The 57,671-nt window shown below is 45.5% G+C and carries 58 protein-coding genes and 1 tRNA gene (2 of these 59 running past the window's edge); 8 read left to right on the top strand and 51 right to left on the bottom strand.

The features are described from left to right. Positions 1–680: the 5' portion of a DUF4386 domain-containing protein gene (locus QF049_RS23710; RefSeq protein ID WP_307540989.1), read on the bottom strand. 43 nt of this gene lie to the left of the window's left edge; only the first 680 of its 723 coding nucleotides appear in the window; its start codon is at positions 678–680; its stop codon lies off the left edge, out of view. Between the two features lie 83 nt (positions 681–763). Here QF049_RS23710 and QF049_RS23705 point away from each other — a divergent pair, with 83 nt between their 5' ends. After that, positions 764–1,630, top strand: a complete 867-nt coding sequence (locus QF049_RS23705) for a helix-turn-helix transcriptional regulator (protein ID WP_307540987.1) — start codon at positions 764–766, stop codon at positions 1,628–1,630. Between the two features lie 158 nt (positions 1,631–1,788). Then, on the top strand, positions 1,789–1,986 hold the full coding sequence (locus QF049_RS23700; protein ID WP_307540985.1) for a hypothetical protein: 198 nt from the start codon (positions 1,789–1,791) through the stop codon (positions 1,984–1,986). Between the two features lie 15 nt (positions 1,987–2,001). Here the strand turns inward: QF049_RS23700 and pyrH are convergent, their stop codons facing one another. From pyrH to QF049_RS23665, 7 genes are all read right to left on the bottom strand, one after another. Further along, the gene (gene pyrH, locus QF049_RS23695) at positions 2,002–2,739 is read right to left on the bottom strand and encodes a UMP kinase (protein ID WP_307540983.1); all 738 of its coding nucleotides are present in this window, start codon (positions 2,737–2,739) and stop codon (positions 2,002–2,004) included. A gap of 553 nt (positions 2,740–3,292) precedes the next feature. Further along, on the bottom strand, positions 3,293–4,183 hold the full coding sequence (locus tag QF049_RS23690; RefSeq protein ID WP_307540981.1) for an alpha/beta hydrolase family protein: 891 nt from the start codon (positions 4,181–4,183) through the stop codon (positions 3,293–3,295). 15 nt (positions 4,184–4,198) lie between these two features. Further along, positions 4,199–4,633, bottom strand: a complete 435-nt coding sequence (locus QF049_RS23685) for a GyrI-like domain-containing protein (RefSeq protein WP_307543389.1) — start codon at positions 4,631–4,633, stop codon at positions 4,199–4,201. A 227-nt stretch (positions 4,634–4,860) separates the two neighbouring features. Beyond that, complete coding sequence (rlmH, locus tag QF049_RS23680; RefSeq protein WP_017691463.1) at positions 4,861–5,340, bottom strand: 23S rRNA (pseudouridine(1915)-N(3))-methyltransferase RlmH; 480 nt, start codon at positions 5,338–5,340, stop codon at positions 4,861–4,863. Positions 5,341–5,575: 235 nt separating this feature from the next. Next, positions 5,576–5,743, bottom strand: coding sequence for a CxxH/CxxC protein (locus tag QF049_RS23675; RefSeq protein ID WP_017691462.1), 168 nt, complete (start codon positions 5,741–5,743; stop codon positions 5,576–5,578). A 234-nt stretch (positions 5,744–5,977) separates the two neighbouring features. Further along, positions 5,978–6,502, bottom strand: coding sequence for a hypothetical protein (locus tag QF049_RS23670; RefSeq protein WP_307540978.1), 525 nt, complete (start codon positions 6,500–6,502; stop codon positions 5,978–5,980). Between the two features lie 299 nt (positions 6,503–6,801). Then, the gene (locus tag QF049_RS23665) at positions 6,802–8,079 is read right to left on the bottom strand and encodes a S1C family serine protease (protein ID WP_091012220.1); all 1,278 of its coding nucleotides are present in this window, start codon (positions 8,077–8,079) and stop codon (positions 6,802–6,804) included. A 758-nt stretch (positions 8,080–8,837) separates the two neighbouring features. Here QF049_RS23665 and QF049_RS23660 point away from each other — a divergent pair. Next, on the top strand, positions 8,838–9,050 hold the full coding sequence (locus QF049_RS23660; RefSeq protein WP_036611899.1) for a hypothetical protein: 213 nt from the start codon (positions 8,838–8,840) through the stop codon (positions 9,048–9,050). On the opposite strand, the gene QF049_RS23655 is transcribed toward QF049_RS23660, so the two are convergent. From QF049_RS23655 to rpsF, 27 genes are all read right to left on the bottom strand, one after another. Continuing rightward, entirely contained in the window at positions 9,019–9,825 is an 807-nt protein-coding gene (locus QF049_RS23655; RefSeq protein ID WP_036671861.1) for an MBL fold metallo-hydrolase, read from the bottom strand. The two genes, QF049_RS23660 and QF049_RS23655, sit on opposite strands and share 32 nt — an antisense overlap. 6 nt (positions 9,826–9,831) lie before the next feature. Then, positions 9,832–10,575, bottom strand: coding sequence for a two-component system regulatory protein YycI (yycI, locus tag QF049_RS23650; protein WP_307540976.1), 744 nt, complete (start codon positions 10,573–10,575; stop codon positions 9,832–9,834). A 273-nt stretch (positions 10,576–10,848) separates the two neighbouring features. After that, positions 10,849–12,129 (bottom strand): YycH family regulatory protein, encoded by a 1,281-nt coding sequence (locus QF049_RS23645; RefSeq protein WP_307540973.1) that lies wholly within the window; start codon positions 12,127–12,129, stop codon positions 10,849–10,851. After that, on the bottom strand, positions 12,113–13,963 hold the full coding sequence (gene walK, locus QF049_RS23640; RefSeq protein ID WP_076216658.1) for a cell wall metabolism sensor histidine kinase WalK: 1,851 nt from the start codon (positions 13,961–13,963) through the stop codon (positions 12,113–12,115). Before walK ends, QF049_RS23645 begins: the two co-directional genes overlap by 17 nt. After that, the gene (yycF, locus tag QF049_RS23635) at positions 13,963–14,685 is read right to left on the bottom strand and encodes a response regulator YycF (protein ID WP_074092884.1); all 723 of its coding nucleotides are present in this window, start codon (positions 14,683–14,685) and stop codon (positions 13,963–13,965) included. The genes walK and yycF overlap by 1 nt, the downstream gene beginning before the upstream one ends. Positions 14,686–14,931: 246 nt before the next feature. Next, entirely contained in the window at positions 14,932–16,464 is a 1,533-nt protein-coding gene (locus QF049_RS23630) for a peptidoglycan DD-metalloendopeptidase family protein (protein ID WP_307540971.1), read from the bottom strand. Positions 16,465–16,949: 485 nt separating this feature from the next. Beyond that, positions 16,950–17,759: a class I SAM-dependent methyltransferase gene (locus QF049_RS23625; protein ID WP_307540970.1), complete on the bottom strand. Its 810-nt coding sequence runs from the start codon at positions 17,757–17,759 to the stop codon at positions 16,950–16,952. A 287-nt stretch (positions 17,760–18,046) separates the two neighbouring features. After that, on the bottom strand, positions 18,047–18,814 hold the full coding sequence (locus tag QF049_RS23620; protein ID WP_307540968.1) for a hypothetical protein: 768 nt from the start codon (positions 18,812–18,814) through the stop codon (positions 18,047–18,049). A 222-nt stretch (positions 18,815–19,036) separates the two neighbouring features. Beyond that, positions 19,037–20,323 carry an adenylosuccinate synthase gene (locus QF049_RS23615; RefSeq protein ID WP_091012210.1) on the bottom strand — a complete coding sequence of 429 codons (1,287 nt, stop codon included), beginning with the start codon at positions 20,321–20,323 and terminating at the stop codon, positions 19,037–19,039. A 444-nt stretch (positions 20,324–20,767) separates the two neighbouring features. Next, complete coding sequence (gene dnaB / locus QF049_RS23610; RefSeq protein ID WP_036611922.1) at positions 20,768–22,129, bottom strand: replicative DNA helicase; 1,362 nt, start codon at positions 22,127–22,129, stop codon at positions 20,768–20,770. Position 22,130: 1 nt separating this feature from the next. Next, the gene (rplI, locus tag QF049_RS23605) at positions 22,131–22,574 is read right to left on the bottom strand and encodes a 50S ribosomal protein L9 (RefSeq protein WP_036611925.1); all 444 of its coding nucleotides are present in this window, start codon (positions 22,572–22,574) and stop codon (positions 22,131–22,133) included. Next, complete coding sequence (locus QF049_RS23600) at positions 22,571–24,562, bottom strand: DHH family phosphoesterase (RefSeq protein ID WP_307540966.1); 1,992 nt, start codon at positions 24,560–24,562, stop codon at positions 22,571–22,573. The genes rplI and QF049_RS23600 overlap by 4 nt, the downstream gene beginning before the upstream one ends. Positions 24,563–24,573: 11 nt before the next feature. Next, positions 24,574–25,494: a DUF2232 domain-containing protein gene (locus QF049_RS23595; protein WP_243391271.1), complete on the bottom strand. Its 921-nt coding sequence runs from the start codon at positions 25,492–25,494 to the stop codon at positions 24,574–24,576. Further along, a complete protein-coding gene (locus tag QF049_RS23590) occupies positions 25,491–25,793 on the bottom strand; it encodes a MazG-like family protein (protein ID WP_036611930.1) in 303 nt (100 codons plus the stop codon). Before QF049_RS23590 ends, QF049_RS23595 begins: the two co-directional genes overlap by 4 nt. Positions 25,794–26,056: 263 nt before the next feature. Further along, entirely contained in the window at positions 26,057–26,482 is a 426-nt protein-coding gene (locus QF049_RS23585) for a CBS domain-containing protein (RefSeq protein WP_091035263.1), read from the bottom strand. Between the two features lie 185 nt (positions 26,483–26,667). Next, complete coding sequence (locus QF049_RS23580) at positions 26,668–27,699, bottom strand: LCP family protein (protein ID WP_307540963.1); 1,032 nt, start codon at positions 27,697–27,699, stop codon at positions 26,668–26,670. A gap of 434 nt (positions 27,700–28,133) precedes the next feature. Further along, the gene (locus QF049_RS23575) at positions 28,134–29,723 is read right to left on the bottom strand and encodes an MFS transporter (RefSeq protein WP_307540961.1); all 1,590 of its coding nucleotides are present in this window, start codon (positions 29,721–29,723) and stop codon (positions 28,134–28,136) included. Positions 29,724–30,060: 337 nt separating this feature from the next. After that, positions 30,061–30,951 carry a D-alanyl-D-alanine carboxypeptidase family protein gene (locus QF049_RS23570; protein WP_307540958.1) on the bottom strand — a complete coding sequence of 297 codons (891 nt, stop codon included), beginning with the start codon at positions 30,949–30,951 and terminating at the stop codon, positions 30,061–30,063. Positions 30,952–31,206: 255 nt separating this feature from the next. After that, a complete protein-coding gene (locus QF049_RS23565; protein WP_124118692.1) occupies positions 31,207–33,033 on the bottom strand; it encodes an oligopeptide ABC transporter substrate-binding protein in 1,827 nt (608 codons plus the stop codon). 19 nt (positions 33,034–33,052) lie between these two features. Then, positions 33,053–33,958, bottom strand: a complete 906-nt coding sequence (locus QF049_RS23560; RefSeq protein WP_036611941.1) for an ABC transporter permease — start codon at positions 33,956–33,958, stop codon at positions 33,053–33,055. Between the two features lie 29 nt (positions 33,959–33,987). Continuing rightward, positions 33,988–34,950 (bottom strand): oligopeptide ABC transporter permease, encoded by a 963-nt coding sequence (gene opp4B / locus QF049_RS23555; RefSeq protein ID WP_036611942.1) that lies wholly within the window; start codon positions 34,948–34,950, stop codon positions 33,988–33,990. Positions 34,951–34,957: 7 nt separating this feature from the next. Beyond that, positions 34,958–35,890, bottom strand: a complete 933-nt coding sequence (locus QF049_RS23550; protein ID WP_017691436.1) for an ABC transporter ATP-binding protein — start codon at positions 35,888–35,890, stop codon at positions 34,958–34,960. Between the two features lie 14 nt (positions 35,891–35,904). Continuing rightward, positions 35,905–36,894, bottom strand: coding sequence for an ABC transporter ATP-binding protein (locus tag QF049_RS23545; protein WP_124118694.1), 990 nt, complete (start codon positions 36,892–36,894; stop codon positions 35,905–35,907). A gap of 727 nt (positions 36,895–37,621) precedes the next feature. Continuing rightward, positions 37,622–38,215 carry a M15 family metallopeptidase gene (locus QF049_RS23540; protein WP_307540952.1) on the bottom strand — a complete coding sequence of 198 codons (594 nt, stop codon included), beginning with the start codon at positions 38,213–38,215 and terminating at the stop codon, positions 37,622–37,624. 217 nt (positions 38,216–38,432) lie between these two features. After that, positions 38,433–38,705 carry a 30S ribosomal protein S18 gene (gene rpsR, locus QF049_RS23535; protein WP_017691433.1) on the bottom strand — a complete coding sequence of 91 codons (273 nt, stop codon included), beginning with the start codon at positions 38,703–38,705 and terminating at the stop codon, positions 38,433–38,435. A 56-nt stretch (positions 38,706–38,761) separates the two neighbouring features. Further along, the gene (ssb, locus tag QF049_RS23530) at positions 38,762–39,247 is read right to left on the bottom strand and encodes a single-stranded DNA-binding protein (RefSeq protein ID WP_017691432.1); all 486 of its coding nucleotides are present in this window, start codon (positions 39,245–39,247) and stop codon (positions 38,762–38,764) included. A gap of 48 nt (positions 39,248–39,295) precedes the next feature. Then, positions 39,296–39,589 carry a 30S ribosomal protein S6 gene (rpsF, locus tag QF049_RS23525; RefSeq protein ID WP_036611944.1) on the bottom strand — a complete coding sequence of 98 codons (294 nt, stop codon included), beginning with the start codon at positions 39,587–39,589 and terminating at the stop codon, positions 39,296–39,298. 202 nt (positions 39,590–39,791) lie between these two features. Between rpsF and QF049_RS23520 the strand changes: the two genes are divergently transcribed. Further along, a complete protein-coding gene (locus QF049_RS23520; protein ID WP_036671877.1) occupies positions 39,792–39,986 on the top strand; it encodes a YjzC family protein in 195 nt (64 codons plus the stop codon). Between the two features lie 438 nt (positions 39,987–40,424). On the opposite strand, the gene QF049_RS23515 is transcribed toward QF049_RS23520, so the two are convergent. The 4 genes from QF049_RS23515 to QF049_RS23500 all read right to left on the bottom strand — a co-directional run bounded on the left by QF049_RS23515 (position 40,425) and on the right by QF049_RS23500 (position 42,034). Next, a tRNA-Ser gene (locus tag QF049_RS23515) sits at positions 40,425–40,515 on the bottom strand. Between the two features lie 103 nt (positions 40,516–40,618). Next, on the bottom strand, positions 40,619–40,828 hold the full coding sequence (locus tag QF049_RS23510; protein WP_150365088.1) for a DUF951 domain-containing protein: 210 nt from the start codon (positions 40,826–40,828) through the stop codon (positions 40,619–40,621). After that, a complete protein-coding gene (locus QF049_RS23505) occupies positions 40,818–41,756 on the bottom strand; it encodes a mechanosensitive ion channel family protein (RefSeq protein ID WP_307540948.1) in 939 nt (312 codons plus the stop codon). The genes QF049_RS23510 and QF049_RS23505 overlap by 11 nt, the downstream gene beginning before the upstream one ends. 14 nt (positions 41,757–41,770) lie before the next feature. Beyond that, on the bottom strand, positions 41,771–42,034 hold the full coding sequence (locus tag QF049_RS23500) for a putative Se/S carrier protein (protein WP_017691427.1): 264 nt from the start codon (positions 42,032–42,034) through the stop codon (positions 41,771–41,773). 117 nt (positions 42,035–42,151) lie between these two features. On the opposite strand from QF049_RS23500, the gene yyaC reads away from it, so the two are divergent. Beyond that, positions 42,152–42,757 carry a spore protease YyaC gene (gene yyaC / locus QF049_RS23495; RefSeq protein WP_017691426.1) on the top strand — a complete coding sequence of 202 codons (606 nt, stop codon included), beginning with the start codon at positions 42,152–42,154 and terminating at the stop codon, positions 42,755–42,757. Here yyaC and QF049_RS23490 read toward each other — a convergent pair. The 12 genes from QF049_RS23490 to rpmH form a co-directional block, all read right to left on the bottom strand. Then, positions 42,732–43,232 (bottom strand): DUF4446 family protein, encoded by a 501-nt coding sequence (locus QF049_RS23490; RefSeq protein ID WP_307540945.1) that lies wholly within the window; start codon positions 43,230–43,232, stop codon positions 42,732–42,734. The genes yyaC and QF049_RS23490 overlap by 26 nt on opposite strands. Before the next feature lie 140 nt (positions 43,233–43,372). Beyond that, a complete protein-coding gene (locus tag QF049_RS23485) occupies positions 43,373–44,527 on the bottom strand; it encodes an aminotransferase class V-fold PLP-dependent enzyme (RefSeq protein WP_307540943.1) in 1,155 nt (384 codons plus the stop codon). A gap of 161 nt (positions 44,528–44,688) precedes the next feature. Next, complete coding sequence (locus tag QF049_RS23480; protein WP_017691423.1) at positions 44,689–45,534, bottom strand: ParB/RepB/Spo0J family partition protein; 846 nt, start codon at positions 45,532–45,534, stop codon at positions 44,689–44,691. Further along, positions 45,527–46,288, bottom strand: a complete 762-nt coding sequence (locus tag QF049_RS23475; protein WP_024629525.1) for a ParA family protein — start codon at positions 46,286–46,288, stop codon at positions 45,527–45,529. The genes QF049_RS23480 and QF049_RS23475 overlap by 8 nt, the downstream gene beginning before the upstream one ends. 189 nt (positions 46,289–46,477) lie before the next feature. Continuing rightward, entirely contained in the window at positions 46,478–47,296 is an 819-nt protein-coding gene (gene noc, locus QF049_RS23470) for a nucleoid occlusion protein (RefSeq protein WP_091012196.1), read from the bottom strand. 526 nt (positions 47,297–47,822) lie between these two features. After that, entirely contained in the window at positions 47,823–48,545 is a 723-nt protein-coding gene (gene rsmG / locus QF049_RS23465; protein WP_124118698.1) for a 16S rRNA (guanine(527)-N(7))-methyltransferase RsmG, read from the bottom strand. Beyond that, entirely contained in the window at positions 48,545–50,434 is a 1,890-nt protein-coding gene (mnmG, locus tag QF049_RS23460; RefSeq protein ID WP_091035227.1) for a tRNA uridine-5-carboxymethylaminomethyl(34) synthesis enzyme MnmG, read from the bottom strand. Before mnmG ends, rsmG begins: the two co-directional genes overlap by 1 nt. Positions 50,435–50,662: 228 nt before the next feature. Next, positions 50,663–52,039, bottom strand: a complete 1,377-nt coding sequence (mnmE, locus tag QF049_RS23455) for a tRNA uridine-5-carboxymethylaminomethyl(34) synthesis GTPase MnmE (protein ID WP_124118699.1) — start codon at positions 52,037–52,039, stop codon at positions 50,663–50,665. 211 nt (positions 52,040–52,250) lie between these two features. Next, on the bottom strand, positions 52,251–52,952 hold the full coding sequence (jag, locus tag QF049_RS23450; RefSeq protein WP_017691417.1) for an RNA-binding cell elongation regulator Jag/EloR: 702 nt from the start codon (positions 52,950–52,952) through the stop codon (positions 52,251–52,253). Next, positions 52,949–53,827 (bottom strand): YidC/Oxa1 family membrane protein insertase, encoded by an 879-nt coding sequence (locus QF049_RS23445; protein ID WP_307540935.1) that lies wholly within the window; start codon positions 53,825–53,827, stop codon positions 52,949–52,951. Before QF049_RS23445 ends, jag begins: the two co-directional genes overlap by 4 nt. Positions 53,828–53,901: 74 nt before the next feature. Then, positions 53,902–54,252, bottom strand: a complete 351-nt coding sequence (rnpA, locus tag QF049_RS23440; RefSeq protein ID WP_036611981.1) for a ribonuclease P protein component — start codon at positions 54,250–54,252, stop codon at positions 53,902–53,904. A 314-nt stretch (positions 54,253–54,566) separates the two neighbouring features. Beyond that, on the bottom strand, positions 54,567–54,701 hold the full coding sequence (gene rpmH / locus QF049_RS23435) for a 50S ribosomal protein L34 (RefSeq protein ID WP_017691413.1): 135 nt from the start codon (positions 54,699–54,701) through the stop codon (positions 54,567–54,569). A gap of 576 nt (positions 54,702–55,277) precedes the next feature. Here rpmH and QF049_RS23430 point away from each other — a divergent pair. The 3 genes from QF049_RS23430 to gntK all read left to right on the top strand — a co-directional run. Next, the gene (locus QF049_RS23430; protein ID WP_017691412.1) at positions 55,278–55,952 is read left to right on the top strand and encodes a GntR family transcriptional regulator; all 675 of its coding nucleotides are present in this window, start codon (positions 55,278–55,280) and stop codon (positions 55,950–55,952) included. A 211-nt stretch (positions 55,953–56,163) separates the two neighbouring features. Continuing rightward, positions 56,164–57,525 (top strand): GntT/GntP/DsdX family permease, encoded by a 1,362-nt coding sequence (locus QF049_RS23425; protein WP_124118703.1) that lies wholly within the window; start codon positions 56,164–56,166, stop codon positions 57,523–57,525. Between the two features lie 66 nt (positions 57,526–57,591). Continuing rightward, positions 57,592–57,671, top strand: partial view of a gluconokinase gene (gene gntK / locus QF049_RS23420; protein WP_307540931.1) — the beginning only. It continues 1,468 nt past the right edge of the window; 80 of the gene's 1,548 nt are visible here — the first part of the coding sequence; it begins with the start codon at positions 57,592–57,594; the stop codon falls past the right edge of the window.

Raw genomic sequence — 57,671 nt, 5'->3', positions numbered from 1 at the left:
GCAAGGTTCTCCCCATGAAATCCCTTCACAATTAACCAGACTGCCAGGCTCATCTCGTAAACGCCCACAGGAAGCGCCATCAATCCTTTTACCGCCGAATAGGGTCCGATGACTCCAAACATTTGCAGCAAACCAGCTAAAAATACCATAACCGCTGTAATCATTCCGAAAATCGCTAACGGTTTAGGCACATAGCCTGTTCGATAAAGCAAATAACTATACAGACTAGTATTTATGCCCAACATGAGATTTGGACCCAACATAGCCGTCCAGCGATAAATCGACTGCATCAACAGCCCTATGGGTTCAAAATTGGTTTTACTTGCTAAGTTGGTTGTATCATAATGTGAACTAAGTTGTAACAAACCCAATATACTTACGAGACCAATCGCAATAAAAACAGCTTCCATAAACCGGAAACAAAGATACCCTAGTGCTAGATGCTCACTCCAATGCCGAACGTAGGGAAACAGCATGGCTGCTGTACCAACAGCCGTTACCATAAGTAAGAGGTCATTTAATACACCGATTAAGACCTTTGTTTCCGATCCATTTGCCACGGCCATCTGCCATTGTTCTGACAGAACCGGTCCATACAAAACAACCGCTATGATTGACGTCACTGCAGCAAGGATATAAAAAATCCCCAGTATCCCAGCATTCCTTCGGTCTTGCGTCATCTATTTTTCCTCCTAAGACAATAAATTTATTTGCTGATGGACGTATGGTATACTTGCCACAAAACTTGATATAAGGAGTAATTATGGACCATAACGAAGTCATTGAACGTGCTTTGATCCATATCGAGGACCATTTACAACAGTCCTTAACCGTAGAATCCGTCGCCAATACCTTCAACATGTCTAAATACTATTTTCATCGGCTGTTTTCCGCTATGATGAGCTGTTCGTTAAACCAATACATTCTATCCAGAAGATTGAATGCATCTTTAACCTTTATTCAAAACAAAAACAGCTCTCTAACCGATATTGCCTATCAGCTCAACTTCGGTACACAAGCCTCATTCACTCGTGCTTTCAAACGACAATACGGCGTAGCTCCAAGTTCTTTAAAAACAGGACTTACAACCATCTCTCCTGTCACCATACCTACAGTGGTGAAGAGACCTATAAAAAACATTAACGGTGATATAGTCACGGATTTCACACTGACCGAATTCAAGGAGACCCGAATCAGTGGGATCGCTTTTGAAGTGGATTTAGCCAATGATGATTACAAGGAGAAGATTCGCGCACATTCAGAAATGCTGTTGAGTCATATTGATGAAATAAATGGTCCCTGTTATGTCATTTATTCAAACTGTCAACCCGATTCAACTCGGTTTAAGGTACTGTTTGGGATCCCAAGCAGCATTGAAATTGATAAACCTTATTTTTTCACGGTTGATGTGCCACAGATTTTTTGTGCAAGGTTCAACTATTGTGGTGAAATACTTGACATTGGGGATGTTCTGGAAAACGACTATGCCAGATTTCTAAAGATTGCCAAGCAGGAAACGGCAGAAACCGATATTGAACTCATTCAAGCTTTTGATGACGTCCACCATCTGGATTCGACCTACCATATCTATGCGCCTATCAAAAAACTCCCTACCGATTCTGATTTGTAAGATCGCGGCTCGCTTCTCATTCTGTCTGCTCCTTTCTTTGCTCGAATTTGATCATTCCTTTTCTGCAAATAAAATAACATAACGGGTTTCGCTCGACTTTCCACATCTTGCTGTAATTAGGAACGAAAAAAAACATCTCTCTCGAGATGCACCCTGTTTTGGCTCTTGGATCTGTTCCTTCGGCTTTTGCCGGTGTGTTCATTGGATTACGGCTGTGGGAACGGATTGATATCCAATGTTTTGATAAGGAGCCTTTGCAGCAGTTTGCCATATTTTCGACCGTCACTTATGGTACGGTTCACCGTGATGTATCTAAGCATAAAGTACAGTTTGACCACAAGAATACATATCAGTAGTATTTCTAACATATTTCATTCCAACTCTGAAACTGATTCGCCACTAATTATCGTACCGTTATTCTTACCTTCACAAATTTCTTTCATCGAGCCTGGTTTATCGAAGTTAAACACATGCATTGGCAGATTGTAGTCTCTTGCTAAAATGAAAGCTGATTGGTCCATTACCTTTAAGTTATGTTTTAAAACGTCGTTGTAATGAAGCGAACGAAATTTCCTTGCATCTTTATCAAATTTAGGGTCTGCATTGAGGACACCATCAACACCTTGCTTTGCAACTAATAAAGCGTCACAATTAACCTCGATGGCTCTCTGTACTGAAGGATAGTCTGTTGTAACGTAAGGTTGACCGTTCCCCCCTGCAAAAATTACAATGTAGCCCTTTTCCAGATGGTGAACTGCCCTTAGTCTGATGTATGGTTCAGCAACTGATGTAATAGGTATTGCTGTCATTACACGAACTTCTTTGTTTGTTTTGGCTTTTAGAACCCCACGAAGCATTAAACTATTTACTACAGTCGCGAGTGTCCCGATATTATCAGCCTCTGCTCTTTCTATTCCCCAGCTTTCCGCCATATTACCTCTGAAAATGTTACCCCCACCTATAACTAACGATACTTCAACGCCTAAACTTACTACTGACATAATTTCATCCGCAATATGGTCTAACCTTTCTGGCTCAAAACCAAATTCAGAGTTTCCTGCTACTGCTCCACCACTTAGCTTAACGAGAACCCTTTTGTACCTTGACAATTATTACACCCCCATAAAATAAAAACACTAAAGCAATAAATGCTTTAGTGTCCTAATGGAATGGAAATATGAAATTACGCAAGTCGACTGAATGTAAGTCTTCCGTTTCCACCTCATACTCCCACTCCCTCATGTTTTTTCGATCAAGTAATTCTACATTACGTTAAGGTAGATTGCAATTACCATAACCTACATATTTTACTTGTTATCGTATCGCTTTAAATTATATTCAAAGTCGGTCGATGGATGTGCTAATGCCATTTCTGAAAGTGCCAAACACAAAATTGATGTAAACTCCCCCCCACCCTTCGACACACAGTTATTACGAAGGTTGAACCAGTGAAACAAAAGGATTTGCTCCACTCCATCATTAACAAGATTACTGTAAACCTCCGAAATAATCCCGATGAAAGAAGCGTCAAAGACATTGAACTGTTCTTTGACGCTTCAATTAAGGATAACTTTGTGCTTACTTGTGGTACGGTTCACCGCACTATCTGTAACGGCAAGTTCTAAGGGCACCCAGTCGGGTGCCCTTAAATCAAAAAGTTGATTAATGACTACTTAGGAATTGTAGTACCTCAACGTTGAGCCACACATGAAATTGTTCGCGATCAAATCCGGGAGGGTCTTGGGATGGAGGAAATGACGGTAATAACATTGATTTTGGAAAGGGGCTCAGAAAGGAAAAGTGCCCCGCATTTTCGATTGTTTTATAATGAATCTTGTTCTGGTCAGCAACTCCCCCGATAATAATTTGTGCGTGAAAGGAAGGAGTATATGGATCCTTCTCTGCATCCAGCATAAGAATAGGGAGATTAACTGCACTCAATGCCCCGTCAGCACGAAACCATACCGACGCCGGTGCCAATAAAACCAGAGACTTGATCCGGGGATCCTGCACTATCTCTAAGGTACGCGATTGTCCATCGGATGACTCGTGAGCAAATGAGGCAGGTATTCCGCCTACCGCTGCGAGTGCTGTGTAGCCCCCCATGGAATGCCCGATGACCGATACGTTATCGGGCATTATTTTACCATTGGCCTGATCATTCTCAAAAAACCAATCGATAGCCAGTCGAAGATGCCTCGGTCTATAAGCAAGGTTTTGAACCGTCCCTTCCAGGCTATTATCGTTTCGGTTGTTGTAAGGATGCTCGGGCATGCCGACGATAAAACCGTTTCGCGCCAAATGTCGGGCAAGTGTCCGGTATACAAAAGGCGAACTACCCGTTCCGTGAGAAATAAGAACTAGAGGAAACTCCCCTTCCAAGGGGTTTGCGTCTCTAGACAATTCCAGCAGGTATGGCCCTAGACGCTCTTCTTGTTCCGGCCTGTCCGTCGGATACATCACCGTCATGGGAAACGTAATTCCCAGTGAGGCATCGGATAATGTTACTTTAGAATATCCTGCATTCACTTTCCAATCATCCCCTTCATACATTTCTCCAATCCTCGCTCATGTTACACTCGGGCCTATAGGGATGTAGATATCAAATTCCGAATCCTCATTCAATGGCCCCAGGTATCTGTGGTCATACCGTACAAATTCCGGTTGGTTCATGCGTAATCGCCCCGATTTAGGCAGCCACGTGCCGTAAATATACTGGATCGTATCTTGTATTCGCTCAATGCTTCCTTTATGGGAGAATACAGCATAGGTCGTTGGCGGCAGGACTTTATCCACCATTCCTGCAGGAGGCTTCCCAACTTCTCCGACCTCGACACAAGCGGCGTAAAAGACCTCCCACTCCGTTCCGGTAAGCTCAACTAGAGCATAATAAATCGATTCGTGATTTCGCCTATCATCAATCTCAACCGCGCATTGCCTGAAGGCTTTCCATAGCTTTCCGATCTCCTGAGTGTCGAGTCCTCGCATCTCCATACCCGTCAGATAGAGCTCTTCAGTAGAGATAAGGAGAGTACCCTACCCCTGCAGCAATATCTTCTACTGCAATATCATCGGATTGATGGGCCTCTATATAGACAATTGCTTTGGTTACCGATTCCATGTAATTCATTCCATCGCCTCCATGGAGATGTAACAACTATATTATAATACGATCTATAATTTTTGATTTTTTTTGCGAAACTGGCGTTAGAAATATATAAAATTTGCCCTTACTTATGATAAGGTTCACCCCGATTTATCTTCACCGCGCGATAAATCTGCTCCACCAATACCAGCCGCATAAGCTGATGCGGCAGGGTCATGCGCCCGAAGCTCAAGCGCTGCTTCGCGCGGCGCAATACCTCATCGGAGAGCCCATGGCTTCCTCCAATGACAAACACGACATGGCTCGTCCCATACGTGCCGAGCTTGTCGATCTCCAATGCCAGCTCCTCAGAACTCCAGAGCTGGCCATCCAATGCGAGCGCGACAACATGCGCCTCGCTCTTCACATGCGCGAGGATGCGTTCGCCCTCGCGCTCTTTTACCGCCCGAACCTCAGCTTCGCTCAGGGTATCGGGCGCCTTTTCGTCTGCGACCTCGATCATCTGAAACTTGATGTACGGGGCGAGCCGCTTGGCATATTCCTGAATGCCCAGCGTCAGATACTTTTCCTTCAATTTGCCTACGCCAATAATCTGAATAAACATAACAATCCATTCCTCCTAAATTGTCCTGCGAGATATTCTATAAGTAATATGCTTCATCGCATCGTTAGTTCCAACATACACTTTTCACCAAATGCTAACGAGATTCCCCCACAAACACAAAAAGAGCGCTCATCACGCTCTCTTTGGCTTCTTGCTGTGATGTTCATACCGGATGGAAAGTCAGCCCGAAGTGCCACATTAAGCACGCCTCCAGCCGTCTAAGTCCTACAGTACGCTAAACGACGAGGAATTCCGCGTGCTGTTCGCACTCGGCGCATTTCGCAGGCGGGTCCCAATCGGCAAATTCCGTCTCCTTCAGATCAACGATATCTGGAGCGTCCTCATACTCATCGACAAACATGTCGATGGCAATGTCCACGTGTTCTTTGCATACAACGTACATCCGTTAAGCATCCTTTCTGTAACCAGCTATGTTCCCGATTCACAACCGCGTATCCCATTACAGGATAGCCACTTCTCAGTTCTATCACACCTGCCACTGAAAAGAAACCCCCAGCCCTAATTTATCGTGCCCAACCTCCACCAAACCTCTCCATTCTCCGTAAAAGAACACAAAAAGCATCCTTCTCGATACCTCCACGGTACCACGAAAAGAATGCTCCTTAATCCACGCTCTTTAATTCAATCCCGACTGCGCCTTCGTCAACAGCTTCCCGCCTTGAAAAGCAATAACGGCATTGGCACCATTGCCAGCTGTGCCTTTATAGTTGTAAACCACCATATTCTCCGCTTCACTCAGCGCTTCACCTTCGCCGCCGAGGATCTCGATGACATCTCCCACCGACATGCCAACCTCAAGCTTCTCATACTGGGCAAACGTAATCAGCACCCCATCGCCTTTCCCGGCCGATCCGTTGTTTCCCGAGGCTACAGGCGACTGACCACCAGCCTCCCCTACCGCAATCACACTTGTACTCAGCTCATTCAACTTGGTCTCAAGTGCTGCGATCTTTTGCTCCTGCTCAACGCTCTTGGCACCCTGCTCCACCAGTTTCTTCTCAAGTCCAGCAATTTTCTCTTGCAGAGCACTTGTATCCACAGATGCTCCTGTCGTAGCAACCTCAGATCCACAAGCAGACAGCATAAACAGTGACAGCGCCAAGCTCGTTCCCCCAAGCATCGTTTTCCTCAACCGTTTCATTATAAATACCCCTTCCATTCTAAAATAAAAATGTGATCGACAAACAGATGTTATTGCATCAGCGACCGTCTCCAACATATTGACAACAGTTTACCACAGCCCTAGTCTTATGTATCTGCTCCTTTGGCTCCGGGTCTAACTGATCATGAGAACATAAAAATGGTTGATCTACTCATTTAATGTCGAACGAACAAGTCCACCCATAATAACTAAAAAAGAGTGGTCAGTTGATCTGATCACTCTTCTAGCATTCCCTATTCCAATCCACGCAATAGCATAGGCTCCGTTCGGGATTTTCCTTACTCCGGTTTATCCGTCAGCTTCACCGATACTTTCTCAGCTTTACCGTCCCGGTAGAAGGTCACTTCAATCGTATCTCCAATCTTCTTCTCATCGTACAGATATTTCCGCAGATCCAGCGTGGAGGTAATTTTTTGCCCGTCAAATTCCGTAATGACATCATTCAGCTTCATACCCGCATCAGATGCCGGACCGGATGCTTCCAGCACAACCACACCGCTGTCCACATGAGATGGCAGCTTCAGATCCTTACGCTGCTCGTCATCCAGTGGTGCATAAGGGTTGCTCAGATCAACCGTGTACACGCCCAGGTATGGACGAGATACTTTGCCGTTCAGTAGCAGGGAATCTACCGTCTTCATCACTTCGTTCATCGGAATCGCGAAGCCGAGTCCTTCAACACCCGTATCCGAGATCTTCATCGTGTTAATGCCAACCACTTTGCCGTTCAAATCGACCAAAGCACCGCCGCTATTGCCTTCATTAATCGCCGCATCCGTCTGGATCACGTTTTGCTCCCAGTCGTACACGCCGTCCTGATTAATCGATACAGGCAGAATACGATCCGTGTAACTGACAATTCCGGATGTCAGCGTACCGCCCAGACCGAGCGGGTTCCCGATCGCCAGCACCGTTTGACCGCGTTGAAGTTTGCTGGAATCACCGATCTCCGCGACTGCACCCAGCCCTTTATCTTCTGCGGATAGTACAGCAATGTCACTTACACGGTCTTTACCGACCAGCTTCGCTTTATGTGTCTCCCCATCTACGGTCACAATCTCCAGATCACTCGCACCCTCCACGACGTGGTGGTTGGTCATAATATAAGCTTTGCCATCTTCCTTCTTGAAAATGACCCCTGAGCCCAGCGCCGAATCTTCCATCGATAGACTGCTACCCGTTTTATGGTTCACAATGCTCACCACGGAAGGACGAACATGGGCTGCTGCCTGGATAATCCGGTCGTATGGATCAGCTGCCTGTGTTGCCTGTGCACTGCCTCCACCACCGTTGCCTGTAGCATTCGCCAGCGGTAACGATGTGGGCTGTGTGATGAAGCTAAACAGCATGACGGTCACGATGGAGCTGATCACCGAGCTAATCACAGCTACCTTCACTGTGGAACTGATTCCCGTTCGCGATCTGCGCGGATTGCTCCAGCGGTCACGTCCACGTGCTCTGCCTCCAGGGCGGATGATCTGAAGTTTGCCTTTCTGTTCAGGTTCGGCGCGTCTTGATACTTTGGTTGAATAAAAATCGTCTCCAAACAATCCCATCGTGATCCTCTCCCCTTCGTTGTCACGCATCAAGACCCTGACTGCCGCCTAAGTTGTCGCATGGATCAACGATGGTTTTCTTACGTTACCCCACTCCAGCCACAGCCGAGCTTTCGATCGCTGTTACTCACAAATTTTCATCCCACTTTCAGGGTGAAATTTGTTCATCGCGTATGCTCCCGAAGTAGCTTTCCTTCAGAAAGCTTTCCGGCGAACGCTACGCTTCTCCAGCCTCGTTCTGTGTCTTTCGTTACGTGCGTACCGTAAATAACCTCTCGCTTTCCCATGCTTTTTTGCAATTTTATAAAATGGTCTTGCATATCGCCGCATCCCGGCATCAAATCAGGATACAGCGTCTATGTACAACAGAACGGACACGCCATTCTGTCAGTGACTCTATCTATCATGCTCTCGCATTCTATGACATGCCATTTCACACGCAAAACAGCCAAAATCACAATGCTCCTCATATACTAAACACGTCAAATCACAAAAAGTTGCATATTTACGAAAATTAAAGCAAATTTCCGCTATAACGCGCTTAACAATAAAGGTCCATAGTATCTATCACCACAAAATCCGGTCCGCTAAGCGCCATTTTGGCAAATTTGAAGAACTTTTTTACCCCTGCATATTCACAGGTTCAGCATACACGTCTCATCACACAAATGTTAGCGGCAAAAAGAGGAATGTTTTCCATCAAGCCTGACTACAATAATAGTAAAAGACAATTCGAAGCTTCATAGAGGAGGATATATATGGATCGCACACGTACACTCACAGCCATGGATGAAGTTCATATGGCGGCCAAGCTGGCCGATCTCAAGGAAGAACACTATCGCAACACGCTTGCACTCAGTACCATCATTGAACTGCTTATTGATAAAGGCATTCTAACCCGCGAGGAAGTCGAGCGCAAAGCCGCCGAACTGGACAGCTTTATGGCTCACCCACCCTATCCCATGGCGTAGGACGGTCGTAATACGTATCACAGAGTTTGAACTCATGGTCCCGATAAAAGCATCCACGGCTCTCCATCGCGTCGCGCACCGACATTTTCGCCAAGTCCATCATATTATGATCTCGGCTAAGATGTGCCAGATACGTGCGCTTGATGCGTCCGTTCATCAGTTCACTAAGCGCTGCCCCTGCCGCTTCGTTCGACAAATGCCCAATGTCGCTCAAAATCCGGCGCTTGGTGTTCCACGGATAACGCCCCATACGCAGCAATTCGACATCATGATTCGCCTCCAGCACCAGCACGTCAGAATCAGAGATGGCATCGCGAACCTTGTCGCTCATGTACCCAAGATCTGTTGCAACAGACAGCTTCTCCGTACCATCATCGAACGTATAACCTACCGGCTCAGCTGCATCATGCGATATCCCGAAGGATTCCACGCGCAGTGACCCAAAATCATGCTTTTCACCCGTCTCAAATACCCTCCGGTTTTCCTCTGGAATCGCCCCAACCGACTTCTCCAGTGCCGCCCACGTATTCAGATTCGCGTAGATTGGTAAATTATATTTCCGAGACATCGCGCCTAGTCCTTTAATGTGATCGGAATGTTCATGTGTAACCAGAATCCCGTCCAATTCTGCCCCAGAAATCTCCCTTTCCTGAAACAGTGCATCCAATCGCTTCGCACTAAGACCCGCGTCAATCATGAGAGAGGTACCCCCATGCTGTATGACTGTGGCATTACCTGTCGAACCGCTGGATAACACGGTAAAATATATCCCCATAACGCATTACTCCCCTGGTTTGTCTGTCTTGGGACTGAATACATCCCCACTGATGCCCTGCACGTACAACACTTCGCCACTTTCCAGCACGAACCGCCATGCCGGCATCGCTACCTGTATATCTGAATTGAACAACTGGCCGTAATAGCCCAGCTGAATATCTTTGACAATTGCATCATTTGGCAAAAAGTTCTCGATCAGCGTTCCCAGCGCCTTCGACGCCGGAAGCACCTGCTGATCGCTCTCCTCTGCGGTTGTAATCCGCACCGGAGTCTGACGATAACCCTTTATTTTCTGGTCGCTGTAGAATAGCTCCAGACTCACATTGAAGAGCGGCCATTTGCCATCCACCAGTGGGTGAAGCACAAAAGCCCCATCCTCGGCCATCAGCTGATCCAGCCGGTATGTCCCAATCTGTGGAATCTCACGCTCTAATGCATCTTCCAGCTCACTCTGCGAGAAGATCAGCTTGCTATCTACAGGCTGTTCCAGTTCCATATCAACGCCGGCCTTGTCCTCTTCAATGAACTCATAGGACAACTTTGGCAGCTTCGGCGTTTCATTTGGAATCGGAGCCAGCACCTGAATGCCCTTCTCTTCCATCGCCTGTTGTGTATTATCTGCCAGTGAGGTGAAGTCCAGATTGGCTCCGGCCGTCTCTCGTGCATCCATCCAGATCTGGTATCCCAGCACCAGATTAAGCAGCAGAAAGGCATAGATCAACACATTTTTTGCCCGTCCCCAATCCAAAACATCCACCTCCTTCAGTTAACTGGCTGAAATACTTTCTCAAATTGCCTACCCTTCCACCGGAACTAGCCGTTTACTAGCCTTTGAACTTAAAGCTATACGATAACGGAGAGGACAGAAATAACCTGAAGAAGCAGAGCGTTCGCCTTTACCACCAGATTTCTCCCGTGTTAAAAGGGAGTTCAAGAAATCTGGGGTAACAGCGATCGAAAGGTTATTCTGCACGCGTAGTGATAAAGTACAGCTACTCTTTGGTTCAAAGACTATAACCTATCAAGATACGGTAGTCTCCTCACCATTTCCGAAGCGAATAACCCATACCGGGATCAGCTTTAATCCGTCCTCAATCGAAGAAGGACGATAAGCCGGGTATACGTCCACAACCTGACGATTCTCACCTGCTACCTTTTTAATAAGAGCCTTCAGCTTGTCTCCGCCAGGCAACTTGACCGATTTCTTCGTCTCTGCACCTTCGTTCAGGTATTCCAGTGAACGTTCATAACTGGATACCGTCTCCTGCTGCATTTCCATGCTAATCGTGCCGAAGCGGAACTGCATGGAATCCATGATCGGATAGCTGCCGTAATACTGCTGGAATTCAAGCCGTGTCTTGCTGTCGGCGGTCCCCAGCATCATCCGCGAACGGCCTTTCCAACCCCCGTGCTGATTCACAAAATCAACCGCAGACAACGCATCCTTCGCAGGATCAATCTGTCCTGCTGGCGGTGCTGCCGGATCAGTATAACTGATCCAGCGCTGTTCCTGTTTTACCTGCAGACTTCGTTTACTGTCCGTATAGATCTCTGATCCATCTTTTTCCCGGATATTCCGGGTCATACTTGGATCGAAGAACAGACTGCGCTGCATCTGCTCAACCGTGAACTGGCCTGTTGGCACATCCGCCTCAATCGTCTCCAACGCTTCCGCCGGGATATAATACCCGCCTTCCATCAACGTGTATGGCGTCCAGTTCGTACCGAAGTCAACATGCTGCTGCACATCTTGTACTGTCAGGTCCGCCTGCGTTGCTTCGTATACCACGTCTCCCTTGGCGCTGAAGAACAGCGCATGGGCCTTCGTTTCATTTTTGGACGTATAGATGGAGATTCGGTTAATCGTCTCCCCCTGGAATAAGGAATCCGTCCCGAGCCTCATCACTCGCTGTAACAATGCTACTGGAATACCTTCTTTGAACGATAGTTCAAACCCAGGGTTCTCCTTGCGAATCTGATCCCAGTTCACCGATTGCACACTGCGGCGCTGAAAATCATCGAACGCACGCCCCTGTAACCTTGAATAGATCAACTGATAGAACGTATTGCCAGGGTAAAACACCGTATGTTTATCCTCGCCCAAATGAATAATCATCTGATCGGGGAAAATCAATTCTTCAATATTGCGTTCCTGACCCATATTCTCCGTCTTCACATAGTTCGTCTCTGACGTCACAATGGAATCCCCGCCTCCGGGCAAACGGTAGATCAGAAAATAACTCTGAACCAGACTGGCTACAACAAGGGCAGCAAGCACCAAGGATTTAATCCGTTCCTTCACGGTGCTCACCCCCTTTCTCACGCATCGGCAGTGTGAATGTTACTGTCGTTCCCACGTCTACCTCAGACTCCAGAGAGATACTGCCATCATGTGCCTTCACAATTTCCCGGGCAATGGACAGTCCTAGCCCTGTACCTCCCATACTGCGGGAACGAGCCTTGTCCACCCGATAAAACCGCTCAAAAATGCGATCCAAATCGCGCTGTGGGATACCCATTCCGGTATCCGATACTGAGATGGCAAGTGTGTGTTCATCACTGCGTCTAGCCGCAATCGTAATAGTGCCGCCTTCCAATGTATATTTCAGCGCATTGGACACGACATTATCCAGCACCTGATCAATCTGGTCGCGATCCAGCGGAACAGCCGGAATATCATTCTCCACAGATAATACAGGCTGAATATCCTTCTGATGCATCTGGAATGAGAAGCGATCCGTCACTTCCTCCAACATTTCCAGAATGTCAGTTGGTTGTTTCCGCAGCAAAGCCTCTTTGGAATCAAGCCGCGATAAATGCAGCAGATCCGTAACCAGTCGTATCATTCGCTCCGTCTCGTTCTGTATAACACCAACGAAACGACCGGCAAGCTGCGGATCTTCCAGCGCACCGTCATCCAGTGCTTCCGCGTAACTCTTGATCGTAGTCAGTGGTGTACGCAGTTCATGGGATACATTGGCCACGAATTCACGCCGGGATGCCTCAAGCTCTTCCTGCTCGGTAACATCCTGAAGTACGGCAATCGTTCCCGTGATCCCCCGTTCACGCCGATGAACTGGTGTGAACGTCATCCGAATGACCACGGGCTCTTCTTGTCCAGCGGGTGCAATCTGCAGCAACGTTGAACCTGTGAAACCACTCGCGAGGGCTTCCGCATCCTCCGGATCAATGCCGAGTAATATGGCGAAGTGTCTTCCTTCAATATCCGCAGGATGCATACCCAGAATGCTGCTGGCACGACGGTTTACGAGAATGACTTTACCATACTCATCCGTAGCCACCACACCATCACTCATATTCGTCAGAATGGAAGTCAACTTCTCCTTCTCCTCTTCATTCAGTGAAAGTGCATCCCGAAGCCGGCTGGTCATATAGTTAAAAGCCCGACTGAGCTGACCAATCTCATCCGTGCCAAATACAGGTGTCTGCTGATCAAAGTTACCTTCTGCGACCGCTGTCGCTCTCCGAGTCACTTCCTTAATCGGCTGCGTTATCGTATGGGACAAGATCACGCCAAGTACCGCCGTTAACACCAAGGCAATCAGAATGCCGGAGATAAAGATTTTGTTGATTCCCTCCATCGTGGAATACAGCTCGTTCATGGATGCCGCGATGTAGACCGCGCCAATGATCTTGCCGCCGGACAGCACCGGCTTGGCGACGACTTTTTTGCGAACATTATCCTCGTCCACGATATATTCCTCATTGTCCCGAATGCCTTGCAGCGCACGGCTGACAACGGTCTGGGTATTTTTGCGCCCCACATAATCCGAATGTGAACTTAGTGAGGTTGTCAGAACTTTGCCGCTGGCATCCAGCACCTGAATCTCGGCACCGTTAATGTTGAACAGGTTGTTCACCAGCACACGCAGATTTTCCGTTTTGTCCTCGCCAGCTTCTGCTTCTCCACCCGCCATCGTCTCCCCCACGAGAACCGATAGCATTTCCGCACGCGCCTGCAAGTCTTCCGTAAAGTTACTCGTTAGTGAGTTCTTCATCGCGCTCACAAAATAAACCCCGATCAATTGCATCGCAATCAGAATCAGCAGTACATAGATAATGATCAATTTCGCCTGAATCGTTCGGAAGAACGAGAATCGCGCGAATCGGCCCATTATATCCCCACGCTTTTGGCACTGCGCACGAGATAACCGAGCCCGCGGCGTGTCAGAATCGTTTCCGGTTTGCTTGGATTCTCCTCAATCTTCTCACGCAGACGACGAATCGTAACATCCACGGTGCGTACATCGCCGAAATATTCATATCCCCACACCGCCTGCAGCAGATGTTCTCGTGTCATAACCTTGCCGGAATGCTTCGCCATATAATAGAGAAGTTCATACTCACGGTGGGTCAGATCGAGCGGTTCCCCGCCTTTGTAAGCCGTGTACATATCCATATCAAACGCCAGATCAAATAGCCGCATGACCTGCTTTTCCTCATCTTCCGGCGCTTCGGCCGTAATCGCGAGCTTTTGCCGTCTGCGCATCTGTGCCTTCACCCGTGCAAGCAACTCACGCGTACTGAACGGCTTGGTCACGTAATCATCCGCACCCAATTCCAATCCGAGTACCTTGTCGATCTCGCCATCTTTGGCGGTAAGCATAATGATCGGCATCTCCAGATGAGCGCGCACCTCACGACAGACATCCATACCGTCCTTGCCCGGGAGCATCAGGTCCAGCAGCATCAGATCCGGTTTCTCGGATAACGCCAGTTCAACCGCACGAATGCCATCAAATGCACAGATGACCTCGTACCCCTCTTTTTCCAAATTAAACTTCAGAATGTCCGCGATGGGCTGTTCATCGTCCACCACCAAAATCTTCCCCTGCATCGGCTAAGTTCACCCCTATATCCTGCTTAATCCGCGTTAGCGTTTATATCTCTCTTCTATGTTTAGCTTGTACCAAGCCTGCTTGATTGGTTTCTCTAGTTTGTTGTTTATACTCTCTAGTTTAACATACCTGAAGCACCGTCACATCCCGATCAGGGGCTTGGAGGGTCTTTCATCTGAAAATTTTTTACAGCAGCAAAAAACAAGGCCAGCATCATTGCCAACCTTGCCTCCTTAAGCTCTATATTAGTTCAGATACGTTAACGGATTTTCTACCGTTCCATTCTTAATAATCTCAAAATGCAGATGTGTTCCAGTCGAACGACCCGTATTGCCCATAACGCCGATACTCTCGCCTTTTTCAACCACTTGTCCAACCTTACCGCCAATGCTGTTCAGATGTCCATACAGTGTTTCGTATCCGTTACGGTGGTTAATAATGATAACATTACCATAACCACTTTTCTGTCCTGCAAAAGTAATTACACCCTCATCAGACGCTTTCACATCGCGGTTACCTACCAGATCGACACCTTTGTGCTGGCGACCCCAACGTTGGCCAAAGCTGCTGCTCATCGTTGCATTGGATACCGGCCAAGCAAATTCACCTGTGCCCTCACCAACAACTTTTGTTCCGCTAAGGACCACTTCAGTTACAGCTGCTTTAATCACTTCCTGACCAAGCCACTCTTCCTGAACCACTTCACCATTTTCTTTGGTTATACGGTACTGCATGCTTTTCAACCCACTTTGTCCTGGGCGCACAACTTTTGTGATACCTGCTTTCAACTCAGCACTTTTGCGTACTTCCACTTGCGGTTTAATCTCAATCTGTTCAACAACCTGCTCAACTGATTTAACGGTTACCGCTGGTTTCGGAACGGTCAAGGTCAGTTCGTCTCCGATTTGAAGCGACGTTTCCTTGATGCCCGGGTTATGCTGGCGAATCTCGCTTTGTGTAATTTCATACTTGGCAGCAATCGAAGAGATCGTATCTCCTTCATGAACCACATAAGTTACAGGCGCGTCTTTACCAACGGTTAATGCTTTAACCGCCTCGGACACATCCCATATTTTGTTTGGATCAGCCTTCACCACATCTGTCGCTACATCTTCCTTGATGCCTACCGACTTCAGGGTTGTACTTGGCCCCTCGTTTTTCTTCGAGGAATTAGCCGATACCGACTTCGTCTTAAGCGAACTTCGCACAGCCGATGCCGATATGTATTTGCTCTGCACTTGTTCCAGGATTGCATCCGCTGTTGCCTGATCCTTCACAATACCAATGACTTCACCGTCTACCTTAAGCTCCACACCTTTGGCGTAGGCTGTCAGCATGTCACCCAGTTTGTCCAGCGTTTCGTCACTGTTCACTTCAGGTTTGTACGCTCTTACCGTTTCGGTTGTGATGCCATCCGTGTTCAGCACCATCTCTGCATCCGGATATTTATGTTGATATTCCTCAGTTTTGTCTGTAAATAGTTGTTGTAATTGTGCCTCATCTGCAATGGTACCAATCTCGCTACCTTTAACCATTACTTTATAGTACGGTACGGTGTTTGCAGTAACATATTGTTTGCCTGCGAACCCGAGCGATGCTGCGATGAATACACCACATGCTGCTGTAATGATCCATTTGCGCGAGGCCAGAACGCGCTTCTTATTCACACTGAAGGTGGACATGCTCATGTTGTTTTTGTCTTCGGCCGTCCGGTGTTCCCCGGATTGTTCGTGTACCCGGTCTTTGCCCGGTTGGCGTATGCCTCTGAAACCTTTCATGATTCTCTCCTTTTCAGCACTTCTCAGTTCGCATTTCTGTCAAGACATCACCCATCGTGTCTGTCCCATGCTCGTTGATAATTGTATTGGGTGTCCGCAAAATCAGGACTTTAACTGCGCTCGTAAAAGTGTCAAAATTTTAACCTTTTATCACACCCGTATACTTTAACACAGGTTTTACACTCATTTCAACTCTACACGTCACACCTCAAAGCCACGCCCCGCTTGGTTTCCCTGAATTATCCATAAGGTGGCACGGCTGGTCCATCACCCATTATGCCTCAACATCCGCTGTACTATGTACTTTTGTTTGCAATTTAAGACTAGGTTCTAAGACCCAGTGAAATATGCTTTATTTTTCATAAAAATACAAATAAAATCCCTCACCAGATCAACTCTGATAAGGGATTACGTAAACAACCTATTTGTCGTTTATCTTAAACTGGATTTCATCTCATGCCACAATAGAATTAACTTTCATGTCACTATTCTTTGACTGCAAGAATTACAAATCGCTTCTGCTGAACTTCCCAGAATCCATTTTGCTCCATCTCCATATGAATATCCATTAATGTCTCACGGAACTGTTCTACCTTGAAATCAGGTACTTGCCACGGGATGTTCTTTAGATAATATACCAGTGCCCCTATATCATAGAAACGTTGTGCAGGGGTTGCTTCACGTTGCTCCAGAATACGGAATCCACACTGCTCCAGCTGAAGAACAGCACGATCCAGTTCCCATCCAGCGTAATCCGCTGGCATAGGAATGCCGAGCCGATCATTGATCTCCCTGCAATCTGACCAACCTACCTGTTGAGTCAGAAACAGTCCTCCTGCGGATAGAATCCTCCTAACTTCCTGCTCATCATATGACTCATGCCGATTAAGAATCAGATCGAATTCCTCGTCTGTGAAAGGAAGTTGCGAATCATCAGTCACCGGAAGTACCTTCACACCGAGCAGCTGCAAACGTTCCTCTGCAATCGGTATATTGGGGAGATAGCCTTCAGTTGCACATGTGTATGGAGGAAGGGGGCGAAGTCTAGACAGCATTTCTCCTCCACCAGTTCCCATGTCGAGCATTCGATCTGTCTGATTCAACAATCGACGAGCCATCGTTCCATAGGACCAGGGCAACATTCCACTCTGAAGTCGCTCACTCCCTGTTACATAGCTAAAATCCCAGCCACTAAACGGCTGGTCCGCCTCTTGCAGCCCTTGCTCGTATCGCTCATTCGTCGCTTCGGCAAACTTTTTTACTGATGGTTCTGAATTAGATTGATATAAGTTCATGTTCAATAAAACCTCCAATTAGTGTATTCGGAAACACAAGTCCATCGGTTCTCTTGAAAGCACCTATGAACGGAGGTCCACGAATTGGACTGGAGGTTTCTGCAATGTTGCCTAAACGTTTTTATATGTTGTGTTCTTTACCTTTATATTTCATACACCTTTCCCTCCTACAGATATTTCCAGTATTTATTTAAATAGATTATATTCAATCACCATCGACAAGTCCATTACATTATGAATCAGGCGATACCCATCTATGAGCACGCCTTCTTTCTCTGCCTATCATCTTATTCTGTCTGCAAAACTTCCATCAGGTTGTCGTACTCTTCACTGGTCAGGTACTTCGAGATCACCTGTTCAATCTCACGCAGTTCCTGTTCCGTTAGGCCACCTTCCATGGCGCCTGAGATCTGTTGCATTTCTTTCTGTGGCAGCTTGTTCATGAGCAGGGTGAAGATTTTTTCTTTCTCCTCTGCTGGCAGCTTGTCCTTCGCTCCTGTAATGTCATCCGGTGATACAACAATGGCATCATTGCCTGAAGAAGCACCGCCGCTAGCCGCTCCGGTTCCATTGCCTGAAGCTGAACCACTACCCTGATCTGTTCCTGAGTCATTACTCGTGCCCGTATCCGTCCCATTGCCTGCACTTGTGCCTGAGTTTGATCCTACGGTCGTATCTGTACCTGAACCTTCCCCTGTGCCCTCGTTTGAGCCGCTCCCTTGGGACGCATTGTTGCCCGCATCTACGCCAGATTGACTGCTCTCTGTCCCATTCCCCATAACTGAAACAGCATCTTCAGGAACCTGCTCTTCGTCCGCTCCTGTCGGCTGATCTGTCGTCCCATTTCCTGATTTGTTCCCCTCGTTGGTTTTACCGCCTAAGGCACCTTGGAACATGGCGGTTAACCCCATGGGTTGACCTTCCCACTGAATATTGAAACTCGCGAGTAGCGACTTCGCATATGACTGTACAATTAATCCGGTCGTGAGCAGTGTCAGTGAACTGACCAGCAATACGGTTAGCACGATTTTGACAAACCACACAAGCAACTTCATTCCGTTCTCTCCCTCCAATTATCCCACCCGTCTAACATGCACATGTCCGGGTCTGTGACTCTACTGTTAACCAGTATTGACGGAAATCTCGGGATTATATCCGAAAAACATACAAAAAACCTCCAGTCATCGCTATAAAAGCAACAACTGGAGGCTTAACATGCCTAAGTCGGCAGAGGATCCTATTTTATAATTCAAGAAACAATCTCTCTATTTCTTCGATTACTCGTAGATTGGAAGAACTTGATTTGTTTGCTCACGGTTACGACCAACGGAGAAGATGGCAATTGGAATGCCTGTCAGCTCGGAAACACGTTTTACATAATTCTGTGTGTTCACTGGCAGGTCTTCGAGTTTCTTCGCTCCAGTGATATCTTCGCTCCAGCCTGGCATCTCTTCGTATACCGCTTCACATTCTGCCAGCATTTTGAGGCTTGCCGGATAGTGTGTGATGACCTCGCCGCGGAATTTGTATCCCGTGCAGATTTTTACGGTTTCCAGACCTGTCATTACGTCCAGAGAGTTCAGGGACAGACCTGTGATTCCACTGACACGACGCGCGTGGCGAACAACAACACTATCGAACCAACCTACACGACGTGGACGTCCAGTTACCGTACCGTACTCATGTCCAGTCTCACGGATTTGGTCACCGATTGCATCATGCAATTCCGTAGGGAATGGGCCATCTCCTACACGGGTTGTGTAAGCTTTCGCTACCCCAATGACTTGCTGAATACGAGCCGGGCCTACGCCAGAACCGATACATACGCCACCTGCGGACGGATTGGATGATGTAACAAATGGATAAGTTCCTTGATCAAGGTCCAACATAACGCCTTGTGCGCCTTCAAACAATACTTTTTTGTCCTCATCAATATATTCGTTCAGAACAACGGATGTATCACGTACGTAAGGACGAAGAATTTCGGCATATCCGAGGTAATCTTGCAGAATCTCCTCAACATCAACAGGCTGGCCGCCGTAGACTTGCTCGATGACACGGTTCTTTTCTTTGACCAGATGACGCAGTTTCAGTTCGAAATCTTCAGCATCCATCAGGTCAACCATCCGAATACCAATACGAGCTGATTTGTCCATGTAACATGGGCCAATTCCTTTGCCAGTCGTACCAATTTTGTTCGGACCTTTGCTCTCTTCCTCCAGTGCATCCAATACCATGTGATATGGCAGGATGATATGTGCACGCTCACTGATGGACAGGTTCTTCGTTGTGAAATCATTGTCATGAATATAATTAATTTCTTCGATGAGTGCCTTCGGGTTGATAACCATTCCGTTACCAATAACACACGCTTTATCCGTGTAGAAAATCCCTGATGGAATCATCGTCAGTTTATATTTTTTGTTATCAATCAGAATTGTATGACCCGCATTGTTACCACCTTGGTAACGAGCCACCACATCAGCGCTCTCCGCCAAATAATCCGTGATTTTACCTTTTCCTTCGTCTCCCCATTGCGTTCCCACTACAACTACCGTTGACATAGTTAACATTCCTCCGTGGGTGCCTTGCGCACCTTTGTATTGGTCTGTCCGTCCTCTATCCCGGTAGGCATGTTAAGCAATAAACCGACTGAGAAGCGTGCTAACGGACAGTAAAAATGTCCTTCCGTTACATTCAAGGGAAGGTTTGCGCTGCTTTAACGCAGCAGTATTAGTGTACCAGTACCCTTTTTCAAAGTCAAATCAAATGGCGAACAATTAGATATAGTACAACCGTAATGTTCGGGATTTACCCATTATTTCAACAAAAAAAACCGGAGACTTCAGTCCAAGATTGCTTGACTGCTATCACCGGTTCAAGGATACCCATTTCAATGTGAATCTATATCTGGTATTTATAACACATGTTTGCGTTCAGTTGCTCTAATGGTTGATCTTCGGGACAGACGATTTTGCTTCCTGATCGAAGCCGTCAGCACCTGCCCTTTACATCGCGAAGGCGTCATTGTGCGCCCTCTCGTAATTGACGAATTTATTAAAGTTTTTCAGGAAGACCAGTTCCACCGTACCTACCGGACCATTACGCTGTTTGGCGATAATGATCTCGATAATATTTTTCTTCTCGGTCTCCTGGTTGTAGTAGTCATCCCGGTACAGGAATGCTACGATGTCGGCATCTTGCTCGATCGAACCCGATTCCCGCAAGTCACTCATCATCGGACGTTTGTCCTGACGTTGCTCTACACCCCGGCTCAGCTGGGACAAGGCAATAACCGGAACTTCCAGTTCCCGGCCAATCTGTTTCAGTGTACGTGAGATCTCGGATACCTCTTGTTGACGGTTTTCCCCTGCTTTACCACGTCCACTAATCAGTTGAAGATAGTCGATCAGGATCATGCCAAGGCCTTTCTCTTTCTTCAGACGACGGCATTTGGCACGAATATCCGCTACGGTAATCCCTGGCGTATCATCTATAAATATGTTGGCTTCTGACAAAGCTGCAATACCCATCGTCAGCTTTTGCCAGTCCTCATCACCCTTGAAATCACCCATACGCATCACGCTGGCATCCAGGTTGGCTTCCGCACAGATCATACGTTGCACCAGCTGGGCGGCTGACATCTCCAGACTGAAGATGGCTACCGTCTCCTGTGCCCGAATAGCAACGTTCTGAGCGATATTCAGGGCGAAGGCTGTCTTACCTACGGAAGGACGGGCCGCTACAATGATCAAGTCACTGCGCTGGAATCCAGCGGTCATTTTGTCCAGATCGATGAATCCGGACGGAATACCTGTCGTTGTACCCTTATTCTGATGAAGTGTTTCCACACGATCGAATACTTCCATCAGTACGTCCTGAATGGCTATAAAACCACTACTGGAGCGACGGTTGGAGATCTCCAGAATGCGACGTTCAGCTTCTCCAAGCATTGCTGCAACATCTTCGCCGCCTGTATATCCTTCGCTCACGATCTGTGTTGCCGTACGAATCAGGCGACGCAGCATCGATTTCTCTTCGATAATCTGAGCGTAATAGTCTACGTTCGCGGCTGTAGGTACACCATGGGCTAGCTTAGCCAGATAACTAACGCCCCCGATGTCCTCCAGCTCACCTTTATCCTTCAGAAGCGAAGTCAGTGTCACGAGGTCAATCGGTTGATTTCCCTCGCCAAGCTGGATCATCGCTTCAAAGATTAATTGATGGGGCTTATCATAGAAATCCTCGGTTTGCACCCGTTCCATCGCTGTAATCAGGGCCTCGCCCTGCAACAGGATTGCACCCAGCACGGCCTGTTCGGCTTCCAGGTTCTGCGGGGGAATCCGGTCAAATAACATTTCTCCGCCCATCTTACTCTTCCGTTACCTGTACTTTCAAGGTTGCCTTCACTTCAGGGTGAACCTTGACAGTTACTTGTGTTACGCCGAGTGTACGAATAGGCTCGTCCAGCTCAATTTTGCGTTTGTCTACTTTCAGACCCTTTTTAGACAAAGCTTCCGCGATCTGTTTGCTGGTAATTGCGCCAAACAGACGACCACCTTCGCCGGACTTGGCTTTCAGTTCAGTCACTTCTGCTTCCAGCTTCTTCGCAAGTGCTTCCGCTTCCGCTTTCTCTTCCTGTTTGAGTCTTTCTTCAGCCGCCTTCTGGTTATCCAGTGTCTTCATGTTCCCGTCCGTTGCCAGACGTGCGATTCCCCGTGGCAATAGGAAGTTCTGTGCGTAACCCTCAGATACTTCTTTCACTTGCCCTTTCTTGCCTTGACCCTTCATATCTTTTATAAAAATGACTTTCATTCGAACAGCCCCTCTTCCTTTTCGATTTCAGCCAGTACGTTCGTCAGCCGTTTTTCTGCCTCTCCAAGCGTTCCTTCAAGCTGCACGGCAGCATTCGTCAAATGCCCACCACCGCCCAGTCGTTCCATAACAACCTGAACATTCATGCGCCCCAACGATCTAGCGCTGATGCCAATCAATCCATCCGGGCGCTCGCTAATAACAAATGAAGCAGCTACGTCAGTCATGTTCAGCAATGTGTCCGCCACCTGGGCAATCATCATCTGTGAAATCTTACTGCCAGGGTCCGTGACCGCCAGCGCAATGTTTCCATATACCATTTTAGCATGCTTTATGATTTCTGCCTTAGCAATATATTCTGACAGATCCTCTTTCATCAACCGCTGGACCATAATGGTGTCCGCACCGCTACGACGCAGGAAGCCTGCCGCTTCGAACGTTCTGGACCCCGTGTGCAATGCAAAGTGCTTCGTATCCATCGTAATTCCGGCAAGTAGAGCCGTAGCTTCGAGCGGAGTGAACTGTACCTTGTCATGAATGTATTGCAAGAGTTCGGTTACCAGTTCGGCAGCAGAAGACGCATAAGGTTCCAGATAGATCAACACTGCGTCATTGATGAACTCTTCACCCCGGCGATGGTGATCCACAACTACGACACGGGTAGCAGACTGTACCAGTTTCGGCTCCATGGTCATGGAGGCCTTATGCGTATCCACCACCACCAACAACGTGTGCTCGGTCATCATCTGGGTTGCCTGTTCCGGTGATACAAATGCTTTGGACAACTTCTCGTCCTTGTTCACTTGCTCCATCATGCGTTCAATCGATGGATTAACTCCATCCAGAACAATCCGTGCTTCCACATTGTACAGACTGGCCGCTTTCCACACTCCGATGGATGCACCGATCGCGTCCATATCCGGAATTTTGTGCCCCATGATGAGCACCCGATCGCTCTCCTGCATCAGATCACGCAGCGCGTGCGCAATAACACGTGCTCTTACCCGTGTCCGTTTCTCTACTGCATTGGACTTGCCGCCATAGAATGACAGGCGTTGTCCGGACTTCACAGCAGCCTGGTCTCCACCGCGTCCAAGTGCCATGTCCAGACTGGATTGTGCCAGTTCTCCCATTTCGCTGATGCTATCTGATCCAAACGCCAGTCCGACACTGAGTGTCATTGGCACTTTGAGGTCAGCAGTCATCTCCCGAACTTCATCCAAAATGACAAATCGGCTCTGCTCCAGTTCCTGCAAAGACTTATGATTCAGCATCAACAGATAACGATCAGAAGACAGCCGACGCAGGTACACCTCATATTGCTTGGCCCATGACGTAATCTCGCTAGTCACACGGGCAATCAGTGCTGTACGCTGCTGGTCGTCCATGCCCTGGGCAGCCTCGTCCAGATTATCCAGAACGAGAATTCCCAATGCAAGGCGTTCATTTTCATATTTATCACGAAGAATGGCTAGCTCCGTAATCTCGTATACATATACATACCGCTCCTGCGGGTTATGAATAACTCCATAATGCCGATCATCCAACTGGAATTCGTCATGGAACTCCTTGGATGAATGTTCCTTCGTCCCATCCTTCTTCTCTTTAGGCTGAGGAAGTTTGGGAAACAAATTAAGTAGCGGATTACCCACCATTGTCTTCTCCTGGAACATCTCCGCGACAAAGCGGTTATGCCACTCTACCGTACGATCTTCGCTGTACAGCACAATTCCGAATGGAAGCATGCTGACCGCTTCCCCCTCCATCCGTTTGATCCGAATAGATAGGCCATTAATGTAGTCGTTAAGCTCACGGCGGAACGCGAGCTCCGCCTTAATCATGACGATTCCCAGCGCCGAAGCCAGTATCAGACTAATCAAACCAAGCGTCCAGTTATAAATGGTAACGAACATAACGAGCAACAGCAGCAGTATGAACGCCCATACGGTATAGTAGCCGTGCCAGCGTTTCTTCAGAAATTTAGGCATGACTCATCACCCTATCGTTTTGATTTCGATATTGCCTCACGAAGCGGGAACGCCAGATCGATAATTCCGATAATCCGAAGCGGACCAATGAAGAAGACCGCAGCCGCCAGAAAATATGGTATAACCGGATTCCATTTCTTTGTATGTGAGAGAAAGAAGAAGAAACCGATCGCTTGAATCATGAAGCCCAGATTAATTAACGGGGACAGATTCATGGCAATCATGGTCCAGTATGTTCCATCACTTTGTCTGGAGATCACTTCAATCAACAATGCGAGGAAATAATACCAGATCAACGCACGCGGCATACGCCATTCTCTCGCTGGTGGAAGTTTCGATACCACCACACCCATCACGTTCAGAATCGGACGAGCAATGGCGTGTGTAATAAAGGCCATTACCATCGATGTAACAACGAGAGCAAACGGAATCATAAGCTGTGTTTGTTTGGCAACATCCTCGGTCATCTCAGGTGTCCATGCAAACCCGTTGATCATCTGATTCGATGTATTGGTTAACGGTTCAATGGTCAATTTGACTACATCTTCTATATAACTGGACAGGTCGAATTGGAAAATGACACTGCCGACCAAGAGCAACAACAAGTATTCTGCCAACATCATGCCACTTCCCGCCATCAGCGCGAACAGGGCTGATTTGCGTGTTTTATACGCGTGACCCATAACGATCGCAGGCAGGGTAAAGATGAGCAGTAATAACAGATAGATGGGGTGGAATACGACCAAAATAACAGCTACGGGCACGAGATGCCATATAAATGATTTTAAAGATAATGAAGCATACAAAATAACTCCCGGAATCATCATAAAAAATATGGCAAGTACCGATAAAGGAGTTAACAGCGAAAGTAGCAAGAGCAGATAGACTGCGCTCCAAACAGCTGATTTAAAGCTAAATTTCAACAAATTCACCTCTTACGCATATGATCTTCTAGCGAGGAAATATCCTGGTACCAGTCTTCAAGCTGGTGACCTTCCTGTTTATGCTTTTTCAACTTCTCAACTAGCAGTGCATCCAGATCCTTGAAAGGAATACCGAGCCTGCGGCCCAATATGTAACTACTCATAATCAAACTGGCAAGACTGTCCCCGATTCGAGTTGTACTGCCTTCCCATAACGCCTTGAATAATCGGGATACCTGATCAAGCACTTCGGTTTTCAGCCATTCAATCACTTTAGCGCGTTTGGCTACATCCAGTTCTTTAGGCATTTGGCGAAAGTCACTCTCCCCGAAAAAGCTTTATTCTCGATTATAGCATAAAAAGAGGGCCCGCAAAATTACCCCAAAAAGCGGAGAAGTTCTCCGGAACTGATGTCAGGTACTTATGCGGAGTCCTCCGTACATCCTATCGACCTATATATTTGTAAAAAACTTCGAATGCGCCCTTGGTTCAGGACTTCTTAAGTTTAACATGATACCGGACGGCTGTGATTATCCCTAATGACACAATAATGTTTAAATTCGTAACAGCCTTACTTAGCCTTGATCGATTCTTTGGCTACAATGCCCTCGCAGTACTCAATAATCTGACTCCGTCTGACAATACCAATGAACCGATCCATATCATCGACCACAGGAACAAAGTTCTGAACTTTAGCCAGATTAATCAGGTCCTCCATGTTGGCGTCAATGGATACGGGTTTAATATCCAAGCGAAGTGGAACGTCTTTGAGCAAGAATTTTGAAGCGTTTTCAAATGAAATCTTTCCCTCGGCATTCTTCATATACCACAGTAAGTCGCCTTCGGTAACCGTACCAATATATTTGCCCTCTTTATTCAAAATGGGTACCGCCGTAAAACGATGATATTCCATCCGTTCCAACGTTTGCCGCAGCGTAGAATCCGACGTCACGCACGTAACCTCTTGTTTGGGTAGCAAAAAAAATGCGATGTTCATACCCTTGTGTATCCTCCTTGTGAATTTCTTCGTTCAACTTATCTCGCTCAACTTATATTATACGGATCAGAACGCAGGATGTTCCAAAAGGATAATAGTTCTCACTACAAAGAAAAAAAACAGCAGCCCGCGAATAAACGTACTGCTGATTGTGGTCTACAACACATCATTGGGTATGGAATTGGTTATTCAATCTTTTGCCGGTCAGGGATCATTACTTCACCGGCTGGGGTCGATTGATCCATCCAGTTGTTAATCAGCTCTTTGGCATATTGGACATCTTTCTCGTCAGCCTGACCATAATAGATACCGTCTTTTTTCATCCCCTCACCCAGAATGGTGAAGCTTGAAATCTGCGGTTTCTCCTGAGTAAGCACTTGTTTAGCCAGATCAATAATAAAAGAAGCTCGCATATCCGTCTGGAAGCTGTCTCCCATGATCTGAATCAATTCCGGAATTTTGGCGATTTGATTCAAATTCAGCATCTCATTCGCCATCGCGTTCAGGAAAATCTGCTGCCGCTTGGTACGATTAAAATCGCTATCCTCACGATATCTTACATAATACAGTGCTTCCTGCCCATCATAGATCGGCTTACCGCCTTCAATCGTGAATTGCACATGATCCGGGTTCTTGTTCACAATGTCCTCATCGATTGGCAGTTTTACACCACCAAGCGCATCAACCACTTTTTTGATTCCATCGAAGTTGATCGTTGCATAATAACCCACATCAGCATCAAGAAATTTCTCCACGGTATTGATGGACATATTCTCCCCACCAAAAGCATAGGCATGCGCCAGCTTATCATAATCATCTTCGCCGTCCTTGTTGGCATCCCGTCCTACAATCTGCACATACGTATCACGTGGAATGGATACTAACAGCACACGGGATTCCTTGGGACGAACTACAGCATAGATGACGGTATCGGAACGTCCACGCGTTTTCTCATAGGCGCGTTTGTCCGAACCGAGCAGTAACACGGAGAATGGTTCCTTACGGTATACCGTTGGATCAGGCGTATTGTTGCCTTCTTGCGGTACATAAGAGCGGGATAGCTGATCTTCCACCGAACCGGCGAGAAACAGATCAAATGCCGCTACAGCCAGTTGCTGACGGAACAAATAACCTCCGATTAACAAAACAACAAGTGAAACGATCGTTATATATAGGCCTTTTCTTCTTTTCTTCTTATCTTTAGTTCTGCTTTTCATCCATTAATTCCTTCTTCACTATCGAAATGATACTGCCTAATATATAAGTTTCATCTAATATTTACACTAAAAACGGAGAGGTCAGAAAAAACCTGAAGAAGCGTAGCGCTCGCCTTTATCACCGGATTTTTACCTTTGGAATAAGGAAATCAAAAAAATCTGGGGATAACAGCGATCGGAAGGTTATTCTGAACTCGCAGTGATGAAGTGTAACGATTCGTTCAACTTATATAATACCAATTAAACGTCTGGGATGCCTTGTGACTCGGTGTTCACTGAAGTTTTCTCTCTCTTGAATCAAGACACCGCTTACGCTCGTTCTATTGTAATCATTGCGAGAGCAAGAAAAGTTACAATCCGGTTAAATTGAAAAGAACAGCGGCTCCTTTTTAGCTACAAAAGGTACACTGTTCTCTTCATTTTCACATGCGATCCTATCCGTTCGTGGATACACTTTCCACATGATGACTCTTCTCTTTTTGACGCAGACGTCCCGTTATAAGCGCAGCTACCAGCGTAAGCACACTGAATACCACCGCAGACCAGAAAAGGCCATTGTAACCCTGCCCTGTCGTTTGATGCACTGCCTGGAGCAACACATCGCGGATACCTTCATCAGGAATCTGGGACAGGCCCTCTGTCAGACTGGAGACATCACTCCCTGATGCCCCTCCCGAGGCATATTGTTGTAGCATCTCGGGCGGCACCTGAATTCCTTTGTCAGCGAATCCTGCCTGAATGTTGGACCCCAGATTAATGAAAGAACGTGCCAGGAATCCGGCAAAAATGGTAGGTGCAATAGCCATCGCCATCTGGCGAAATAACGAGCTGGTCGCTACCGCGATGCCCTTGTTGTTCTCCCCTGCCTGTTCTGTGACAAGTACGTTAACTGGCGCACCAAGCATCATACCGAATCCAATACCTACGAGTGTACTCGCGATGACAAATTGCCAGATATGCTCCACCCATAGCGGGAACAGCAGAAATCCAATGGCAGATAGCAGCCCCGCAACGGATAACGTCCAGATTGGCCCTTTGCGGTCAACGAGGTATCCACCTCCACCTGCCCCGATGCCGGATGCCAGCGCAAGCGGAGTAAACCAGTACCCGGAAGCCGTATTGGATACGCCGAGATATTGTTCAACAAATCCGGGAATAAAGATCACCGAGGCCAGAATGGCTCCAGAGAAAAAGGCAATCAACAGCGTCCAGCGAAAGGACGCAATGCCCAGAAGCTGTGTCGATACAACAGGTTCACGTTCAGATCCTTCCAGCCTTTTTTCCATAAAGTAAAAGAGCACCAGAATGATTACACCTGCCAAGAAAAACCCGTAGAACATCGGTGATCCCAGGCTTTGAATCATGTTCACACCGTCCAGATTGCTGAAGCTATACATTAAACTGAGTACACCCAACGTTAGGACAGCAATGCCGCTCCAGTCCACTGCTGCACGATTAAGCTCCTGCTCTTCCTGAATAAATCGAATGCCTGCAATGAACAGCAGAATGGCGATAGGTACATTGATCAGGAATAACCAATGCCAGTTTCCAGTCAGATCCAGTATAAAAGCACCGACATTGGGTCCCAAAATAGCGGCAACACCATTCATACCTCCGAGCAGACCCAAAGCTGTACCCTGACGCTCCGCCGGGAACTTGCTTAATACGTATGAGCTGGCAATGATAAAAATCCCACCACCGCCCAAAGCTTGAATGACACGAGCAATCAGGAAAAAGGTAAACGATGTGCTCAGCGCAACCAGCAGGGACCCGATCCCAAACAACGCCACTTCAATCAAAAATAGTTTCTTGCGACCATAACGGTCCGACAGTTTGCCCGCGATAGGAACACTCACTGCAAGCCCAAGCGTGTAGAGCGTAATTGTCCATGCTCCCCATGTTGGCGACACACCAAATGATGCATTTAAGGTGGTCAGTGAAGAGGTGATGATCCCGTTATCCAGCGCAGCCATAAATACCCCTATGGCAAACAGGATTAGCGGCCATTTCATTTGTTTTTGCATCACATGATACCTCCCGATCAGATCGTAAATTCAGTATCGTACAGTTGGTTGGTACATATATATTAAAATGAGTTGAATAATAATGACTCACTGGTCATTTTAAAACAAAAGAAAACCATATGTCAATTTAATAATATGGTTATATGGATCAATTTACCTCTGGTTCGATAAAATAGAGCTGCCACAGGTTCAGTTGAACCTGTGAGACAGCCCTCATATCTTATCTCACGTACTAACGCTTGCGTAAGGTTTCAACGATCTGGTCTGACTGGGTTTGTTTTACAGGTGGATCATTGGCGCCTTGGAGGTCTCCTTGATGATGCCTATGTACGCCCTTTTATTTTGAGCCCGAAAATCCATAGTTGAACAACTTCCGAGTCTCCACAAAACGCCCTTCACGAGTATCTGTTCCAAATACAACTGAAATCAGTCTTTTGCCATCACGTTCAGCTGTCCCCACAAAATGATATCCGGAATCTTCATCATACCCGGTCTTCAATCCGTCATTCCCATCGTAAGCATACGGCCCACCAATGGAGGACAACATCCAGTTCGTGTTGCTCATGTACATCCCTTTTTGGTGCATTGATACCTGCATTTGACTGGAAATTCTTAAAATCTCGGGATGGTTATTCAGCAGATATCGCGCAAGCTTGCATGCATCCATAGCCGTCATTAAGGTCTGCCCTTGTATTTCCATCGGACGGTTAGGACCAAGCAGCTTTTCACTGAGGCCCGTTGAATTCGTGAATTGTGTATCCTCAGAAAGTCCAATCTGAGTTGCTTTCTGATTCATCTGTTGCACAAACCTCTGCTCTGTACCACTGATATGTTCAGCCAAAGCAACCGCTGCATCATTGGCTGAATAGACAGCCACGATCTCGAACAACTCCTGAACGGTGAATTGCTCCCCCTGTTTCAGGGTCAGTTGACTACCCCCCACGGAGCTGGCATACAGACTCACATTAACAAGATCATTCCAGCCTATATCACCATTGATCACGGCCTCCATCACTAGCAGTTCTGTCATCAACTTACTGACGCCTGCCGGGGCAATCTCATCGGAACCGTTATAATCCATTAAGATCTGTTCAGAGTTCATATCCATTAATACCGCAGATTCAGCTTTAATTCCCGGTTTGCCTACCAGCATGTCCGGTTTCACACCCAAATATATAATAAGCAAGAGAGCCAGCAGCATACCTGCCCGTTTCCACCATTTTTTCATAAGATGATCACCTCTTACCTATATAGACGAAGTAAAGGAGCATTTTGTCTGCACTTTTTTGAAAAAAAGTTAAATTTTTTTTATTTTTTGGTTACAAAAAAAACATGAACCCCCTACACCCATGCCAGAGTGTACAGAATCCATGTTTTTAAAGACACTTTTTATTCATTTTCCCAGGAGAATTCTTCATTAATAATCTAGCAACCGACTTCTTAAAGGACCCCAATCCTTACAGCTGCTAATTTAAGAATGTGTTTACTCAGCTACAACTGCTTTGTCTGCATTAACTTGCAGGTCGCTCAGGTAAACGCCTGTTCCATCACCAATCGCATAGTTCATTACACGTTTGTTAACTGGTGCTACAACTGCACGATACAGTGTAGGGAATACAGGAACTTCATCTACCATGTATTGTTGCCATTGATTGTAGATCTCTTTACGCTTGTCTACATCAAATGCTTCAGCAGAGATACCTTGTGCCAGCAATTTGTCATTCTCTTCGCTGGAGAATCTGGAGAAGTTATAGAGTGCATCGCGGCCATATAGACCAGATGGATCTACGTCAATACCAACGCCCCATGCGGCTTGATACACATCAATGTTCGGATCATCTTTACCTGTATTACCTACACGGTCATAGAAGCTGTTGAACTCAACCATTTCGAGGTTTACTTTCAATCCAATAGCTGCCCATGATTGAACATAATAACGAGCCAATGGTTCAGCTGTGTCTCCACCAGTCATGGATACAAAGTTGATTTCGAGTGGTGTTCCATCCGGATTCGTACGGAATTCACCATCCAGTTTGTAACCAGCTTCGTCGAGCAATGCTTTCGCTGCTTCTGGATCATATGCTACACCCGGATTGTTGGAATCATGGAATTCTGGGTGAGACGGTGGAATCAGGGTTGTTGCATTCCAACGCAGGCCATTATAGAAACGTTTACCTACTTGATCGTTATCTACAGCCATCCACATTGCTTTACGCAAGTTTTTGTCGCCCATTTTCGCTTCGGCATTGCTTTTAACTTTTCCGTTCTCTTCATCCCACGTACCCAGTTTGAAACCGATGTACGTATAAGCACGATCGATTGTGCCCAGGAATTCTACGTTGGACAGGTTAGCATTGTCTTTGTATTGATCTGTCGGGAATGCATCCACGAGATCTACCCCGCCAGATTTCAGTTCTTGAACAACCGTTGTCGGGTTGATAACTTTCAGAGTTACACCATCCAGTTTTGGAGCTCCACGCCAGTAGTCATCGTTTTTAACAAAAGTTACAGACTCACCTGGAGTGATGACATCCACTTTAAATGGACCAAAACCAATTGGTTTTTCACGTACTTCTTTGGAAGAAGACATTTTTGCTACATCCATATCTCCGAAGATATGTTTAGCCAGCGGATATGTCCATACGCCACCTGTCAGCAGGGACGGAGTAGATTCTTTATACGTAATGCTGATTTGTTTGTCGCTCAGCACTTTAATACCAGAGATTGTTTTTGCTTTTCCAGCATGATACTCGTCCATACCTACTACACTAGTGAAGTTGGAGTCGTAACGTGGACCATCATACGCTTTGTTACCGATAACTTCATAAGCAAACTGCAGATCTTCAGCCGTTACCGGCTTGCCATCATGCCAGTTTACATTGTCGCGAATGGTCAGTGTGAACGTTTTGCCATCTTCGGAAGTCTCATATGTTGCGGCACCATCATTGGTGTACACATAGTCTTTATCCCAAGTCAGCAAGCCTTCATCGAACCATTGAAGAACCTGTGCATCCGGGTTACCGGAATAGAAGTTAAAGTTCAGTGTACCTTCAAAAGCAGTATCCGATACAAGTCCGAATGTAATCGATCCACCCTCGATCGCAGTACCCTCATTCGTTTTGACATTGTTGAAGTCTTCAATGGAGTAAACGCCCTCTTCATTAGCGGGTTTTTCCTCCGTTTTTCCCTCTTCTGTGTTGGAAGCTGGAGCTGGAGTAGTTGCTTCTTTCTCAGAGCACGCTGCGAGCACCAATACAAAGACCAACATCATCGTGAAAAATAGTCCCCGTGAAAATAATCCCTTTTTCATGAACCTTTCCTCCCTTTTTTTAACCTCTTCTTTGTCTTGCATCAGTCGCACGCTTTAGGGCTTGACCGACATTATTTATACTCAACATCAATACCAGAATCAGTACCGATGCGGGTAGCCATATCCACCATCTGGATTCCAGGGTTTGCGGATTACGTGCATAACTTACGAGTGTTCCAAGACTAGGCGTACTTTCGGGAAAACCAAACCCGAGGAAAGACAGCCCGGATTCGAGGCCAATGTTGGCAGCGAGATTCAATGTCATCGTTACGATAATAATGGAGCTCAGATTCGGAAGAACCTGTGAGAGCATAATCTTCAGATGAGAAGAGCCCAATGTTTTTGAAGCTTTTACATAATCCAGTTCCCGTTCTTGTAATGCTTTGGAGCGAATCAATCTGGCGATACCCATCCAGAGAAATGCCGTCATGATTAGAGAGAACGAGATGATATTGTATTTCGGTACTGCAGTAACAAACGCGATAACAATCATCAACATTGGAAGGATCATGAAGAAATCAACAACACGCATAAACAGATTGTCTATCATTCCACCGAAATAACCGGATAAAAGGCCAATTAAGATACCTATGAAGCCAGTCATTAACGTTACGATAATTCCAATGGTCAGGGAGTTACGTGTACCGATGACCAGTTGACCAAATACATCACGACCTCCATAGTCCGTTCCAAGCCAATATTTCGCTGATGGTGGTTCATATAAGGCAAACAGATCTACGCGTACGATATCATCCTGATTCAGAATGAGAGACGTGCCATATACCAGCAACATGACCAAGCCCAAGAAAATGAGCGAGATTAGTGCCACCTTATCTCTGACAAGCTCCCTCCATAAAATACTCAAGCTGGAGGGGCTTTTATCAACCTTTTGTGAAGTTACAACTACCTCGTTGGCCTTGCTCATCTTGTTTTCACCCCGAAATCTTCAAGTTCTTACTTGATCCGTATACGTGGATCTACAATTCCTAGAATTATGTCAGACAGCAATGCCCCGAGAATGGAAGCTACGCCATACAACAATACGAGTGCAGTCACAACGCTGAAGTCACGCAATGAGATGGAACTCAGGAACAACTGCCCCATACCTGGATAACTGAATATACTTTCGATAAATACCGTACCTCCGATAAGCCCTGTAATCTCATATCCGAAGAATGCGGCGATAGGTAATAACGAGTTTCTCAAGATATGTCTGTTATAGATCCGGGATTCCGAGGCACCTTTGGCTCTGGCAGTAATAACGAATTCCTTATGCTTGATATCAATGATCTCACTACGTAAATATTGAACCGTAGATACCGTTGTAATCAGTGCCATGGATAGTGCAGGCAATAATAGATGATAGAACTTACTCATTACGTAGCTGAATGTGCCTGGTGTAAGTCCTGGCGCAACGCTACCTCCTGTCGGGAACCAGCCGAAGTGGAATCCGAAGATCCATACCATTACCAGTGCAAAGATGAACAATGGTGCGGCAAAGCCCAGGTAGGTGTATCCCGTGATTAACCGATCAGACCAGGTATCATTGTAACGACCACTGATGATACCCAGTGGAATAGCGATCAGGTAAGTCAGTACAAGCGTCGCCAGTGCGAGCCAGAATGTGTTTGCTACACGCTGACCGATCAAGTCGGTAACCGGCATTTTGAAACGGAAGGATTGTCCAAAATCACCTTGGATGGCGTTTTTGATCCAGTCCCAATATTGCACGTACCAAGGATTATTCAATCCCAGTCTCTCTCGCTGCGCTTCCAATGCTTTGGGATCAACGCTTGGATCAAGCAATCCCGTTAGTGCATCGCCCGGCATGGCCTTGGCCATCAGAAAGACCAAAAGACTAAGTAAAAATATCTGAGGGATCATTATGATAATTCTGCGTACTATCGTTTTCCACATATGGCCTTCAACCTTTCTGAGGTAGAGCTACTCGGTGAGTATCGGAAATGGATTTGAGCGAGTATGCAAGCCCTTCCTCATCAAAGAAATTTCGGTATGAATGTTCATACTCCGATTTGACCTGTTGACGGAAGGCTACCATTTCCTCTCGTTTGGTTGGGTCCATATCCGGAATGGCTGCAATGAGACGTTTGGTATAGATGTGTTGCGGATTCTCAAAAATATCATTTGTTGTGCCCTGTTCCACATATCGACCTTTATACATAATTCCAATCTCATCACACATATGGCGGATGATGCCCAGATCGTGACTGATGAACAGATACGTCAGATTTAATTCTTTTTGTATTTCCTGCATGAAGTTGAGTACCTGAGCCTGTACCGATACATCGAGTGCAGATACAGGTTCATCCGCGATAATTAGCTTCGGCTTCAGTGCAATAGCCCGTGCAATGCCGATCCGTTGACGCTGCCCCCCTGAGAATTCATGCGGATATTTGTAGATTGATTCCGGACTCAGGCCAACCTTCTCAAGTAATTCTCTTACTTGTCTTTTCTCCTCGGTAGCTGTCAGACGCTCATAGTTACGAAACGGCTCAGCGATAATATCGATAACCCGCTTCTTAGGATTCAGTGATGAATATGGGTCTTGAAAAATCATTTGTACATCCCGCTGGAGCTGCCTGTTTTTACGTCGCTCCGTAGCCAAGTTTTTCCCGTTAAATAGAATCTTTCCGTCAGTGACATGGTTTAGCCCAATAATGGCTCTGCCTGTTGTTGTCTTACCTGAACCTGATTCGCCAACCAGACCATAGGTCTGTCCTTCTTCAATCGAGAAGCTAACATCATCAACAGCCTTTACACTGCCAATTTCCCGTTTAAGCAATCCACCGCGAATCGGAAAGTGTATCTTGAGCCCTTCTACTTCGAGTAATGCCATTATGTTATTCCTCCTCAGCTTTGGTCAGGGAAATGAAAGTGCTGGTAACAGGTACACCGCACAAAGTGACCTGGTGCAATTTCATGCATCTGTGGGTTCTCTTCATGAGCCGATTCACTAATCCATGGAATTCGGGCTTTGAATCTGCACCCTTTGCGAGGAAGATTTTTGAGTGATGGTACGATACCTTGGATGACATGTAATTTGGATCTTTCTTCAGACAGGGTGGGAATAGAGTTCAACAATGAGCGGGTATATGGATGCTTCGCATCGTTCATCAATGTGAAGATATCTGCGATTTCAACAATTTCGCCTGCATACATAACTGCTACGCGATCAGCCATCTCAGCTACGACACCCAGATCATGTGTAATCAGAATAATGCCTGCGTTAATTTCATTCTTCAGATCACGGATTAGCTCCAGAATCTGTAGTTGAATCGTAACGTCAAGCGCCGTCGTTGGTTCATCGGCTATGAGTAGTTCCGGTTTGTTGGCAATCGCAATGGCAATAACAATTCTCTGTCTCATACCACCAGATAGTTCGTGGGGATACTGCTTGTATATTTGTTCGGGACGTGGGATCCCTACCTGATTCAATAAGTGAATGACCTTTTCTCTCTTCTCTCTGGAAGAAAGCTTGGACTGATGAAGTGTGAGAATCTCTTCAATCTGTTCACCAATAATCATTAGAGGATTTAGTGCGGACAATGGGTCCTGAAAAATCATGCCCATTTCTTTGCCGCGTAGCTTGTTTAACTTGCTTGGGGAGATGTTGGCAATGTCTTGTCCTTTATAGAGAATCTGGCCTTCGATCTTTGCTTTGTTATGCAAACCCATAAGAGAGAATGCAAAAGCACTTTTACCTGACCCTGATTCACCTACAATCGCCAACACTTCATTTTTCTTCACCTTAAGGTTAACGTGATCCACTGCTGCATAATAGTCATCTTCAATTCTGAATGATGTTGTTAGATTTCTGACTTCCAATAGCTCTGTATTCAAATCAATCACCCTAACCCCATAATTTCCGTAGATTGTATTCGTGTGTAGAGGAATGCATCCACTGTATATTTCCAAGTTCTTGAAGATAACGAACAATAGCTTATACAAAATACCAAATCATTAGGAGAAACAAGTTTAAGAGACTTATATTTAGACCATTGGTCAATTAATGTTGATAATTCCTAGCGGAATTATATATCAAAATAATTAATGTAATCATACGTGTAATTTTAGCTAACGTCAATGCTTATTTTGAGATTTTTGGTATAAATGTTTTTTATACTACAGATTTGGATATTAGTAATACTATAAAGGCATATATCAGGAATTTTGAGAGGTGTTATCTTGTTTTTGGCTGTGAGGTGTACATAGGCAATTAGTCAAAATAACATATACATAACATAGCAGTTACATCTAATGTATATGTATGCTTTAATTTAAGTAGACAATCTTAATTTTGCGTGAGGTAAATGTTACATATATGAGTGACGATTATATATCGATCCATAGCTGAATTTTATTGAACCGGAGCTGTTATGCTTACAATTGAAATAATATGTGCGATCAAAGCAAAAAATCTAGTTAATCTAGTATAGTTTTATTTATTTACTAATGTAAAGACCAAATTGTCATCTTTTATCATTTATTTTACAAAAGAAAGAAAAAAGCCCTGCAAAATGCAGAGCTTATCTAATATTTATTCATTTAAATGTATATATAACACCCATTACTGAGAATCAGGAGGTCTTTTACCACGTTTTAACTCATTGATACTCAAGCCAAAATCCATCTGCAAGTGAGGATAGTCCGGGAAGTTTGCCCAGTCTCCACCCCAAGTGAAACCTAACTCTTTGGCGAGATCCACAACTTCCATCCAGTCTGCCTTGCCATTCCCGTTATCATCACGTTCCATATCCCACACCACATCACCCTCAGGCGTCCTCAGTGCAAAATCAATTGCTAATCCGTAGTTATGATATGACTCACCACCACGTGCATTAGTAACGATATTGCCTGTGCTTGAGCGTCCTTGGTTAAATAGTGCATCTTGTTCCTCGGAACTTCGGTAGCCGTGGGTGATGACAATCTCTATTCCACGTCTCGCTGCCTTACGTACCAATAATTTCTCATTTTCTGCTACCACAGGATGTAGGCCGGTGATTGGCAGAACTTCTTGGATTGTTGTCCCAGGCCACATGTTATCTATATCACCTTTTTGCTGTAACCACACATATATAATGGAAAGTAAAAGAGTAGCTATAATCCAGGTTCTCAGACTGCTCTTTTTTCTCTGTTTGCCTTTACGTTTTGATGTATTCATATCCACTCCTGATGATTATTCTGAAATAAATCTATTCTTGCTAACTGAGCCTTTTCAGTAGATTAGACTCTATTATAATCCATTTGAGCCTTGAATGCCTCTATCACCATAGTTTGGATTCTCTGATTAGCTAGAGTGAACATGTTATTTTATTCTATACATACAAAAAAAGCAGCCGGCTATAAGCCGACTGCTTCGTATGCAAGCTGAGTAAAAACTACTCAGTTGTGTATGGCAATAATGCGATTTGACGGGAGCGTTTGATTGCAATCGTCAGCATGCGTTGATATTTAGCGCTAGTACCTGTTACACGGCGTGGCAAAATTTTTCCACGTTCGCTGATAAATTTACGAAGCAAGTCCGTATCTTTATAATCGATGTGAGTAATTTTGTTAGCTGTGAAGAAGCACACTTTACGACGTTTATTACGGCCGCCACGACGTGCCGGTCTTTTATCGTTGTCTCCGCCTTCTCTTTGCTTGAAGCCCATGCTTTTCAGTCCTTTCCTATCATGTAACCCATATCTCCGAAGAGTATCAGCTCATGTTAAAATGGCAAATCATCATCCGATATATCAATCGGTTTTCCGTCATCGGAAAAAGGATCCTGATTGTTGCTACGCGAATTATTGTTATTGTTCGCGCGTCCGCCGCCTCCATAAGAAGGCTCTTCACGCATTGGTTGCCCACCGCCGCCACCGCTATTATCACGGTTAGCTGACTCCAAGAAACGGACATTATCGGCAATAACTTCGGTCACGTATACACGTTTTCCTTCGTTATTCTCGTAGTTCCGTACTTGAATGCGTCCTTCGACTGCAGCCAGGCGTCCTTTGCGCAAATAGTTTGCACAGGTCTCGGCAAGCTGTCTCCAGGTTACGACCGGAATGAAATCGGCTTCCTTTTCTCCCCCTTGGCTTGTAAACGGTCTGTCCACTGCCAAAGTAAATTGCGTAACTGCTACTCCTGCTGGAGTGTAACGCAACTCAGGATCCCGGGTTAACCGTCCGATCAGAATGACACGGTTCAACAATGTAATCCCCTCCTTCAGAGCGTATTGGTGCGTTAATCACGATTAGTCTTAAGCAGACTTAACGTCGTTTGTAATGAGATAACGAATTACTTCGTCAGAAATCTTCATGAGACGCTCAAGTTCAGTTACAACTGCTGGTTCAGCAGTGAAATGTACCAGAACATAAAAACCATCACGGAATTTCTTGATCTCATACGCAAGACGGCGTTTACCCATAACGTCGTGAGCTGTAACTTCACCACCGCCGTTGGAGATGATGCCTTGGAATTTATCGACTGTAGCTTGAACAACTTCTTGCTCAATGTCAGGACGAATAATGTACATCACTTCATATTTGCGCATAATTTTCACCTCCTTATGGACTCTGGCCCTCAATCTAGGTTGAGAGCAAGGAACGAGCACAAACTCGAACTATATTAATATAACAAATACCGAGTTAAAGTGCAAGCAAACGTTCCCTGTACATATTGGCACATGATCAGCCCGGCTATGGAGCACACTACAGAAGCAACAAAGTAACATAATCTGCAGAGGAGGTTTTATCATGGGTGAAAAAACCGAGTTTGAACCAGGAGACAAAGCCCCAAACGATGGAGAGTACACGGAAGTTGGGGAAAAAAGCTTTGTCACGGAAATTCAGAACCCAAAGCGGGTAACGCTGCAAAAAGGTGAAGCTTTTCCCGAAACAAGCAATCATAATCGTAAGTGGAAGAAGCTGACCAAAGCCCGCGTCCATTAATCGCAATACTTTTTTACGATCCATGTATATAAAACGGAATAAAGCACATAATACAATTAGGCGGTGCACGAGAGAGGTGTGGTTCCGTTGGACAACGAAGCCGATCATTCGCTGTTGGAGATTCATCACGTAATTTAAGAAGCAAGTGGTTATGTGTTGTAAGGCCCTTCGTCTGAAGCACGCGTATTGCTACGTGCAGTACACCAAGTGTCTGATTGTTACGACCGATTGTTTCCTAACAAACAAATGCACCGCCGGATAAAGAGCCCTTCGGGGCTCTTTATTTTTCGTTTTAGTCATTAATGATCCATCTGATATGGATACGTGGTCAATACATATTCAATAAAACGTTATACAAAAAAAGACTTTCCTAATGGAAAGTCTTCTTATCGATCTTTTTATTAAACTCAATGTGTATTGAGTAAATTACAATTGAAGTGGCGGAAAGGGTGGGATTCGAACCCACGCACGCTGTGACACGCCTAACTGATTTCGAGTCAGCCCCCTTGGGCCTCTTGGGTACCTTTCCGCAGCAATATTGATTATAGCATGATCATTTACAGAACGCAACACCCATGCGGGGCCTGCATGTAAACGTTATTACGCGTACTGCATACCGAATTATTACAAGATCAGGATTCAGTGGAATCGTCGGCTGAACGCAGTACCTTCTTCATGTTTTTCTCGAATTTCGCTCTTGGAATCAACACGCTGTGTTTACATCCGACACACTTGATTCGAATATCCATACCCATACGAATGATCTCCATCTCATTGCTGCCACAGGGATGCTGCTTCTTCATCTGCACGATATCCCCAAGCTGGAAACTTTTACGCTCCACCTGTGCCATCCCCCTCATCTTTCTCCAAAGCTACTGCCTGTTCCAATACGGCTTGATTGCTCATCTCATGATACTCCAACGTTTTTTTCACATCGCCCTGAATCTGACGTTCCACAGAAGCACGAGAGTTAGGCATACATTCAGCCACAATTCGCACCACATACTCTGATGTAGACATCGACTGAATACCGAGCACATCCGGCACCTTCACAATATTTAGGTCACGCTCTTCAATCCCCACCAAAGACTTCTTCACCAGATGTACTGACTCATCGAGACTTAAGTCCGCCTTCATCGGAATATCCACTACAGCCAGCGAATTCGACATGGAGTAGTTCGTTACACTTGCAATCGCCCCGTTTGGGATAATGTGCACTTCACCTTGCCAGCTGACCAGTTTCGTTGTTCTAAGTCCGATCACTTCAACCGTTCCCTTGTAGGTTCCCGTCTGAATAACATCCCCCACAGCGAATTGGTCCTCCAATATAATGAAGAAACCGGTAATAACATCCTTGACCAGACCCTGTGCACCAAAACCAATGGCAAGCCCGAGCACACCGGCACTCGCGAGTAGCGGTCCAACTTGGATATTGATCTCAGATAACAGTAGCAGAATCATAATGAAATTACATGTTATGGAGGTCGCATTTTTCAACAGTTCCCCTACGGTCACGAATCTGCGCGGATTCACGCGAATCTTGCCTTCCTGCTTGCGTTCCATGGAACGATCTATAATGCGATATACCACCTTAATGACAATACGGGTGATGATAAAAATAATAATGATCCGGATTGAGCTGAACATAATGTTAAGCCACATATCGGGGTCTGCAATTCTGTTCCAGACTTTATCCGTCCAACGAAGGGCTTCATTCACAGCACCAGCGGCGCTACTACTTTCCCCTTGAGCAAATTGAAATGGCAACATCCAGCATGCCTCCTCTACATCGGTATGTTATCATAGCTGTCTTCTGTTTTGAAATAGAGGCCTCGGATCTCGACGAACTCGTTACGAATGATCTTTTGCACTCGTTCCAGATCCTCTTTTGGAAACTGGATACATAGCGCACACCCTGCTGTAATTTCTTTTGGCGTAGGGAACAAGTCGATTTCTATTTCAGCAAACTCCAGCAGCATTTCAGCACGCAGTGCCTGCTGGGTTGAATCAAATGCAATCAGCATCCAATCGTTAATCCATTCGTCCATGTCCGGCTCCTTTCGCCATATGTTTAACCTTTGAGAAAAAGCTTGTCCTCGTGAAGTATAAAACGCTCTACCTTTCCATATACTGTTACTACTATTCCAAGGGAAAGGATAGATCCTATGAATCCTACTTCGCGTTCCTTTTCATCACAAGACATGACCAGTTTGAAAATCCCCCATACCGATCCAAGCATTCACTCCGCCATTACCCATCGGTTAATGTTCCATCTCTATAAAGCCCATTCTCTGCAAAATGTAGTGATTGTCTGCATCGGCACAGATCGTTCAACAGGTGACTGCCTTGGTCCTCTGGTCGGATCAGCCCTTTCCAAGTGGGACAGCCCTTTATTCCATCTCTATGGTACCTTGGATGAACCAGTCCATGCGATGAACCTGCAGGATACCCTTCACAATATACAGAAAACACACCATAACCCTTATGTGATTGGCATTGACGCCTGTCTCGGACAATCATCCAGTGTGGGATGCATTCAAGTTGTGAATGGTCCACTCAAGCCGGGTGCGGGGGTAAATAAAGAATTACCGCCGGTCGGCGATATCCATCTGACAGGTATCGTTAACGTCGGCGGCTTTATGGAATACTTTGTTCTACAGAACACACGGCTCAGTCTTGTTATGCGCATGTCCGAGATTATATCCAGCAGTCTGTACTCTGCCATCCGGGAATGGCATACACGTTCTACTCTGCTTGCTGTGCCAGAGTAATAGCTTCCTTTTCCTCTGGGGACAGAGTATACGTGGACTCTCCCCCTTTAAGAGGTTTGGCATATACGTAAGAACCGTCACGGTTATATATCCCCGTAAGGATCATGCCATCCTGGCTATCATTAATCATGGCCATGGAGAAGCTCAGATCACTGCCACGCTCTCCATAAGCATTGTACCTTTTCACGCCAACTTTACCTTGAATGCGGGTCAGCTTTTGCATGACAACTTGCAGCTGATTCGTTTGCAGTTTGTGTTCATCCTCAATGCTATCCATCTGAATTTTCAGATTAATCAGCAACGATTCCAGGTCCTCTACTCCACTGCCAGCCATCATGGCTTCATATTTACGTTTAAACTTTCGTAACTTTGCTCCTTGAGCAATACTCACAATCAGCAAGATCACCGTAAGTAATGCCATTCCGCCAATAATCCATAACAGCTGTTCCAGAATCAGCTCGTTTAATTCAGCCATGTAAGTGCAACTACCCCTCTATATTTTTGATCAGATTAACGTCTGTCCTGTAATACTACCATTCATTATAAATCAACCCGATATCCATAAGCTTAATCAAGCAACCCTGTATCCAATGAGTTCATCATTTCAACTCTAATCTAGTCTGCCCCAGTCAATTCCAACACTGCCTTAACGAGTGCTTCCACATGTTCTCTAGTTGAATTGTATCCCACACTAGCTCTTACTGCTCCGGTAGCAGTTGTACCAGCAGATTCGTGTGCAAGCGGTGTGCAATGGAAACCGGAGCGAACCGCAATCCCATAATTCCGATCTAATCGGAAAGCGAGTTGTGCCGAATCATACCCATCTACAGTAAAAGATACTAATCCGGTGCGTGGCTGTCCAATCTCTGGACCAAGCATTCGAATGCCCTTAACGGATGACAGCCCATCCATTATATGTTGGGTCAGTTCCCACTCATGTTGGTAGATGACCGCTGGTGTCATCTCAAGTACATGTTTCACACCCGCATTCAGCCCTGCGATCCCGACTGTATTCGGCGTCCCCGCTTCATACCGATCAGGACGCACCTTTGGCTGCTCCAGAGCTTCTGACTGACTTCCTGTTCCTCCATGAAGTAAAGGCTCTATATCGAGCTCTGGCGCAATGTACAAGCCCCCTGTACCCTGAGGACCAAGCAGTCCCTTATGCCCTGGAAAAGCCAACATATCAATGCCCAATTGTTGTACATTCACAGGCATAACCCCAGCACTCTGAGCCGCATCTACTAATAAGATCGCCCCATGTTTACGACATAGGAGCGAAATTTCTCCAATTGGAAGAATACTGCCAAGCAGATTGGAACTATGTGTGCATACCACCAATCTGGTATTGGAACGAAACATACGTTCCATTTGCATCAGATCAATGGCTCCCGAAGCATCAACAGGTACATAATCAATCTCCACATTTCGGAGTCTGCGCATATACTCTAGTGGTCGTCTGACTGAGTTATGTTCAGCCATGGTGGCAATCACATGGTCGCCCTCTCTGAGCGAGCCTTGAATCGCCAGATTCAGTGCTTCTGTCGTATTTGATCCGAATGCAATATCATTCGCATTTTTGATTCCAAAGATATTGGATATGGATTTTCTCGTCTCGAACAATACACGACTTGCCTGAACAGCCATCCGGTGACTTCCTCTGCCAGGATTGGCTCCGGCAATCTCCAATGCACTCAACATCGCATCACCGACAGCAGGTGGTTTGGGCCAAGATGTTGCTGCATGATCTAGATAGATAACTCCCTCCACCTCACAACCACCTCTGTCCCATAAATTAATAATTCCCCTGCACATAGTGCACATATAACCCTATAAACGAAGAATGACATATCGTTTCTCCATGGTACAGAGGCGATATGTCATGACATGAGTAAGCCCCGCATGTTGTTAATGAATCACAGACCCGACTGTTATTGTAACAATTCCAATAGCCGTTCTAGATCCTGTTGACTGTAGTAGTTGAGCTCAATTTTACCTTTATCTTTATTGTGCTTGATTTTCACTGTTGTTTTGAAACGTTCACGCAGAGATTCTTCCAATGTATCAATGAATGGATCTTTCTTTTTCAACTTCGATTTGGCTTTAGCCTCACCTGTTTTGGATCGATCCAATTGTTGAACAGCTTCCTCCAACTCACGTACACTCCATTGCTGATCAATGGTTTGTTTGGCAAGTTGCTTCACCACAACCTCGTCTTTCACACCAACGATCGCACGTGCATGTCCCATAGATAATGTTCCACGTGAAACATGGTCTTTTACTTCTTCCGGCAATGATAACAGACGCAAGAAGTTAGCAATGTGAGAACGTGATTTACCTACTTTTACAGACAACTCTTCCTGAGTCAACGCGAATTGATCCATTAACCCCTGATAAGCAACTGCAACTTCCATGGCGTTAAGATTCTCCCGTTGCAGATTCTCAATCAACGCAATCTCCATTACCTGCTGATCACTGAAGTTCCGGACTACAGCCGGTACCGTGGCATTACCACAATATTGCGAAGCTCTGAACCGTCGTTCTCCGGCAATAATCTCATAACCTCGTAATACAGGACGAACAATAATGGGTTGTATGACACCATGCTGACGAATGGATTCAGCCAGTTCATGTATTGCGCCCTCATCAAATACTTTACGTGGTTGATAGGGGTTAGCCCGCAGTTGACTAATCGGGATTTCTACGACTTTATCATCGTCATTAATTGAAAGCGAAGGAATGAGGGCATCAAGACCTTTTCCAAGCCGCTTACTCATAAGAAATCACTTCCTTTGCGAGCTCTAAATACACTTCCGCCCCTCTTGAACGGGGGTCATACGTAATAATGGATTGACCATGAGATGGTGCTTCACTAAGCCGTACGTTACGCGGAATAATTGTTTGATATACTTTTTGTTGAAAATACTTTTTCACTTCTTCAATAACCTGAATCCCCAGATTGGTCCGCGCATCAAACATCGTCAGCAATACCCCTTCAATCTGCAGGGATGTATTCAGATGTTTCTGTACCAGACGAACCGTATTGAGCAACTGACTTAATCCTTCAAGTGCATAATACTCACACTGAATCGGAATGATCACCGAATCGGAAGCAGTCAACGAATTGATCGTTAACATACCAAGAGATGGTGGACAATCGATCAGTATGTAATCATAGTTTTTTTTCACCATGGCGAGTGATTTTTTCAGGCGAACTTCCCGTGATATCGTGGACACCAATTCGATCTCGGCTCCGGCAAGCTGAATCGTTGCAGGTATGATATGAAGGCCTTCAATCTGAGTCTCCACAATCGCTTCTTGAGGAGGAACCTCATTAATAATGACATCATATATACAATTAGCCACATCTGCTTTATTGATTCCGACTCCGCTGGTTGTATTCCCCTGAGGGTCAATATCGACAAGCAATACTCTTTTCCCGAGTGAAGCCAGTCCTGCACCCAAGTTAACAGATGTCGTCGTTTTCCCCACACCGCCCTTTTGATTTGCTACGGCCATAATCTTAGACAATTACTTCACCTCAAATAAAATAGGAGTCTTTTCTGTAGGTTGTGAGATATTGTTAACAAAAAGCAGGCGGCTATCGTCCACACAAACAACAACTACCGTTCCATCAATATACCGACCGTTCTTTAAAAATGTCAGACCTAACTTGCTTTATAGACATAAAAAGCGGCCCATTGCCGCCATAAGCTTCAATTATTTGCGTTTTGGAATATGGATAACGATCTCATAATGATCCTCATGGTCTGCTTCTTTTGTTTTGATGTCCAGACCAGAGCCAGTTACCATATCAATGGATTGGCGAATTGTATTAAGTGCAAGCCTTACATCCTTGGTAAAGGAAACACGTCTAGATTTTTTAATCTTAGAAGATTCCTTGTAGAAGGCAACACGTGCCTCTGTCTGTTTCACATTCAATTCTTTTTCGATAATCTCACCGAGCAACTTCATCTGCAGTTCTTCCGTATCCAGAGAAAGTAATGCTCTTGCATGCCGTTCAGAAATTTTGCGTTCCATCAATGCGGCCTTAATGCCTTCTGGAAGCTGTAACAATCGAATTTTGTTAGCGATGGTTGACTGGCTTTTGCCGAGTCGTTGTGCCAGACTTTCCTGTGTCAGTTGATGCAAGTCAATCAGCTTCTGATAAGCGACAGCTTCCTCAATTGAGGTCAATCCTTCACGCTGCAAGTTCTCAATCAGTGCAATGGATGCGGCCTGAGAGTCGTTGAATTCACGCACAATAGCCGGAATCGTATCCAAACCCAATTTTCGAACTGCACGCCAGCGACGTTCCCCGGCAATAATCTCATATGATCCATTTCGCACGCGAACGACAATAGGCTGAATTACACCATGTGTTTTGATCGTTTGCAACAACTCATCAATTTTATCATCATCAAAAATAGTACGGGGTTGATATGGGCTGCTCACAATTTCATTAACCGGAATCTGTTTGATCTCATCTCCGTTATTGCGCTCCGCCAAACCAAACAACTTCGAAAATTGTTCTTTCATTCCGCAGATTACCACCTAGTTTCGTAATAGCTCCCACAGTCTATGCAGGTGCTTCTTATTCAATAAGCGACCTTTCACATGCATCGTTCTTGGAATAAGTTTTGCCTTTCATAACGCTTCCTGTCATACAACATCGAACGCATATCCATCTATCTATACATATAATCTATGATCGCTGTGACCCAGGATCGGATACTTCTATTCTATCATCTATTCTATCATCTTTTCTATCATAATCCTATGCTTACCTATTCTTTAAACTCTGCTAATTTTCCTGCTTTTTCTTTGTGAATATTGGAAATATGACGACTTGCACACATTCAATTAATGAAATTGTTCATGAGTTACTGTGCGTAAAATTCATCATTACAGGTTCTTCAAGAGATATGTAATACGGAGTATCTGTAATGTTGATCCAGTCCTCCATTTCAGAAAACAAAAAAAGAGAATGTTTCACGTGAAACATCCTCTTTATCTATGTCTAAAATTCTATTTTGTTTTGACTCACTTCAAAACCATCACGTAACTATATCAGTGGAGTCTTCATTGGAGTACCAGGTTTACGCGGATACTTATAGGGTGTCTTATCAAATTTCTGAATCAGAATGATATGACGCTCTGATTCTTCAACTGGCAGCTGGAATGGATGAACAGCCTTAACCCGTCCTTTCAGTTGATTGAAGCTGAACTCCGCTTCCTTCATTTCCTCACGGGGGTCTCCGCCCTTCATCGCAGCGAACATTCCACTTTTACGAACAAACGGAAGACAGAATTCATTCAGCACAGCCAGCTTGGCTACTGCACGCGCCGTAACGAGATCGTAGCTGTCACGATACCCTTCTTTGCGTCCAATCTCTTCAGCACGGCCATGAACCAATTCCACATCAGTCAGGCCAAGGATATCTACCACATGCTGTAGAAAGCCAATGCGTTTATTCAATGAATCGATGATCGTAAGCTTAATGTGCGGGAAACAGATCTTCAGGGGTAATCCCGGAAAACCCGCTCCAGATCCAATGTCAGCAAGCTTATTCACTTTGGTCATGTCAGTATAAAAAGCCAGCGATACCGAATCATAGAAATGCTTGGTGTACACTTGCTCACGATCCGTAATTCCGGTCAGATTCATCTTTTCATTCCAGGATACCAGCTCCTGATAATACAGTTCGAATTGCTCCAACTGGAGTTCGCCCAGTTCCAACCCATGTTCTTTCAAGCGCAGCTGAAGCTGCCGTTGAATATCGTCCATTATTGTCCCCTTGCTGCGGTTACACGGTTATAATGCTCCAGGTAGACCAGCAGAATGGAGATGTCGGCAGGAGTAACTCCAGCAATACGAGACGCCTGACCAATCGAGATTGGACGAATCGTAGCGAGCTTCTGCTTGGCTTCCATAGCAAGACCATGAATCTCATCATATACGATGGTGTCCGGAATTTTCTTTTTCTCCATCTTTTGCAAACGTTCCACGTGAATCAATTGTTTCTCAATATAACCCGCATATTTAATTTGTATTTCGACTTGTTCTTTCATATCTGCTGTCAGTTCTACCTCAGATGGTGAGAGCTGTTCAATCAGTTCATACCCCAGCTCCGGGCGACGCAACAAGGTAAGCAACGTACTGCCATCCTGAATAGGTGTAGATCCGTACTCTTCCAGCTTGGCATTCACCTCAACCGGGCGAGCTTTAGCCACTTTCAGACGTGCAACTTCCTGCTCAACTTTCGCCTTTTTATCCAGGAATTTCGCATAACGCTCTTCAGGGATCAGGCCAATGTCATGTCCGATTTCCGTCAAACGCATATCTGCATTATCATGGCGAAGTAACAGACGATATTCAGCGCGTGAAGTCAACAGACGATACGGTTCATTTGTACCCTTTGTTACCAAATCATCAATTAACACGCCAATATAACCTTGAGAACGATCAAGCACGATCGGCTCTTTATCTTGTACTTTGCGTGCTGCATTAATGCCAGCCATAACGCCTTGTCCAGCCGCTTCTTCATAACCTGAAGTACCATTAATCTGACCTGCTGTGAACAGACCTGGCAGACGTTTGGTTTCAAGTGATGGCCACAATTGTGTTGGCACCATCGCATCGTATTCAATCGCATAACCGTTACGCATCATTTCCACTTTTTCCATACCTGGAATGGAGCGCAGAACCGCAAGTTGAACATCTTCTGGCAGACTTGTAGATAGTCCCTGCACATAATACTCCGATGTATTTTTGCCTTCCGGCTCCAGGAAAATCTGATGTTTCGGTTTGTCGCTGAACCGGACAATTTTATCCTCAATGGATGGGCAATAACGCGGTCCAGTCCCTTCAATTACACCGGAAAACATCGGTGCACGATGCAGATTATCATTAATAATCTGATGTGTTTCCACAGATGTATACGTCAACCAGCAAGGCAACTGCTCATTATCAGAAGATTCTGTTTCATAGGAAAAGAACTTCGGCTCATCATCGCCAGGCTGAATTTCGGTTTTGCTAAAATCAATCGTATCCTTATGCACACGTGGTGGTGTACCTGTTTTGAAACGAACTAGATCAAAGCCCAGTTCACGCAGATGCTCTGACAATTTAAGAGATGGTTGTTGATTGTTTGGTCCACTCTCATACATCAACTCACCCATGATCACTTTGCCACGCAAGTATGTGCCTGTCGTCAGAACGACTGCTTTAGCCCGATACTCTGTTCCGGTCTGAGTCACAACGCCTACACATTTTCCGTCTTCAACGATCAGTCGATCAACCATACCCTGACGCATTGTCAGATTACGTTCATTCTCCATGGTTTCCTTCATTTTATGCTGATAGGAGAATTTATCTGCCTGAGCTCGAAGCGCGTGAACAGCAGGCCCTTTACCCGTGTTAAGCATTCGCATCTGAATAAAGGTTTTATCAATATTCCGTCCCATTTCTCCACCAAGTGCATCAATCTCACGTACAACATGTCCTTTGGCCGGTCCCCCAATAGATGGGTTACAAGGCATAAAGGCCACCATATCCAGATTGATCGTAATCATTAGTGTTTTGGACCCCATACGAGCTGCGGCCAGCGCGGATTCCACACCAGCATGTCCTGCACCAACGACGATTACATCATAACTGCCGCCATCAAAAGCCATTCCCGTTTACCTCCTTATTCCGCTGCATTTGGTGTAACTCACACAGACGGATCATGTTCTACAATAATGAAACTACTTCTAACCGTTCCTCGGAACTTGCATTCCTATCTATATAAAACCAACACGTAATGGCTTTGGCTACAACATCATTCCATCCTTTGACAACAGGCAGAAATTGTACCTTTCCATCATACACTACGATTCAAGTCAATCCGCAGTATATTTTTTTTACTTTCCTAGACAGAACTGGGAGAAAATCTGATCAATTAATGCATCATGTGCTGTATCTCCAACAATCTCTCCCAAATGCTCCCACGCCAAACGAACATCAATCTGAATCATATCGATTGGAATGAACTGCTCTGCTGCTTCATAGGCATCAACCAGGGACTGCTTCGCTTTCTTGAGCAAAGCAATATGACGCACATTGCTGACATAGGTCAGGTCTGCGGACTCCAGTTTACCACTGAAAAATAGCGTAGAGATGGCATCTTCCAGTCGATCCACACCCAGATCATCTTTCACCGACATCGGTACAAGCCGTTCTTCCGGAATGTAACGAAGCAGCACGTCACGTTCTACCTGTGGCGTTAAGTCCATTTTATTCATAATGATTATCGATTGTCTACCGCGGATTTGTTCCAATAATTCAATCTCATCGGGATGAAGTGGCTCCGCAGCATTGACAACCATTAAGATCAGATCGGCTTCACTTACCGCAGAACGAGAACGTTCTACCCCGATCTTCTCTACCACGTCCATCGTTTCCCGTATTCCTGCCGTATCCAGCAATTTCAGCGGGATATTATTAATCGTAATAAACTCTTCAATTACATCACGAGTTGTTCCTGGAATGTCCGTGACGATAGCCCGATTATCTTGAGCGAGTGTGTTCATTAATGAGGATTTACCCACGTTAGGTCTTCCAACGATAGCCGTCGTGATACCTTCTCGCAGGATCTTTCCTTGCTCTGCTGTAGTCAGCAATTTATCAATTTCAGTCATAACCTGACTGGACTTTTCTTTAATAAAATCAGACGTTAACGATTCCACATCATGCTCGGGATAATCGATATTTACTTCAATATGTGCCAGTGTTTCCACCAGTGTATATCGTAGATCACGCAGTTTGGAGGACAGCTTGCCTTCAACCTGTTTCAATGCAACCGAGAAAGCTCGGTCCGACTTGGAACGAATAAGATCCATGACACCTTCAGCCTGAGACAGATCAATCCGCCCATTAAGGAAAGCACGCTTTGTGAACTCACCGGGTTCAGCCAGACGAATATCAAGTTGCAACAACAGGTCCATGACCCGTTTAACAGACACTACACCGCCATGCGCACTGATCTCCACCACATCTTCTGTTGTGAACGAGCGTGGTGCCCGCATTACCGTAACCAGTACTTCCTCAATCTTTTCCCCATTAACGGGATCTATGATATGACCATAATGAACCGTGTGAGATGCTGCCTGAGTTAAAGGGGTTTTACTGCGAAAAATCTTTTCTGTCTCCGACACTGCATCCGGGCCGCTGACCCGGATCACGGCGATACCCGCCTCTCCGACAGCCGTTGATATCGCTGTGATCGTATCACTGATCATGGTTATCTCTCCTTGCTCTATTTTAAAATTGCCGCCCCTCGGGGGACGCCATATCCATTTTCAAATCTATTAATGATATAACATATGACATGTTGCCTATCGTATTAAGTTCACTCTTGACTTGTTCTACGCACCTTATCAAATTGCTTCTGTACGAAAAAAGCAATGGCTTCTGCACCGGGCAGGAAGCCATTGCGTCTTCAATTTCGTGTTATTTCGTCGTAATAACCACACGCCGATTAGGCTCTTCACCCTTACTTAACGTCTTAATCTGCGGGTGGTTTTGCAGTTTTGCATGAATGACTTTTCGTTCGAGCGGAGGCATTGGTTCCAGTACAACTTCCTTACCGGTACGGATTGCTTGTCCAGCCAACCTTTCGGCCAGGTCCTCCAGCGTCTTCCGCCGACGTTGACGGAAATTCTCCGCGTCGAGCACAATTCGAACGAAGCTTTCCGAATATCGGTTCGCTACAATGTTCGTTAGATACTGAAGCGCATCCAGCGTCTGTCCACGTCTGCCAATAATCATGCCCAGATCTTCGCCGGCAATATTGAAGATATGTCCATCCCGCTGTTTTTTGATATGCACTTCAACATCCAGTCCCATACCTGCTGCGACCTCTTTCAAGAAAGCAGCCGCTTCTTCATAGGGATTTTTAGCTGCAACATCCTCAAGTAATGCATCTACTTCAGGTTTGTATGCAGCTGGCTTGATCGGCTGTGGAACAACTTCCGGTACAGGCAATAATTTCACTTCTACTTTGGCCGCCCTCACCCCGAACAAACCCAGGAATCCTTTTGACGGCTGCTCTAACACTTGTATCTCGACCTTGTCCCGACTTACGCCAAGCTCGGTCAATCCTTGGTTTACAGCATCTTCAACGGTTTTTCCTGACGTAATGACTTTGGTCATTTCGATTTTTTGGCCCCTTTCGACCCTTTTCCAGAGACGGTCGCTTTGCCACCGTTTTTGCGTTTAGCTCCATTTTTGGAAGAGCTATTCTGCTTCACGTTGACCTCAGCCACGATTTTATCATTATTCCGGTAAAGGAAATAGTTTTGCACGATCGTGTAGATGTTACTGTAGAACCAGTACAGCGGAAGTGCTGACGGGAACTGGTAAGACATCACGAAGATCAAAATTGGGTATACCCAAAGCATAAACTGCATCGGACCAACTTGCTGTGCAGGGTTCATACGCATCATCATCCATGTTTGAATGAATGTTGTGATGGCAGCCAGCACTGGCAAAATAAACAGGTGATCCGGTTCCCCGAGCTGGAGCCACAAGAAATCATGTGTTCTCAGACTGGAGTTTCCGTAAATTGAGTTATAAAGTGCGATGTAAATCGGCATCTGAATCAGAAGTGGCAGACAACCCGCCATCGGATTAACTTTGTTCTCCTGAAACAACTTCATTGTTTCTTGCTGAACTTTCTCAGGTGTATCTTTAAACTTGGCTTGAATCTCCTTCAGCTGCGGCTGAATCGCCTGCATAGCTTTGGAGCTACGGACTTGTTTCATTGTTAATGGTAAAATCAATGTCCGTACAATAAGCACCATCACAAGGACGGCCAGTCCATATTCACCGTTAAACCAGTTGGCGAATGTATCCAGCGCCAGTGAGAACCAGTACACAACATTGCTTTGCCAGAATGAGCCACTATTCTTCAGATCTTCCGTAGTAACCCCGGCTCCTTGTGGAGTACATCCGGCGAGTACAGTGACCATTGCAATGACTGCAATGAGGAGAATCCACTTCCCCTTTGATGTCTTCAATCGCGACACTTCATAACCCCTCTCTTAACCATTCCATTCCACCATAAATCATACCATAATTAGGAGGACAAATAAACCGAAGCTTACCGCTTGCTCGACTTCAAAAGAGAGCCCTTTCGCATCGCATGTAGCAGGCTTTTTTCCATTTCCTTATAGGGCATGTCCAGTGCACCTTTTCTGACGATAAAAATCAGATCCATCTGCGTGACGATCTCATGCTCATGATGACGAACAATTTCCTTGATCATGCGTCTCATCCGGTTGCGTACGACAGCGTTTCCGATTTTCTTGCTGCATGATACACCGACCCGAAATTGTTCCGTATCTTTACGGCGACAGCCATACACCACGAATTGATGATTGGCAAACGATTTCCCATACCGGTATACGCGGCTAAAGTCCGCCCGGTTTCGTAGACGCAGTCTTTTATACACGGCGCTTCTCCTTGCTGTTCTCCACCAATGTTATTTGACGGAGGCCTCATTACTGATTTAGTATAGGCTTTCTTGAATGACGGTAAACCGTCTTGGCGACAACTTCATTTGGGATGATTATTAATCAGCTACTTGAACTGATCCGCATTCATCATTATATAAGGTAAGTTTTCGACAAATGGAAAACTCACTCAACATACATTCGTGTGTGTTCAGCACTTTTTCGCAGACCATTCAGACCTGATCTGTAGCAGCATCCAGTCTGATTTGAGCTAATTAAGAAAAAAAAGACCACCTCGGTGGTCTTCAATGCATTAAGCACTCAGGTTTTTACGGCCTTTAAGGCGACGTGCGGCCAAAATTTTACGGCCGTTGCTCGTGCTCATTCTTTTCCGGAAACCATGAACTTTTTTACGTTTGCTAACGTTCGGTTTGAATGTAGGTCTCAATGTATTGCACCTCCTCACAAGGAAATACTTATGTGATGAATCACTTTCATCTTCACAGAAAACACCTTTATATATTTAACCATGATCACCTGGAAAAGTCAACTGCAAGGCGCAAGGCTTCTCCCTCTTTTATATACACTCTCCATCCCACCCAAAGCAATGACCACAGTCCGTTCACTTCAATACCATTACCAAGCCTCGCAGAGAGTTCTGAAAGTTATCCCCAGACCCTGATCAGATCGCCATATTTCAGCATTTATAGTTATCCACACCCTCCAATACCTGTTATTTCCTTCATTACATCCTGTTTAAAGTTATTCACATGTGGATAATGATTATAGGCTATAAATATCGTCGAATTCCAATCCGGTTGTATCCGCTTCAATTAAGGTTTACAAGCTTTTGAGAAAGGTGTAGGATAAAAATCACATCTTGTATACAAGTAGTCCTTTGAAAAAATCATTAGCCGTTAGCTTGTAGCTACAGACTATGGATTGAACTGAATGTCCAGTCTGCAAAATAGTTATGCTATGATCAGTAATGAACTGATTACTTATTAATAGGAGCGTTAGCCATATGTTATTTCCTTCTTCCTGGCTTCAAGGGGCTTCCCGTGGTGAAGCTATTGCCTGCGAATTAAGGCTGCGGATCATTAGCGGTACCCTTCGTCCTGGAGAGATTTTGTCGGAAAATCGAATTGCGGCTGATTTTGACAGCAGTCGGTCACCTGTTCGTGAAGCGTTAAGAACATTGTCCAATGAAGGTCTTATTCGACTTGAACGTATGGGTGTTGTTGTCATTGGACTACGAATCAAGGATGTCGAAGAATTGTATGATGTCCGTTTCCTGATTGAAAGTTTTGTGCAGCAGCGACTTGCTGGTGATGTCCCAGAATCATTAATCACCCAGCTGCGTAACGTGATCGACAAAATGCAACTTGCTGGACGACATCAGGACGCTGTCGAATTTGCCTATCAGGATCTCGTTTTCCACGAAACCATCATTGAAGCTGCTCAGCATTCCCGTATTTCACATCTATGGAAGAGTATTCGATATGTTGTGATGACCGTTATGCTGCTTACGACGCGCAGAGTATTTGTTCAAGGCGAGCAGAAAGTAAGCGCTGTAATTGAGAAACACCGTTTGCTCGTTGAAGCACTTGAATCCGGTGACAAGATGCTCATTCAGGCTGGAGTCCGAACATATTTCCAAGATTCTGGTAAAACCCTGCACGAAAGCTTTGATTCCTAATGGGTGCAAGGCGTTTGCAATCATATCCGTCGTGATTGATTGCGGCTTAACTTGTCGACAAGTATACAAAATGCGATTTTGTTTCAAATTTGGGCATGATAAAACTACATTTTTTCGCCAACACCTTCTGAGGTACTGTCACAAATTTAATTGTTGACGATAATTTCACTTGTAAGCGTTCTATATCAGAAATAAAGGAGCACACAACATCATGAGCACTCTTTTTGGACTATCCCACAATGCAACATTATTGGTTTGGACGTTAATTGCGATCGTTTTTCTGATCGTCTTGATTTCCAAGTATAAATGGAATCCTTTCATCACCCTGCTGTTGTCCGCATTAATGCTCGGTTTGCTTACAGGCATGAAACCTGCCGACGTGATCTCTTCCATTACCGGGGGACTTGGCGGCACACTTGGAACCATTGCAATTGTTATTGCTCTCGGTACGATGCTTGGTAAGATGATGGCCGAATCTGGTGGTGCCGAGCGCATTGCAACTACATTGGTCGATCGGTTTGGTGTGAAACGTGTGCACTGGGCCATGATGATTGTTGGATTTATCGTTGGTATTCCCGTTTTCTTCGAAGTCGGCGTAATTTTGATGATTCCCATCATTTTTACCGTTGCACGTAAAACCAATATGTCTCTGCTTCAGATCGGTATTCCCATTTTGGCCGGTCTGTCGACTGTACACGGTTTGGTTCCACCCCATCCAGCGCCAATGATAGCGATTGAAGCCTACAGCGCGGATCTGGGTAAGACCATTTTGTACTCCCTGATTGTTGGTATTCCTACAGCGATTATTGCAGGTCCTTTGTTTGGTAAATTTATTGGAAAAAGAATACACACCGAACCGCCAGCCGAACTGGCTGAACAATTCGCAACAAAAACAAACAGCAACATGCCTGGGTTTGGTATTACCCTGTTTACCATATTGCTGCCGGTTATTTTGATGCTGATTGGTTCCATAGCAAGCATCATTGACCCAAATGCCACGAGCGGCTTTACCGTTTTCAGTGAATTTATCGGTCATGAGATCATTGCTCTGCTCATTTCAGTTGTATTTGCCCTCTTTTCACTCGGCTTTGCACGTGGATTCACCAAACATGATATTTCTCGCTTCACCAGTGAATGTCTGGCGCCTACGGCGACCATCATTCTCATTATTGGTGGAGGCGGTGCCTTCAAACAGGTATTGATCAATAGTGGTGTAGGCAACGCCATTGCCGATGTCGCTACCCATGCCAACATCAACATCATCCTGTTTGCCTGGCTTGTCGCTGCGCTCATTCGTGTAGCTACCGGTTCAGCAACCGTAGCCATGACAACTGCTGCCGGTATTGTCGCTCCAGTGCTTGCACTCACCCCAGGTGTCAATATTGAGCTGGTTGTACTCGCTACAGGTGCAGGGTCACTCATCTTGTCCCATGTGAATGATGCGGGATTCTGGATGATCAAAGAATTCTTTAATATGAGCGTTTCCCAGACATTGAAAACGTGGACCGTTATGGAAACACTATTATCCGTGGTTGGACTGATCTTTATTTTACTCCTGAGTACAGTGGTATAAATGGAGTCTCTATAGTAGAAAGAAATTAAAATCTCATCGCTTTCTGGAGAAAGAAGGATTAAATACATGAACAACTATATGATTGGGATTGATATTGGTACCACCAGTACCAAATCCGTATTATTTACCGAGCAGGGCTCCGTCGT

It is taken from the genome of Paenibacillus sp. W4I10 (assembly GCF_030816325.1).
In the GTDB taxonomy this organism is placed as follows: domain Bacteria; phylum Bacillota; class Bacilli; order Paenibacillales; family Paenibacillaceae; genus Paenibacillus; species Paenibacillus amylolyticus_B.
Note: the sequence above shows the minus strand (reverse complement) of the source record. Positions and strands in the feature narration are given on the sequence as shown.

Excerpts from the sequence above, each read along its gene's own strand:
- QF049_RS23705 (WP_307540987.1), top strand. The coding sequence starts at position 764 with ATGGACCATAACGAAGTCATTGAACGTGCTTTGATCCATATCGAGGAC.
- QF049_RS23690 (WP_307540981.1), bottom strand. The coding sequence starts at position 4,183 with ATGTATGAAGGGGATGATTGGAAAGTGAATGCAGGATATTCTAAAGTA.
- rlmH (WP_017691463.1), bottom strand. The coding sequence starts at position 5,340 with ATGTTTATTCAGATTATTGGCGTAGGCAAATTGAAGGAAAAGTATCTG.
- QF049_RS23675 (WP_017691462.1), bottom strand. The coding sequence starts at position 5,743 with ATGTACGTTGTATGCAAAGAACACGTGGACATTGCCATCGACATGTTT.
- QF049_RS23670 (WP_307540978.1), bottom strand. The coding sequence starts at position 6,502 with ATGAAACGGTTGAGGAAAACGATGCTTGGGGGAACGAGCTTGGCGCTG.
- QF049_RS23665 (WP_091012220.1), bottom strand. The coding sequence starts at position 8,079 with ATGGGATTGTTTGGAGACGATTTTTATTCAACCAAAGTATCAAGACGC.
- QF049_RS23660 (WP_036611899.1), top strand. The coding sequence starts at position 8,838 with ATGGATCGCACACGTACACTCACAGCCATGGATGAAGTTCATATGGCG.
- QF049_RS23655 (WP_036671861.1), bottom strand. The coding sequence starts at position 9,825 with ATGGGGATATATTTTACCGTGTTATCCAGCGGTTCGACAGGTAATGCC.
- walK (WP_076216658.1), bottom strand. The coding sequence starts at position 13,963 with ATGGGCCGATTCGCGCGATTCTCGTTCTTCCGAACGATTCAGGCGAAA.
- yycF (WP_074092884.1), bottom strand. The coding sequence starts at position 14,685 with ATGCAGGGGAAGATTTTGGTGGTGGACGATGAACAGCCCATCGCGGAC.
- QF049_RS23630 (WP_307540971.1), bottom strand. The coding sequence starts at position 16,464 with ATGAAAGGTTTCAGAGGCATACGCCAACCGGGCAAAGACCGGGTACAC.
- QF049_RS23625 (WP_307540970.1), bottom strand. The coding sequence starts at position 17,759 with ATGAACTTATATCAATCTAATTCAGAACCATCAGTAAAAAAGTTTGCC.
- QF049_RS23620 (WP_307540968.1), bottom strand. The coding sequence starts at position 18,814 with ATGAAGTTGCTTGTGTGGTTTGTCAAAATCGTGCTAACCGTATTGCTG.
- QF049_RS23615 (WP_091012210.1), bottom strand. The coding sequence starts at position 20,323 with ATGTCAACGGTAGTTGTAGTGGGAACGCAATGGGGAGACGAAGGAAAA.
- dnaB (WP_036611922.1), bottom strand. The coding sequence starts at position 22,129 with ATGGGCGGAGAAATGTTATTTGACCGGATTCCCCCGCAGAACCTGGAA.
- rplI (WP_036611925.1), bottom strand. The coding sequence starts at position 22,574 with ATGAAAGTCATTTTTATAAAAGATATGAAGGGTCAAGGCAAGAAAGGG.
- QF049_RS23600 (WP_307540966.1), bottom strand. The coding sequence starts at position 24,562 with ATGCCTAAATTTCTGAAGAAACGCTGGCACGGCTACTATACCGTATGG.
- QF049_RS23590 (WP_036611930.1), bottom strand. The coding sequence starts at position 25,793 with ATGCCTAAAGAACTGGATGTAGCCAAACGCGCTAAAGTGATTGAATGG.
- QF049_RS23585 (WP_091035263.1), bottom strand. The coding sequence starts at position 26,482 with ATGAACATCGCATTTTTTTTGCTACCCAAACAAGAGGTTACGTGCGTG.
- QF049_RS23580 (WP_307540963.1), bottom strand. The coding sequence starts at position 27,699 with ATGAAAAGCAGAACTAAAGATAAGAAGAAAAGAAGAAAAGGCCTATAT.
- QF049_RS23575 (WP_307540961.1), bottom strand. The coding sequence starts at position 29,723 with ATGCAAAAACAAATGAAATGGCCGCTAATCCTGTTTGCCATAGGGGTA.
- QF049_RS23570 (WP_307540958.1), bottom strand. The coding sequence starts at position 30,951 with ATGAAAAAATGGTGGAAACGGGCAGGTATGCTGCTGGCTCTCTTGCTT.
- QF049_RS23565 (WP_124118692.1), bottom strand. The coding sequence starts at position 33,033 with ATGAAAAAGGGATTATTTTCACGGGGACTATTTTTCACGATGATGTTG.
- QF049_RS23560 (WP_036611941.1), bottom strand. The coding sequence starts at position 33,958 with ATGAGCAAGGCCAACGAGGTAGTTGTAACTTCACAAAAGGTTGATAAA.
- opp4B (WP_036611942.1), bottom strand. The coding sequence starts at position 34,950 with ATGTGGAAAACGATAGTACGCAGAATTATCATAATGATCCCTCAGATA.
- QF049_RS23550 (WP_017691436.1), bottom strand. The coding sequence starts at position 35,890 with ATGGCATTACTCGAAGTAGAAGGGCTCAAGATACACTTTCCGATTCGC.
- QF049_RS23540 (WP_307540952.1), bottom strand. The coding sequence starts at position 38,215 with ATGAATACATCAAAACGTAAAGGCAAACAGAGAAAAAAGAGCAGTCTG.
- rpsR (WP_017691433.1), bottom strand. The coding sequence starts at position 38,705 with ATGGGCTTCAAGCAAAGAGAAGGCGGAGACAACGATAAAAGACCGGCA.
- rpsF (WP_036611944.1), bottom strand. The coding sequence starts at position 39,589 with ATGCGCAAATATGAAGTGATGTACATTATTCGTCCTGACATTGAGCAA.
- QF049_RS23520 (WP_036671877.1), top strand. The coding sequence starts at position 39,792 with ATGGGTGAAAAAACCGAGTTTGAACCAGGAGACAAAGCCCCAAACGAT.
- QF049_RS23505 (WP_307540948.1), bottom strand. The coding sequence starts at position 41,756 with ATGTTGCCATTTCAATTTGCTCAAGGGGAAAGTAGTAGCGCCGCTGGT.
- QF049_RS23500 (WP_017691427.1), bottom strand. The coding sequence starts at position 42,034 with ATGGACGAATGGATTAACGATTGGATGCTGATTGCATTTGATTCAACC.
- yyaC (WP_017691426.1), top strand. The coding sequence starts at position 42,152 with ATGAATCCTACTTCGCGTTCCTTTTCATCACAAGACATGACCAGTTTG.
- QF049_RS23490 (WP_307540945.1), bottom strand. The coding sequence starts at position 43,232 with ATGGCTGAATTAAACGAGCTGATTCTGGAACAGCTGTTATGGATTATT.
- QF049_RS23480 (WP_017691423.1), bottom strand. The coding sequence starts at position 45,534 with ATGAGTAAGCGGCTTGGAAAAGGTCTTGATGCCCTCATTCCTTCGCTT.
- noc (WP_091012196.1), bottom strand. The coding sequence starts at position 47,296 with ATGAAAGAACAATTTTCGAAGTTGTTTGGTTTGGCGGAGCGCAATAAC.
- rsmG (WP_124118698.1), bottom strand. The coding sequence starts at position 48,545 with ATGGACGATATTCAACGGCAGCTTCAGCTGCGCTTGAAAGAACATGGG.
- mnmG (WP_091035227.1), bottom strand. The coding sequence starts at position 50,434 with ATGGCTTTTGATGGCGGCAGTTATGATGTAATCGTCGTTGGTGCAGGA.
- mnmE (WP_124118699.1), bottom strand. The coding sequence starts at position 52,039 with ATGATCAGTGATACGATCACAGCGATATCAACGGCTGTCGGAGAGGCG.
- jag (WP_017691417.1), bottom strand. The coding sequence starts at position 52,952 with ATGACCAAAGTCATTACGTCAGGAAAAACCGTTGAAGATGCTGTAAAC.
- QF049_RS23430 (WP_017691412.1), top strand. The coding sequence starts at position 55,278 with ATGTTATTTCCTTCTTCCTGGCTTCAAGGGGCTTCCCGTGGTGAAGCT.
- QF049_RS23425 (WP_124118703.1), top strand. The coding sequence starts at position 56,164 with ATGAGCACTCTTTTTGGACTATCCCACAATGCAACATTATTGGTTTGG.